This is a genomic window from Bacillus sp. AFS041924, assembly GCF_002577195.1.
Taxonomy (GTDB): domain Bacteria; phylum Bacillota; class Bacilli; order Bacillales; family Bacillaceae_G; genus Gottfriedia.
Genome location: NZ_NULG01000046.1, coordinates 1 through 57,671 on the forward strand (window position 1 = coordinate 1; position 57,671 = coordinate 57,671).

At 33.2% G+C, this 57,671-nt stretch carries 64 protein-coding genes, 1 pseudogene and 1 riboswitch (1 of these 66 running past the window's edge); of the genes and pseudogenes, 48 read left to right on the plus strand and 17 right to left on the minus strand.

Going from position 1 to position 57,671, the window contains the following annotated elements; genetic code table 11:
• Positions 1-742: 742 nt before the first annotated feature.
• A complete protein-coding gene (locus COC46_RS13475; protein WP_098810229.1) occupies positions 743-1,168 on the minus strand; it encodes a hypothetical protein in 426 nt (141 codons plus the stop codon).
• Positions 1,169-1,438: 270 nt separating this feature from the next.
• On the opposite strand from COC46_RS13475, the gene COC46_RS13480 reads away from it, so the two are divergent.
• The 3 genes and pseudogenes from COC46_RS13480 to COC46_RS22215 all read left to right on the plus strand — a co-directional run.
• Positions 1,439-2,353: a LysR family transcriptional regulator gene (locus COC46_RS13480; protein ID WP_098810230.1), complete on the plus strand. Its 915-nt coding sequence runs from the start codon at positions 1,439-1,441 to the stop codon at positions 2,351-2,353.
• A gap of 456 nt (positions 2,354-2,809) precedes the next feature.
• Entirely contained in the window at positions 2,810-3,706 is an 897-nt protein-coding gene (locus COC46_RS13485; protein WP_176545148.1) for a LysR family transcriptional regulator, read from the plus strand.
• Positions 3,707-3,719: 13 nt separating this feature from the next.
• A pseudogene (locus COC46_RS22215) lies at positions 3,720-3,804 on the plus strand (manganese catalase family protein); the annotation flags it as partial.
• A 128-nt stretch (positions 3,805-3,932) separates the two neighbouring features.
• On the opposite strand, the gene COC46_RS13490 reads toward COC46_RS22215, so the two are convergent.
• The 4 genes from COC46_RS13490 to COC46_RS13505 all read right to left on the minus strand — a co-directional run bounded on the left by COC46_RS13490 (position 3,933) and on the right by COC46_RS13505 (position 6,047).
• Positions 3,933-4,313: a DUF1775 domain-containing protein gene (locus COC46_RS13490; protein ID WP_098810232.1), complete on the minus strand. Its 381-nt coding sequence runs from the start codon at positions 4,311-4,313 to the stop codon at positions 3,933-3,935.
• 355 nt (positions 4,314-4,668) lie between these two features.
• Positions 4,669-4,980: a hypothetical protein gene (locus COC46_RS13495; RefSeq protein WP_141550903.1), complete on the minus strand. Its 312-nt coding sequence runs from the start codon at positions 4,978-4,980 to the stop codon at positions 4,669-4,671.
• Positions 4,981-5,026: 46 nt separating this feature from the next.
• On the minus strand, positions 5,027-5,695 hold the full coding sequence (locus COC46_RS13500; protein ID WP_098810234.1) for a recombinase family protein: 669 nt from the start codon (positions 5,693-5,695) through the stop codon (positions 5,027-5,029).
• The gene (locus tag COC46_RS13505; protein WP_098810235.1) at positions 5,637-6,047 is read right to left on the minus strand and encodes a recombinase family protein; all 411 of its coding nucleotides are present in this window, start codon (positions 6,045-6,047) and stop codon (positions 5,637-5,639) included. Before COC46_RS13505 ends, COC46_RS13500 begins: the two co-directional genes overlap by 59 nt.
• Positions 6,048-6,365: 318 nt before the next feature.
• Here COC46_RS13505 and COC46_RS13510 point away from each other — a divergent pair, with 318 nt between their 5' ends.
• The 14 genes from COC46_RS13510 (at position 6,366) to map (ending at position 19,398) form a co-directional block, all read left to right on the plus strand.
• Complete coding sequence (locus COC46_RS13510) at positions 6,366-6,554, plus strand: hypothetical protein (RefSeq protein ID WP_098810236.1); 189 nt, start codon at positions 6,366-6,368, stop codon at positions 6,552-6,554.
• Between the two features lie 317 nt (positions 6,555-6,871).
• Entirely contained in the window at positions 6,872-7,465 is a 594-nt protein-coding gene (locus COC46_RS13515; RefSeq protein ID WP_098810237.1) for a TerD family protein, read from the plus strand.
• Between the two features lie 28 nt (positions 7,466-7,493).
• Positions 7,494-8,072: a TerD family protein gene (locus COC46_RS13520; RefSeq protein WP_098810238.1), complete on the plus strand. Its 579-nt coding sequence runs from the start codon at positions 7,494-7,496 to the stop codon at positions 8,070-8,072.
• Positions 8,073-8,489: 417 nt separating this feature from the next.
• On the plus strand, positions 8,490-8,696 hold the full coding sequence (locus COC46_RS13525) for a helix-turn-helix domain-containing protein (protein ID WP_255294902.1): 207 nt from the start codon (positions 8,490-8,492) through the stop codon (positions 8,694-8,696).
• A gap of 25 nt (positions 8,697-8,721) precedes the next feature.
• Positions 8,722-10,341: a YceG family protein gene (locus COC46_RS13530; protein ID WP_098810239.1), complete on the plus strand. Its 1,620-nt coding sequence runs from the start codon at positions 8,722-8,724 to the stop codon at positions 10,339-10,341.
• Positions 10,342-10,354: 13 nt separating this feature from the next.
• Positions 10,355-11,440: a toxic anion resistance protein gene (locus COC46_RS13535; protein WP_098810240.1), complete on the plus strand. Its 1,086-nt coding sequence runs from the start codon at positions 10,355-10,357 to the stop codon at positions 11,438-11,440.
• Positions 11,441-11,855: 415 nt separating this feature from the next.
• Positions 11,856-12,851 carry an iron-siderophore ABC transporter substrate-binding protein gene (locus COC46_RS13540; RefSeq protein WP_098810241.1) on the plus strand — a complete coding sequence of 332 codons (996 nt, stop codon included), beginning with the start codon at positions 11,856-11,858 and terminating at the stop codon, positions 12,849-12,851.
• A 13-nt stretch (positions 12,852-12,864) separates the two neighbouring features.
• The gene (locus tag COC46_RS13545) at positions 12,865-13,926 is read left to right on the plus strand and encodes a FecCD family ABC transporter permease (RefSeq protein ID WP_255294903.1); all 1,062 of its coding nucleotides are present in this window, start codon (positions 12,865-12,867) and stop codon (positions 13,924-13,926) included.
• 50 nt (positions 13,927-13,976) lie between these two features.
• The gene (locus COC46_RS13550) at positions 13,977-15,023 is read left to right on the plus strand and encodes a FecCD family ABC transporter permease (protein ID WP_098810243.1); all 1,047 of its coding nucleotides are present in this window, start codon (positions 13,977-13,979) and stop codon (positions 15,021-15,023) included.
• Between the two features lie 90 nt (positions 15,024-15,113).
• The gene (locus COC46_RS13555) at positions 15,114-15,944 is read left to right on the plus strand and encodes an ABC transporter ATP-binding protein (RefSeq protein WP_098810244.1); all 831 of its coding nucleotides are present in this window, start codon (positions 15,114-15,116) and stop codon (positions 15,942-15,944) included.
• 397 nt (positions 15,945-16,341) lie between these two features.
• Positions 16,342-17,355 (plus strand): S66 family peptidase, encoded by a 1,014-nt coding sequence (locus COC46_RS13560; protein ID WP_098810245.1) that lies wholly within the window; start codon positions 16,342-16,344, stop codon positions 17,353-17,355.
• A 114-nt stretch (positions 17,356-17,469) separates the two neighbouring features.
• Positions 17,470-18,078, plus strand: a complete 609-nt coding sequence (locus COC46_RS13565; protein ID WP_098810246.1) for a histidine phosphatase family protein — start codon at positions 17,470-17,472, stop codon at positions 18,076-18,078.
• Complete coding sequence (locus COC46_RS13570; RefSeq protein WP_098810247.1) at positions 18,075-18,485, plus strand: NUDIX hydrolase; 411 nt, start codon at positions 18,075-18,077, stop codon at positions 18,483-18,485. Before COC46_RS13565 ends, COC46_RS13570 begins: the two co-directional genes overlap by 4 nt.
• Positions 18,486-18,651: 166 nt before the next feature.
• Complete coding sequence (gene map, locus COC46_RS13575) at positions 18,652-19,398, plus strand: type I methionyl aminopeptidase (RefSeq protein ID WP_098810248.1); 747 nt, start codon at positions 18,652-18,654, stop codon at positions 19,396-19,398.
• 191 nt (positions 19,399-19,589) lie between these two features.
• Here map and COC46_RS13585 read toward each other — a convergent pair whose 3' ends face one another.
• Entirely contained in the window at positions 19,590-19,988 is a 399-nt protein-coding gene (locus tag COC46_RS13585; protein WP_098810250.1) for a VOC family protein, read from the minus strand.
• A 165-nt stretch (positions 19,989-20,153) separates the two neighbouring features.
• Here COC46_RS13585 and COC46_RS22220 point away from each other — a divergent pair, with 165 nt between their 5' ends.
• The 4 genes from COC46_RS22220 (at position 20,154) to COC46_RS21935 (ending at position 23,182) form a co-directional block, all read left to right on the plus strand.
• The gene (locus tag COC46_RS22220; RefSeq protein WP_176545149.1) at positions 20,154-20,315 is read left to right on the plus strand and encodes an RAxF-45 family protein; all 162 of its coding nucleotides are present in this window, start codon (positions 20,154-20,156) and stop codon (positions 20,313-20,315) included.
• 118 nt (positions 20,316-20,433) lie between these two features.
• Complete coding sequence (abc-f, locus tag COC46_RS13590; RefSeq protein ID WP_098810251.1) at positions 20,434-22,317, plus strand: ribosomal protection-like ABC-F family protein; 1,884 nt, start codon at positions 20,434-20,436, stop codon at positions 22,315-22,317.
• A gap of 158 nt (positions 22,318-22,475) precedes the next feature.
• On the plus strand, positions 22,476-22,865 hold the full coding sequence (locus tag COC46_RS22225) for a hypothetical protein (protein ID WP_176545150.1): 390 nt from the start codon (positions 22,476-22,478) through the stop codon (positions 22,863-22,865).
• A gap of 110 nt (positions 22,866-22,975) precedes the next feature.
• Entirely contained in the window at positions 22,976-23,182 is a 207-nt protein-coding gene (locus tag COC46_RS21935) for a VOC family protein (protein WP_141550904.1), read from the plus strand.
• A gap of 41 nt (positions 23,183-23,223) precedes the next feature.
• On the opposite strand, the gene COC46_RS13600 is transcribed toward COC46_RS21935, so the two are convergent.
• On the minus strand, positions 23,224-24,210 hold the full coding sequence (locus tag COC46_RS13600; RefSeq protein WP_098810252.1) for a Gfo/Idh/MocA family protein: 987 nt from the start codon (positions 24,208-24,210) through the stop codon (positions 23,224-23,226).
• 101 nt (positions 24,211-24,311) lie between these two features.
• Between COC46_RS13600 and COC46_RS13605 the strand changes: the two genes are divergently transcribed.
• Positions 24,312-24,896, plus strand: coding sequence for an LOG family protein (locus COC46_RS13605; RefSeq protein ID WP_098810253.1), 585 nt, complete (start codon positions 24,312-24,314; stop codon positions 24,894-24,896).
• A gap of 523 nt (positions 24,897-25,419) precedes the next feature.
• Here COC46_RS13605 and COC46_RS13610 read toward each other — a convergent pair.
• Positions 25,420-25,662 carry a transporter suffix domain-containing protein gene (locus COC46_RS13610; protein ID WP_098810254.1) on the minus strand — a complete coding sequence of 81 codons (243 nt, stop codon included), beginning with the start codon at positions 25,660-25,662 and terminating at the stop codon, positions 25,420-25,422.
• Positions 25,663-25,773: 111 nt separating this feature from the next.
• Between COC46_RS13610 and COC46_RS13615 the strand changes: the two genes are divergently transcribed.
• Positions 25,774-26,697 carry an ABC transporter ATP-binding protein gene (locus COC46_RS13615; RefSeq protein WP_098810255.1) on the plus strand — a complete coding sequence of 308 codons (924 nt, stop codon included), beginning with the start codon at positions 25,774-25,776 and terminating at the stop codon, positions 26,695-26,697.
• Positions 26,690-27,646 carry an ABC transporter permease gene (locus COC46_RS13620; protein WP_176545151.1) on the plus strand — a complete coding sequence of 319 codons (957 nt, stop codon included), beginning with the start codon at positions 26,690-26,692 and terminating at the stop codon, positions 27,644-27,646. The genes COC46_RS13615 and COC46_RS13620 overlap by 8 nt, the downstream gene beginning before the upstream one ends.
• A gap of 63 nt (positions 27,647-27,709) precedes the next feature.
• On the opposite strand, the gene COC46_RS13625 is transcribed toward COC46_RS13620, so the two are convergent.
• Together COC46_RS13625 and COC46_RS13630 are read right to left on the minus strand one after the other, a co-directional pair.
• Entirely contained in the window at positions 27,710-27,952 is a 243-nt protein-coding gene (locus COC46_RS13625; RefSeq protein WP_098810257.1) for a hypothetical protein, read from the minus strand.
• A 147-nt stretch (positions 27,953-28,099) separates the two neighbouring features.
• On the minus strand, positions 28,100-28,693 hold the full coding sequence (locus tag COC46_RS13630; protein ID WP_176545152.1) for a TetR/AcrR family transcriptional regulator: 594 nt from the start codon (positions 28,691-28,693) through the stop codon (positions 28,100-28,102).
• Between the two features lie 159 nt (positions 28,694-28,852).
• Between COC46_RS13630 and COC46_RS13635 the strand changes: the two genes are divergently transcribed.
• The 7 genes from COC46_RS13635 (at position 28,853) to COC46_RS13665 (ending at position 35,262) form a co-directional block, all read left to right on the plus strand.
• Positions 28,853-29,737, plus strand: coding sequence for an ABC transporter ATP-binding protein (locus tag COC46_RS13635; RefSeq protein ID WP_098810259.1), 885 nt, complete (start codon positions 28,853-28,855; stop codon positions 29,735-29,737).
• Positions 29,738-29,743: 6 nt separating this feature from the next.
• Positions 29,744-30,541 (plus strand): ABC transporter permease subunit, encoded by a 798-nt coding sequence (locus COC46_RS13640; protein WP_098810260.1) that lies wholly within the window; start codon positions 29,744-29,746, stop codon positions 30,539-30,541.
• A 23-nt stretch (positions 30,542-30,564) separates the two neighbouring features.
• Positions 30,565-31,359: an ABC transporter permease subunit gene (locus COC46_RS13645; RefSeq protein ID WP_098810261.1), complete on the plus strand. Its 795-nt coding sequence runs from the start codon at positions 30,565-30,567 to the stop codon at positions 31,357-31,359.
• A gap of 167 nt (positions 31,360-31,526) precedes the next feature.
• Positions 31,527-32,801 (plus strand): kynureninase, encoded by a 1,275-nt coding sequence (gene kynU / locus COC46_RS13650; RefSeq protein ID WP_098810262.1) that lies wholly within the window; start codon positions 31,527-31,529, stop codon positions 32,799-32,801.
• Between the two features lie 12 nt (positions 32,802-32,813).
• Positions 32,814-33,437: an arylformamidase gene (kynB, locus tag COC46_RS13655; protein ID WP_098810263.1), complete on the plus strand. Its 624-nt coding sequence runs from the start codon at positions 32,814-32,816 to the stop codon at positions 33,435-33,437.
• A 12-nt stretch (positions 33,438-33,449) separates the two neighbouring features.
• Positions 33,450-34,148, plus strand: coding sequence for a tryptophan 2,3-dioxygenase family protein (locus COC46_RS13660; RefSeq protein ID WP_098810264.1), 699 nt, complete (start codon positions 33,450-33,452; stop codon positions 34,146-34,148).
• A gap of 220 nt (positions 34,149-34,368) precedes the next feature.
• Entirely contained in the window at positions 34,369-35,262 is an 894-nt protein-coding gene (locus COC46_RS13665) for a cation diffusion facilitator family transporter (RefSeq protein WP_098810289.1), read from the plus strand.
• Between the two features lie 41 nt (positions 35,263-35,303).
• On the opposite strand, the gene COC46_RS13670 is transcribed toward COC46_RS13665, so the two are convergent.
• The 4 genes from COC46_RS13670 to COC46_RS13685 form a co-directional block, all read right to left on the minus strand.
• On the minus strand, positions 35,304-36,263 hold the full coding sequence (locus COC46_RS13670; RefSeq protein WP_255294904.1) for an ABC transporter permease: 960 nt from the start codon (positions 36,261-36,263) through the stop codon (positions 35,304-35,306).
• Between the two features lie 25 nt (positions 36,264-36,288).
• Positions 36,289-37,206, minus strand: coding sequence for an ABC transporter ATP-binding protein (locus COC46_RS13675; protein WP_098810265.1), 918 nt, complete (start codon positions 37,204-37,206; stop codon positions 36,289-36,291).
• Entirely contained in the window at positions 37,199-38,014 is an 816-nt protein-coding gene (locus tag COC46_RS13680) for a GDSL-type esterase/lipase family protein (protein WP_098810266.1), read from the minus strand. Before COC46_RS13680 ends, COC46_RS13675 begins: the two co-directional genes overlap by 8 nt.
• A gap of 115 nt (positions 38,015-38,129) precedes the next feature.
• On the minus strand, positions 38,130-38,933 hold the full coding sequence (locus tag COC46_RS13685) for a formate/nitrite transporter family protein (protein ID WP_176545153.1): 804 nt from the start codon (positions 38,931-38,933) through the stop codon (positions 38,130-38,132).
• Between the two features lie 375 nt (positions 38,934-39,308).
• On the opposite strand from COC46_RS13685, the gene COC46_RS13690 reads away from it, so the two are divergent.
• Positions 39,309-39,572, plus strand: a complete 264-nt coding sequence (locus COC46_RS13690; protein ID WP_098810268.1) for a DUF2573 family protein — start codon at positions 39,309-39,311, stop codon at positions 39,570-39,572.
• 189 nt (positions 39,573-39,761) lie between these two features.
• A complete protein-coding gene (locus COC46_RS13695) occupies positions 39,762-40,679 on the plus strand; it encodes a proline dehydrogenase family protein (protein ID WP_098810269.1) in 918 nt (305 codons plus the stop codon).
• 175 nt (positions 40,680-40,854) lie between these two features.
• Here the strand turns inward: COC46_RS13695 and COC46_RS13700 are convergent, their stop codons facing one another.
• Positions 40,855-40,995 (minus strand): YuzL family protein, encoded by a 141-nt coding sequence (locus tag COC46_RS13700; RefSeq protein WP_088014501.1) that lies wholly within the window; start codon positions 40,993-40,995, stop codon positions 40,855-40,857.
• 267 nt (positions 40,996-41,262) lie between these two features.
• On the opposite strand from COC46_RS13700, the gene COC46_RS13705 reads away from it, so the two are divergent.
• The 11 genes from COC46_RS13705 to metQ all read left to right on the plus strand — a co-directional run bounded on the left by COC46_RS13705 (position 41,263) and on the right by metQ (position 52,314).
• Entirely contained in the window at positions 41,263-43,644 is a 2,382-nt protein-coding gene (locus COC46_RS13705; RefSeq protein ID WP_098810291.1) for a 3-hydroxyacyl-CoA dehydrogenase/enoyl-CoA hydratase family protein, read from the plus strand.
• A gap of 20 nt (positions 43,645-43,664) precedes the next feature.
• Positions 43,665-44,840: an acetyl-CoA C-acetyltransferase gene (locus tag COC46_RS13710; RefSeq protein ID WP_098810270.1), complete on the plus strand. Its 1,176-nt coding sequence runs from the start codon at positions 43,665-43,667 to the stop codon at positions 44,838-44,840.
• An 86-nt stretch (positions 44,841-44,926) separates the two neighbouring features.
• On the plus strand, positions 44,927-46,711 hold the full coding sequence (locus tag COC46_RS13715) for an acyl-CoA dehydrogenase family protein (protein ID WP_098810271.1): 1,785 nt from the start codon (positions 44,927-44,929) through the stop codon (positions 46,709-46,711).
• A 328-nt stretch (positions 46,712-47,039) separates the two neighbouring features.
• Positions 47,040-47,396, plus strand: coding sequence for an arsenate reductase family protein (locus tag COC46_RS13720; RefSeq protein ID WP_098810272.1), 357 nt, complete (start codon positions 47,040-47,042; stop codon positions 47,394-47,396).
• 45 nt (positions 47,397-47,441) lie between these two features.
• Positions 47,442-47,825 carry a glycine cleavage system protein GcvH gene (gcvH, locus tag COC46_RS13725; protein WP_098810273.1) on the plus strand — a complete coding sequence of 128 codons (384 nt, stop codon included), beginning with the start codon at positions 47,442-47,444 and terminating at the stop codon, positions 47,823-47,825.
• Positions 47,826-48,200: 375 nt separating this feature from the next.
• Positions 48,201-48,551 (plus strand): ribonuclease M5, encoded by a 351-nt coding sequence (locus COC46_RS13730; protein ID WP_088014517.1) that lies wholly within the window; start codon positions 48,201-48,203, stop codon positions 48,549-48,551.
• 15 nt (positions 48,552-48,566) lie between these two features.
• Positions 48,567-48,890 (plus strand): thioredoxin family protein, encoded by a 324-nt coding sequence (locus COC46_RS13735; protein WP_098810274.1) that lies wholly within the window; start codon positions 48,567-48,569, stop codon positions 48,888-48,890.
• Between the two features lie 203 nt (positions 48,891-49,093).
• Positions 49,094-49,456, plus strand: coding sequence for a hypothetical protein (locus COC46_RS13740; RefSeq protein ID WP_098810275.1), 363 nt, complete (start codon positions 49,094-49,096; stop codon positions 49,454-49,456).
• A 77-nt stretch (positions 49,457-49,533) separates the two neighbouring features.
• Positions 49,534-49,644, plus strand: a riboswitch (SAM riboswitch).
• A gap of 139 nt (positions 49,645-49,783) precedes the next feature.
• Positions 49,784-50,800, plus strand: a complete 1,017-nt coding sequence (locus COC46_RS13745) for a methionine ABC transporter ATP-binding protein (protein ID WP_098810276.1) — start codon at positions 49,784-49,786, stop codon at positions 50,798-50,800.
• A gap of 1 nt (position 50,801) precedes the next feature.
• Complete coding sequence (locus tag COC46_RS13750; RefSeq protein WP_098810277.1) at positions 50,802-51,470, plus strand: methionine ABC transporter permease; 669 nt, start codon at positions 50,802-50,804, stop codon at positions 51,468-51,470.
• 22 nt (positions 51,471-51,492) lie between these two features.
• On the plus strand, positions 51,493-52,314 hold the full coding sequence (gene metQ / locus COC46_RS13755) for a methionine ABC transporter substrate-binding lipoprotein MetQ (protein WP_098810278.1): 822 nt from the start codon (positions 51,493-51,495) through the stop codon (positions 52,312-52,314).
• 380 nt (positions 52,315-52,694) lie between these two features.
• Here the strand turns inward: metQ and COC46_RS13760 are convergent, their stop codons facing one another.
• Entirely contained in the window at positions 52,695-53,666 is a 972-nt protein-coding gene (locus tag COC46_RS13760) for a 2-hydroxyacid dehydrogenase family protein (protein WP_098810279.1), read from the minus strand.
• Between the two features lie 245 nt (positions 53,667-53,911).
• On the opposite strand from COC46_RS13760, the gene COC46_RS13765 reads away from it, so the two are divergent.
• On the plus strand, positions 53,912-54,628 hold the full coding sequence (locus tag COC46_RS13765) for a DUF3298 and DUF4163 domain-containing protein (protein ID WP_098810280.1): 717 nt from the start codon (positions 53,912-53,914) through the stop codon (positions 54,626-54,628).
• Positions 54,629-55,057: 429 nt separating this feature from the next.
• On the opposite strand, the gene COC46_RS13770 is transcribed toward COC46_RS13765, so the two are convergent.
• Complete coding sequence (locus tag COC46_RS13770; RefSeq protein WP_098810281.1) at positions 55,058-55,303, minus strand: DUF2164 family protein; 246 nt, start codon at positions 55,301-55,303, stop codon at positions 55,058-55,060.
• Positions 55,304-55,547: 244 nt separating this feature from the next.
• Between COC46_RS13770 and sufC the strand changes: the two genes are divergently transcribed.
• The 3 genes in view from sufC to COC46_RS13785 are tightly spaced (at most 19 nt apart) and all read left to right on the plus strand, a layout consistent with a single transcriptional unit that may run on beyond the window.
• A complete protein-coding gene (gene sufC / locus COC46_RS13775) occupies positions 55,548-56,333 on the plus strand; it encodes a Fe-S cluster assembly ATPase SufC (protein WP_091023520.1) in 786 nt (261 codons plus the stop codon).
• 19 nt (positions 56,334-56,352) lie between these two features.
• On the plus strand, positions 56,353-57,660 hold the full coding sequence (gene sufD / locus COC46_RS13780) for a Fe-S cluster assembly protein SufD (RefSeq protein WP_098810282.1): 1,308 nt from the start codon (positions 56,353-56,355) through the stop codon (positions 57,658-57,660).
• Positions 57,660-57,671 carry the beginning of a cysteine desulfurase gene (locus tag COC46_RS13785; RefSeq protein ID WP_098810283.1) on the plus strand. The gene runs 1,209 nt beyond the window's last position, so only the first 12 of its 1,221 coding nucleotides appear in the window; the start codon lies at positions 57,660-57,662; its stop codon lies off the right edge, out of view. The genes sufD and COC46_RS13785 overlap by 1 nt, the downstream gene beginning before the upstream one ends.

The following is a 57,671-nucleotide window of genomic DNA, read 5'->3' on the forward strand; positions in this document are numbered from 1 at the left end:
AAAGGTAAAACTTACTATTACAAAATCCGTTCTTACAAAATGGTTGGATCACAAAAAATTTATGGCGAGTGGACAAGTGTAATGTCTATTAAGCTTTAAAAAATGAAATAAAAAGCAGTACAAATTATTCTTAAGTAACAAAGTCAAAAAGGGTGTTGATCATATTGAGACGTATGATAAAACACCCTTTTTATAAGTGAAACGATTAGATTAGATTATCTTTTTTCAAATACAAACTTTCCCTTAATTTTTAATAAATATTTTTCAATAAAAAAAGAACCACTTATAAAAAGTAATGCACCTTCAATTAGGTACATTACAACAAAATAAGTGGTTCAGATAATTTTGTGTTATAAATTTTTTTGACCAAATTTGATTATAAATTTAGAATAAAATCACTTTAAAATGAATTTTGTACGTAACCTTCTAATGACATTATATATTGAAGAGAACGGGATTAGCTTCATTAATGATCATTGATTCTTTATAATATTTTTTTGCTAGTTGTAGTTTTTTCTTCGGAAGTGTTCAGTAGCAAGATAATAATATATTATTGATTTTCTTTCTGGTAAATTACATAACTCACAGCTATTTATTAGATTTTTATAGCGGTTAATAATCTCTTCTCCAACAACGTCTTTGAATTGAATGATCATTAATAATTCAGAATCAAAATAAGGCTGGGCTTTTTCAGCGAAATAATAGGCTAAAAGACTCGATTCAGTTTCATGATAAGCAATTGCTAAGTGATAAAAATATTCTGGGTTTTTATAGATATCTCTTGAATTGATGTTAAAAGTTGAATTGCGTTTTGGTACTCTTTATTTCTCAAAGATTGAATTCCCAATATATGATTTAACATATTACCTTCGTAGAGGGATAATTTGTGTTTTATTTTTTGAATTTTTTTAATGAGAGTAGTTGCTTCTTTAAAATTATTATTCAATAATAGAATTCTAATTTGAAGTAATTGATAAAAATATTTATAAGGTGAAATTGTGATTAAGTCATTTTTTTCAAGATCTTCTTTCGATGCATTGATTTCGTCAGATGCCTGCATAATGATTGCAGCATGTAATTGGTCTAAGGATGTTTTTAATTTACTTAATTTTGTAACTTCTGATTCTAAATCTATTCCTAAACGTTCGGTTAATTTTTTTGTTATCACTATAATAATTTTATAATATATGACGACTTATTAACATTTCGGATAACTTAGAATTTTAGGAAGTAATACTTAGCATTAATTGAATTATTAAATCATAAAAGTGGACAAGTTTTGGGAAATTAAACATAAAAAATTACTAAAAAAGTGAATAGAAGACTGTACTTAAGTGAGGATGAAATTAGCTCAATTTTTAAAATTAATTATATAAAAGGAAGAATTTTTTAATGAACTTTTTTTATTTTAAAATAAAATTATTTGCGGAGGCTAAATATGAATTTTGAACAAATGGAGCATATTGTCACTGTCGCAAATGAAGAGTCGATTACAAAAGCTTCAGAAAAACTCTTTATCTCTACTTCAGGATTAAGTCAATCTATTTCTCAGTTAGAAAATGAGCTAGGAATTAAAATTTTTAATCGATCAAAAAGAAGCATTATTCCTACTATTGAAGGTAAAATAGTTATTTCAACAGCGAAATCTATTATAAAAGCTATAAATGAAATGAATATAGAGATTAACAGAAATAAGAATGAAAAGTATTTAAAAATAGTTTCTTTACCTGGCTTAAATCATTACCTACTGGACACAGCCTTAAAATATAAATTAGAGAATAAAGATTTTAATTTTGTTTTAAAAGAGTGGGAATTAGAAAAGTGGGATTTAGAACAGAAACTAGAAGCTATCATGAAAGAAGAATATGACTTTGCAATAATTCCAGTTCCTTTAAAAGGATTAAAAAAGCTAAAAAATATGTCTTATAAAAAAATTTGTAATAGTCATTTCTGTATTGGAGCTGGAAGAAGTTCACCTTTTTATTCATTGGAATATGTGACTCTAAATGATCTAAAGGAAGCGAAAATAATAAATTATGAACCTGTCAATTTTAATCTACTATCTAAAATGTTTAACGTATCTCCAAATCAAATAATTTTAAACGCAAATCACAATAATTCACTTCTTTATTCAGCAAAAAGGACTGATGCAATTTTTATTGCACCGAAAATTGGATGTCTATATTATGATTTAGTAAAAAATGGAGATATAAAAATGATTCCAATTAAAGAAAATAATCGATTTTTCGAGATTGATTATTGGATTATTTATTTGGAATCAAAAGGTTTGACTAATTTAGCTTCAGAATTTATTGGAAATTTTGTAGAGTGTGTAGATGAATTTAGTAAGTAGAAAACTAAACTTGCTATTTATTACTGTATCTTTTTTAATTCACTTTGCCTATACAATAGTTAGAGATTGCGAAGGACTGTAATAATCAGTACTTTTAATTTTGTTACAGTCAATCTTTCGCATAATAAAAGAGGATTGCACGTTTAAAAGTAATCCTTAGTTTTGATTCTTCTTAAACTAGAACCTTTTCTTCGGCAATTTCTTGTAATTCTTCCTCTAGTGTTGTTTGTGAATATCCTTATTTTATTCAAAGCTAACCGTTACCGTATTATCCTCAACTACTGCATTAATTCGAATTACTTAGAAATATAGGTAGCAATACTTAGCATTAATTGAATTAATAAGGATAAAAATGGTCAATTTTCGGGAAATTAAGTATAAAAATTACTGAATAAAGTAAATAGTAGACTATTTTTAATGAACTTGTATTATTTTTTAAAAAATGAGGTTTTAAAAATGAATTTTGAACAAATGGAGCATATTGTCACTATCGTAAATGAAAAGTCGATTACAAAAGCTTCAGAAAAGCTCTGTATATCTACTTCAGGATTAAGTCAATCTATTTCCCAGCTAGAAAATGAACTAGGAATTAAAATTTTTAATCGAACAAAAAGAAGCATTACTCCTACTATTGAAGGTAAAATAGTTATTTCAACAGCAAATTTTATAATAAAAGCTATAAATGAATTGAATAATGAGATTAACAAAAATAAGAATGAAAAGCATTTAAAAATTGCTACAACAGCTGGATTAAATTATCACCTTCAGGACACAATCTTGAAATATAAATTAGCGCATAATGATATTACTTTTGAATTAGGAGAGGTAGATAGAGAAAATATTATAGAAGCTATTATAAAAGAAGAATATGACTTTGCAATTAAATTAGCCCCTTTGAAAAGTTTAAACGGGCTAAAAAATATATCTTATAAACTAATATGTACTAGTCATTATTGTATTGGAGTTGGAAGAAGTTCACCATTTTATTCATTAGAATATGTAACTCTAAATGATCTAAAGGATGTGAAACTTTTAAATTATAAACTCTCAAATTTAGATTTATTATGTAAATTGTTTAAAATGTCTCCAAAACAAATGTTTTTAAATACAAATAAAGCAAGTTTACTTATAGAGATAGCAAAAGATAGTGATGCAATTTTTATTGCACCAAAAATTGTATATGTAAATCATGAACTAATAATAAATGGAGATGTAAAAATGATTCCAATTAAAGAAAAAAATCAATTTTTCGAGATTGATTTTTTGCTTATTTATTCTGAAACAAAAGGTTTGTCTAATTTAGCTTCAGATTTTATTAAAGATTTTTTAGAGTATACGAACAATTTTTGCTAAGAAGTAAATAGAAAATTCAGACGGTGTGCCGTTCACTACTGCGTATATTCAAGCAAAAGGATCCAATAGCTGATTTATACGAAGATATTGCAGCTGAGACTTAACTCGCTACGTATCTTCTTTTAATAGCCATTCAAATCTCACTTAAATTATAAAAACGAGGGTGCCAGTAAAAGTAAGATCTTTGGGCACCCTCATTTAATGATTTTATCTAAACTACTTAAACTTATTTCTTCCTAAGAATTGCGATTAGTAAAGCGATTACCGAAAGGACAGCTGCCACAATTGACATAACTAAAGGAGTATTACTTGAATTTGATTTCTCAGTATCTTCTTTAACCGTTTCATCTTTTGTTGTTTTAGCAGGTTCTGCTTTTACCGTTGTGTCTTTTACGATATTCGTAATTGAGTGTGGTGCTTCTGATTTTTCGTCACCAGTCCACTCGATAATACTGCCATCTTTATAATATTGATATGGATCCCATGCGCCATTTACTTCAGAATCTGGGTTTTTGACCATAAATACGAACTGTTGAAATTGACCCGCTAAAATTCCACCATTTTGTGCACTCCAAGTTACGGATGTAAAGTGTAACTTTATCTCCATTATGTATTTTCATCCGGATCCCTCAAAACTAATTTTTTCTAATTATGTGTAAAAAGAGCAATTTTACGCGGATTTTATCCAATAAATGCTGACATTAAAGTTAATTCAACATTACATTAATTGGTTCAATTGCTGGTGGTTATGTGGGATTTTTATTTTCAATCATCTTAGCAAAGCCTGTTGAAAATAAAAATAACCAATAATGTACCATAAAACACATGCAATTGCTGGCTTTGTAAACACGATTTAGTAAATAGCAAGACAAATTGAATGACATACCAAACTCTTAAGATAATTAAAGAAACCATTGGAAAAAACAGTGGTTTCTTTAATTGGAATTTATACTTAAAAGTGCTTATTTATAAAAAATAGTTAAATGAGTTTCCGCCGTATGATCACCAACTCTTTTATATTCGATACGTTCAATGACTTCTCTAAAAATATCATTCGTTTCTCTATTAGCTATTGATAAGTCTCCTTTGGTAACGAGTTTAATTTTATTTACTAAGTTTTCAAGTTCGTTCAATTTTTCTTTTTTTGAGTTATTTGATGACTCTAATAATTCTTTCTCAAGTTCCTCCTTTCTAATTTTTAATTTATTTCCGGGCTTCAGCATCAGTAAAAATTTCCATAACAAATCCTTGTTGTACCTTTTTAATCTGTCCATCAATATTCTTAATTTGTTTTTCAATACTATTTATATCGATACTGATTTAGTCTCTTTCTAAAGAATTCTTAATAACATCTATATAATCATCAATTCGTTGAAAAAATTTTGAGAAGTAATCATAAAAAACTTTCTCGAATTGATAGAGATTGACACCTTTATTTTTACAAATTTTATATCCATCTTTTTCATCATAAATCTTAGTTTGGCAACTGGTGATCCTAATTTGTTCACCATGTGCCTTTGTTTTTCTTTTTTGGAAGGAATGTGTAGCACCACAAATAGCACATTTAATTAGGTTAGAGAAAGGCATTTTACCAATTCTTGCACCAGGTGGTCTTGAATTTCGATCTTGTCTAATCTTCCTACACTGTTCCCAAATGTCAGGATCAATAATCGGTTCATGGGCATTCTCAACAAGGATAAAACCACCCTCATTTTTTAGTTGTTTAGGTCTTCCATTTTTATATTTCTCAGTTCTAGAATTTTTTGTTTTACCGTAAACGACACAACCTTTATATACCTCATTTGATAAGACAGTACTTATTCTGGAATCATCCCAGATTGCACCATTAGGAGTTAATACACCTTCAAGTTCAAACGTACGTGAAATTTCAACAGTTGTAGCTCCTTCAGCATAAAGCTTAAAAATGCGCTCAATAACTGGCGCGTAATCGTTTTTTTCTAGTTTCCTTAGTTTTGTAATTCCTTTCATAGCCGAAAGGAGGTCGTCCAAATGCCCAGTTACCCGATTTTACACTTTGAATGCGACCACGAATTAATCTTCGTTTAATGGCCATGTATTCTTGCTTAGAAATAACAGATTCGAAATCTGAAACTAAGTCATCATCAGCTCTGTTATAATCATATGTTTTTGTTTCAGTTACAACTAAAACACCATAGTTAGCTAGAATTTCCTTAATGGTTCCGAAGTGACCCGTATTACGGGAGAGTCTTCCTTGATCAGCAACAACAATCGCATCGTATGCATTCTGCTGCACTTTAGCTAAAAGCTTTTGAAACTCCTCATGTTGTAAATTTTGTGAAGATGCATTATCTTTATATATACACTCTCAAAGATTCAGAGAAGCAGTAGAAATATTGAAAGATGATCGACAACAGCGGAAGATATTTTAAATTTTAAACCTGTTCCTGGTATTTTATTGGGAATAGGTTTTTATTTTAGTAAACTAAGTTTTTAGTAAACGTATAATAAATCAATTAAAAATTATTAAAATACCGTTAACTTTTAATAAAGTTACTAAAATACTTAAATATGGTAAAATTTTCATTTGAAGAACGTGAAGTGATTATTCTGAAGTCTACAATAGAAGGAATATTTTATGGATAAAAGCGTTCTTTTGAATCAGCAGGAGGGAATTTGATTGAAAGCTTTTATAACACTACTTGAAATAATAAATGTAGTTTGTGTAGTTTGTATTTTAGTAAGTAATTTTGGAGTGGAATGGTTAAAAGAAATAAAGATGTTTTTATATACATCAGTTGGTTTAAGTTTTGTACTTAGTTATTTCCTGAAAAAAAAATTAAAAAGTAACATCAAAAGTACTCCATAAGGGTGGATACCAGTTAAAAAAGCTGGATCAAATCCATTTAGCAATGTAGTAATAAAATGGATTACAAGTCTACACTTTTGAATGTAAAAGTGAAAACCAAAAGAAAATAAAATGAACAGATAAAATGGAAATACACCTTCTTAGTTTGAAGGTGTATTTTTTTATAAAATTCGGATTGACTTCAAGACTATGACAATAAATTCTATTATTTTACTAAAATGCTAACATGTTAATGGTATTTCCAAAATTTATATGATAATATGAAAATATAAATCACGCAAGCGTGATTAATACGATGTAAGGAGTGTTAATAGCATATGGCAATTTCTTTACAAAAAGGTCAAAAAGTCGACCTTACAAAAGGAAGAGCGGGACTTTCTTCTTTAACTGTAGGTCTTGGTTGGGATCCAGTCAAAAAAAGTGGTGGATTCTTTGGATTTGGTAAACAAGAAAACATTGACTGTGACGCTTCCGTTTTAATGTTAGATGAAAATGACAAGTTAAGAAGTGCAAGTGATGTAATCTATTTTGGGAACAAAAAAAGCTTATGTGGTAGCGTAGTACATTCTGGAGATAACCTAACAGGTGATGGCCACGGTGACGATGAGCAAGTCTTTGTTAATTTGAATAAGGTTCCGTCTTATGTACATAAACTTGTATTTGTTGTAAATATCTATGCTTGCGTTCAACGTAAGCAAGATTTCGGAATGATTAAAAATGCATTTATCCGTGTAGTAGATAAAGCTGCGAACTCTGAATTAGTACACTATAACATTACTGATAGTTATTCAGGTTTAACTGCTTTATTCCCTGGTGAGATTTATCGTCATAATGGTGAGTGGAAATTCTCAGCAGTTGGAGAAGGAACAAAAGATATAGCTCTTGATAAAATTGTTCAACGTTTTCAATAAATAATAAATAAAAAGGAGTGCAGTTAAAATGACAGTAAATTTATTAAAAGGACAAAAGGTAGATTTAACAAAAACAAATCCAGGTTTAACAAACATTGTTGTTGGATTAGGTTGGGACACTAACAAGTACCATGGTGGAAATGATTTTGACTTAGATTCATCAGTATTTTTATTAAATGGTGCTAGTAAATGTGCTTCTGAAAAAGATTTTGTATTCTATAACAATACTGTAGGTGGAGATGGGTCAGTTGAACACCATGGTGATAACAGAACTGGTGCTGGTGATGGCGACGATGAGCAAGTAGTAGTCAATCTTGCAAATGTTCCTGCTTCAGTTGAAAAGATTGCATTTGCTATTACAATTCATGAGGCAGAAGCACGCAACCAAAACTTCGGACAAGTAAGTAACTCATATGTACGTATTTTAAATGAAACGAATGGTGAAGAGTTAGTCCGTTATGATTTAGGTGAAGATTTCTCAATCGAAACATCAGTAGTTGTTGGAGAGTTATATCGTCATAATGGCGAATGGAAATTCAATGCAATTGGTAGTGGATACCAAGGCGGTTTAATTTCATTAGTGAGGGATTACGGCTTAGACGCTTAATTTTACTAGAAAAAGAATTAGGTTAATAGATAAAAGGGGAAAGAAGAATTCCCCTTTTATTATCGTTTAGGTCATCTTTAGAAAATGTAAAGCCAATATGGGGAGGATTAGTCTGAAAATTTTTAAGATTTTAGATGAAACGTTGAAATAAATCTTTCTGATCAAAGCTGACTGGATGTTGTTATCTTTATGTTAGGTCTAAGAAATAACTTTCTAAAGATGTCCTAGATGATAAATATTGACTATAAAAAAAATAGATTAAAAACGATAGCAATAGAGTGCTATTATTATCTTAAAAATAAGGACCTCTTATCCTATTAAATAATGGTCTCATAAAGGATCACCCTTTTAGTTCGTGAGTTACTTTTACTTTATTAATATTATATTCAGATAATATGTTGTATTCGGGGTGAGAGATTGAATAAACAAAGTAATACGATAAATTTAAATGATCCAAGCCTACTGAGTTCACGTCAAGCTTGTCAAGAATGGGGAATCAACGACTCAACATTGCGTAAGCGTATAAATGATTTTCCAGAAGGAACGATACGTAAATTTGGATCTTCTTGGGTAGTAACTCGTGAAGGTATGTTAGTAGTTTTCGGACAACCAAAAATGAAATAATGATATCAGAAAGGAGTATCTATATATGTCGGCGATCAACCCAAAAACCATGGATATTAATCAACATGAGTGGTTGAGTATATTGAAGCAACCTTCTAAATTAAGACAGTCCTACCAAGTAGAAGGAGAAACCATGCATTTTAATCAAATTGCATGGCGAATTTTAGGAACAAACATCGATGAAGATGAGTATTTTGAAAACTTATATGAACTAGTACATGATGATTCTTTAAATGTCGTTCTACTAAGCGAAGGGTTAAACAAGTCGATTTCGAATGATATGTTTCAAGCAGTACAAAGAGTATTAGCAATTAATGCTGCTGAAAATGGATTGTCAGTGAATAGACTAATTGCATACCTTGAAGGTGAGCGGTTAATTCCGAAGCATACGAATCAACAAATACACAGACATATTCGAGAGCAAATTAAGGTTCTATTTACTACCTTTATAGATACACATAAAAATGGATTCCTTGAAAATCATTTTAGAAGATTATTAGTTGATATTGTGAAATGGTTACATAACCATGTACATAAATGGATTGAGAATTTTCCAATGAGTTCTCCACTTTTGATATGGTATGGTGACGCAACGTTAAGTGAACGTTATTTCCTATACTTACTAATACTTTTAGGCTTTGATGTTGCGATTTTTCATCCTGAAGGGAAAGATTCATTATCTAATTTGTTAGGACATCAAAGTGACAGAATTAAGATCTTACCTTCAACGACAACATTGGTACCTTTTCCACAAGAAAAGCCAGTTAGAAAGAGTACAGTTGCCCATAGAGCAACAAAAGAAATAGAGAAATTATTACATACTGACGATTCATTATTATATAAACCATGGCAATTTAGACATTATGCGTCGAGATCACTTACGCTAAAGGCTACCTATGATGAATTATTCATTTTACATAAAGAAAAAGCAATGCTACGTCCTAATTTCCAAGTAAAGGATAATAGTGTTGAAATTCCGGTCTTCTTTATTAAAATTTTAGGCGTAACGAAAAATCGCCGTGAATATTGGGATAGGATCAGACAATTAACCGAAAGAGATTTAACACTTAAAATAGATCAGTTTCCTTTTACCCAGTCAGTTAAGGGAAACCAACAATATCATTATCAGAATGCATTAGGGCGAGATGGATTACTTGAACCGCAAAAGATGATGGAGAGTAACTGGTGGAGATACAAAGAACTTCCAACAGGATTACAATTTGGACTAGCTTCTGCTATTTCTAGATACGTTGAACGAGCAAATATTAAACCTTTAGCAAATGAAACTAAAGCTCAAACACAATTATTTTTATTTAGCCAATCTATGAATATACCAAATGAAGTCTTAAGATTACTACAACAGTTTGATTACCCACAACAAGTACCAAAGTTAATTATTTATAATACGGAAAAAGACGGCGAGCTTAGTAGAACGGACGCAGCACTACTTTTATTATTGAATGAATTCGGAATCGATTTAGTTATACTCAATCCAACGGGTCAGAATGATATTGAATTATTTGTGGACGAGAAATCATTCGATTCTCATTGGCTTGAAGAGGTTACTTTTGATTCTGAGTTTCATGTATTACGTGCACCAGGACAATCGCTAATTAAAAGTCTATTTAAAAAAATAATTAAATAAAGGAGAGCTTAACATGTCTGTAAATACAATTAAAGAGGCAGAAACACAAGATGCAATTTTACAAGCTAATCCAAACGAAGTGAAATTACAATTAAGAAATGCACCAGAGGTACAACGTTTAGCAAATTCGATCGACCATAGGAATCAAATAGCTCTTTTAGAGTATGGTAAAGAACCGGCAAACGAAATTTCAACCTTCTCAGGTAAAATATTGAATACTATTAAAGCTTCAAGTATGGAAGAATCTAGCGTCCTATTAAAACAGTTAGGGAAAATTATGGACCGTTTCGATGCGAAAGATTTTGCAGAAGAAAAAGGATTTCTTTCTAAGATTTTTAATCGAGGTCAAAAGTTAATTGATAAATTATTTGATAAATATCAAACAATGGGTACGGAAATCGATAAAGTTTATGTGGAAATTACAAAGTTTGAACACGAAATGAAAACATCTACTATGACATTAGAACAACTTTACGAACAAAATGTATCATATTATATGGAGTTAGAAAAATATATAGTAGCTGCAGAGATGAAAGCAGAAGAGTTAAAAACACAGCTCCCTGCTTTAACTGAAAGAGCCGGAACAGGAAATCAGCTTGCGATGATGGAGTTGGATTCTTTAAAAAATGCGGTCGAGTTACTTGAGCAACGTACATATGATTTAGAAATGGCGAAACAAGTTGCTTATCAATCAGCTCCACAAATTCGTTTATTACAACGTGGTAATACTAAACTGATTGGTAAAATTAACTCGGCATTTGTAACGACCATTCCGATTTTTAAAACAGCATTAATTAACGCAATATCAGCTAAGAGACAAAATTTAGTCGCACAATCTATGAATGAATTAGATAAGAGGACAAATGAATTATTATTACGTAATGCAAATACAATATCACAACAAAGTATTGATATTGCCAGATTATCAGGAGCGCCTAGCATTAAAATTGAGACGATGGAAGAAACTTGGAGCATCATCATGAAAGGTATGCAAGAAACGAAAGCAATTGAAGAAGAAAATAAAATTCAGCGAGAACAAGGGAAATTACGTTTAGAGCAACTTCAGGAAAATTTCATTAAACTTAAGCAAGGTAAGTAATGAAATTAAGAGTAGTGAATTTTATTTAATATAGTCAGTGGCCAATCAGCTACTGACTTTTCTTTGAATTAAATTGGTAACCGTACTTTCATTGAGCGACCATCAATACACAATATAAACATAGTTCGCTTTTAAATGATTGGTTACATTTTTAGTAAATTTTTAATTCTTTTATGTTAAAAAAATGTTATTATAATATAATGAAGACAAATGAAAACTAGGCACTTTAGTACATATTGTTTAAAAAAATAGAAGATAAGTAGAAAGTCATCTACTTAAATGATTAAAGTTGATAAATCAATAATTCTGAAAGTTCTGTAATAAGGGCTGATTATATTGACAATAATAGACTGTTTAGTATAATTAAAAATGAAAATGATTATCAACATCAACGTTTAAATAAGGAGAGAAAGAAATGATTAGCAAGTTTAAAATGCCCAAATTACTTGGGATTTTTATGTCTTTATTTTTATTGATTGGTCTAGTTGGCTGTTCGTCAGATTCAAGTGAAAAGTCTGATAGCAAGGGCTCAAATGAATCCGCTGTCACAGTTGATACTAAATTTGGAAAAGTCGAGATCAAAGGGCATCCGAAACGCGTTGTCGCTTTAGGTTGGGGAGACGCGGAGACTGCATTAAGTCTTGGAGTTGAGCCAATTGGTGCAAGTGACTGGCTTGCTTTTGGTGGTGACGGTGTAGGACCTTGGTTAAAAGGTGCATATAAAAAATCACCAACTATTCTTGGAACGATGGAACTTGATTATGAGAAAATTGCTTCACTTAAACCAGATTTAATTCTTGATGTAAAATCTTCAGGTGATGAAGAACGCTATAAACGCCTTTCAGAAATTGCTCCAACGGTTGGAGTTCCTAAAGGTGGCGATAATTACTTAACAACTGCTAAAGATCAAGTACAAATGATTGCACAAGCTCTTGGTAAAGTTGGTAAAGGTGAGGAACTACTTAAGGATGTAGATGTGGCATTTGATAAAGCTGCTAAAGCGAATCCTGAATTTGCAAACAAAAAAGTAGCAGTTGGTGCATACGATTCTACAGGTTTCGGCGCATACGTAACAGGTGATTCTCGTGTTGATTTTGTAACACGACTTGGATTCAAAAACAAAGATGAGATTGAAAAAATAGCTCAAGGAAATTTCTATATTAAAGTGGCTGACGAAAAGTTAGATCTATTAAATGCTGATCTTACGATTGTTTTACCTATTTTTGTTGATCCAAAAGAAATCACAAATAATAAACTTTATCAAAAGATTCCTTCTGTAGCTGATGGCAGATCAATTATCCTTGATAAGGATTCATCAAACGCATTTTCAACAGGTACGGTTCCGGCATTATTATGGGCAATTGATAATTTACCAAAACAGTTTAAAACAGCATTAGAGGGCGGGGAGTAAAACAGTGACAGCGATGAAGCAACCAAAAAACAAAACGACTCAAGAAGTTGGTGCAAATAATAGAACAATTACTTCTATTCGGTTGAAACGGTTTTTGGGCTTCATCGTAGCACTTTTACTTTTGGTAGCCGTAGTATTATTAAGTTTAATGATTGGAGCAAAATCAATTCCTTTTGGAGTTGTATGGGATGCGTTGTTTTCTCCAAACAACAGCTATGATCATACGATCATTCAGAATACGCGGATACCGCGAACGCTTATTGCACTAATGGTAGGACCTGCGTTTGGATTAGCTGGAGCATTGATTCAAGTATTAACTAGAAATCCACTAGCGGACCCTGGTATTCTTGGGGTAAATGCTGGAGCAGCCTTTGCAGTTGCTTTAGGTGTTGGAGTATTTTCTGTTACATCGATGTCTGCCTATATGTGGTTTGCACTAGCTGGTGCATTAATCGCAACAATTGCGGTGTATGTTATTAGTGGAGGAGCCGGCAAAAAAGCACCTACACCTGTACAAATTACACTAGCTGGAGTAGCAATTGGGGCAACATTGAGTGGAATTACAACTTCATTAACAATGATGAATAGTAAGGCATTTGCACGAATGTTGAATTGGAGCGTTGGAACATTGGCTAGAAGAAGTCTTGATGACCTTTGGCTTGTTCTTCCAATTTTAATTGTTGGTACCTTATTAGCTTTTGTCATTACACCTGCATTAAATGCGATCGCATTTGGAGACGATCGTGCATCATCCTTAGGGGTAAATGTTGGCGTGACTCGTACAATTGGTTTGATAGCAATAACCTTATTGGCTGGTGGTGCAACTGCAATAGCTGGCCCAATTGGTTTTATTGGTTTAATGGTGCCACATTGTGTACGATGGTTTGTAGGTCCAGATCAGTTCTGGATCTTTCTATACTCAATTGTAGCGGCACCGATTCTACTCATACTTTCGGATATTATTGGCAGGGTGGTATTGTTACCTTCAGAAGTTCCAGTTGGTATCATCACCGGATTAGTTGGTGCACCGATTTTACTAATTCTTGTACGTAGACGTAAAGCGAGTGGATTATAATATGAAAATCATTTGTGGCAATTGTTTAAATGTAAGAAGGAGTGAATGTTATGCGCCCCATTAATTATGGCCGGCACTATCTACAACTTAAATGGCCTGTAAAGGTGCGCATCGACGTAAGGAGCATGATTGTTACCGCAATTCTTCTGATCGCCACGATTGCAATAGCAATGTTTGCATTAATGGTAGGTACACTGAAATTAAGTGTTAATGAAGTTTTTTCTGCTCTTATTGGCCAGGCGTCAGGGATGACGCAAACTGTTGTCGTTGATTGGCGCTTACCACGAGTGTTAGCTGCGATTATTTTTGGAGCGGGCTTAGCAGTAAGTGGCATGATTTTTCAATCAATAACTAGGAATCCATTAGGATCACCTGATATCATTGGCTTTACTTCAGGCTCTTATACTGGAGCGCTTATTGTGCTTCTTGTCTCTAAGTCAACTTCCTACATTGGTGTAGCTAGTGGTGCTTTAATAGGCGGATTCACAACAGCCCTTCTTATTTATTTGCTTGCTTTTCGAAAAGGAACTCAGAATTTCCGCCTAATTATCGTTGGAATAGCGATTTCGGCTATGTTAGGAAGTGTTAACTCGATGCTCCTTATTAAAAGTGAGGCAGAGGTCGCGTTAACTGCCGCAGCTTGGGGAGTTGGCTCATTAAATGGAATTGATTGGAAGCGAGTAGTCCTTCCAGCAATTGCTGTTCTTCTTCTAATTGTTTGCGCTGGGATTATGAACAGACCTTTGCGTGAGATGGAGCTCGGTATGGATGCAGCTAAATCTCATGGTGTCCGTATTGAACGATCCCAACTAGTGTTGATCTTAATTGCCGTTGCATTGACGGCAGCTCCGACAGCAGTAATTGGTCCAGTTAGCTTTGTTGCACTAGTTGCGCCACAAATAGCTAAACGAATCACGAAATCGGAGGAGAGTATTTTACCAGCAGCGATGATGGGTGCATTTCTTTTATTAGGCGCGGACGTTCTCGCGCAAAGAGCAATTCCAGGAACAATCTTTCCAGTTGGTGTAGTAACTTTATCATTAGGTGGAGTATACTTAGTGTGGCTATTATTTCGCCAAGCACGTTCAGCAGCTTAAACGAAGTAAAAATTTGCAATGTAGTAGGTCCTTTATCACTAGGGTTTCATGTATTACGAAATTCTGATTGAAAGAAGTTGAAATTGAATTATGAAGTTAACAGCGGCAGAAATTCAAAGCCAAAAAAATTCCAAGACAGAGTCAAGGCTTTGGACAGAAAACATTACAATCAAATACGATAATCGGATAATATCCAGAAACCTTTCAGTACAGATTCCAGATGGATCATTTACAGTAATTGTAGGACCAAACGGATGTGGGAAATCAACACTACTGCGAACACTTTCAAATTTACTTAAGCCATCTGAAGGGAAAATTTTATTAGACGGGAAAGCCATTACGTCTTATAAATCAAAGGAAGTAGCTCGTAAACTAGGCTTGTTGCCTCAATCTTCAACTGCGCCAGATGGTATTACAGTAGCCAATTTGATTGCACATGGTCGATATCCATATCAGAGTCTGATAAGACAATGGACTGATGAGGATGAAGCTGCGGTAATGTCAGCGATGGAGCTTACAAATACGAGTGATTTATCGCACCGTTACGTCGACGAACTTTCAGGAGGACAAAGACAAAGGGTTTGGGTCGCTATGGTACTTGCTCAACAAACACCAATGTTGCTTCTTGATGAACCAACGACATATCTTGATATTGCTCATCAAATTGAACTGCTAGAGTTATTCAAAGATCTCAATCAGCAAGGAAATACATTAGTTGCTGTTTTACATGATTTGAATCACGCTGCGAGATATGCAGATAATATAATCGCAATGAAAGATGGACAAGTCATTGCACAAGGAAATCCAAGTGAGATTATCACTGAAAAACTAGTTGAAGAAGTATTCGGTTTAAAATGTATGATAATTGCAGATCCAATTGCCATGACGCCATTAGTCGTACCATTGGGGAAAAAACGTTAATTTAAACAACTTTTTTAAGAAATCTAATAAAAAACACTACTAAAAAAATAATTAATTATTTTTTTAGTAGTGTTTTTTTAGTTGGCATTTATCAAGCTTTTTCTTTTAGTTTGTATTAGTTTGAAAGAATCATTATGAGATCAAAACGTATTTAATACAATTGTTCTAGTAAGTAAATGACAAAGCGGAGAATTGATATGATTAAAGAAATGGTAGTAGTCGATCAATTAATTTTTTATTATTTCATCGGCTTTTTTTGATTATGCTATTGTTGGTTGGGAATGATCAGAATCACTTTCATTCATTAAATAATATTTTTAAATAGAAAGATAAGAATTTATGGTTGTATCTCACATAGTATTCTATTAGAATCAGTAAAAAGAAAATAGGTGATAAGATGATTAGATATCCTGTTCTAAAAAGTGGTGCAACGATTGGGGTGACAGCTCCGTCATCAGGTTTAAAGGAACAATTCCATGAATTGATGAAGCAGTCAATTAGCCGTATGGAAAGAGAAGGGTTTAAGTTGGAATGTGGAGATACAGTTTGGACGCAAAACAAAGCTAAATCAGCAAATGCAAAAAAGCGTGCAAGTGAGTTAAATAGAATGATGAAAGATGAAGAAATTGACTTAATCTTTCCGCCGTGGGGTGGAGAGCTTGCGATTGAAACCCTCGATAAATTGGAGTTTGATAGCTATAAAGTAAAATGGATTTTAGGATATTCTGACACTAGTATTATTATATTAGCATTTACTTTAATAACAGGGGTTGCTACTGCACACGGTACGAATTTAATCGATTTAAGAGGAGAATATTCTGATGAGACAACGGCAATGTGGCAGAAAGTTTTAGCAACTAAGTCCGGGGGCTCTGTTATTCAAGCTTCATCACCATTGTTCCAAGCGAAATGGCAGCATGAAAACCGAACACCTTATGTATTTCATTTATCCGAAAAAACAAAGTGGAAAACAACTTCGAATAAAGCTGAAAAAGTTCAAGGTAGATTGCTTGGTGGGTGTATTGATGTAATTAGACATCTTGTCGGGACTCCTTATGGTGATGTTCAATTATTTAGCAGAAAATACATTCGAAGGAAACCAATTATCTGGTATTTTGAGAATTGTGAAATGAATACAACAGATTTAAGAAGATCCTTAGTACAAATGAAACTTGCAGGATGGTTTGAAAATTGTTCTGGAATATTATTTGGACGTAGTGCAGCAAATCAAACAGTGGATAACTATACGATAGAAGATGTATATAAAGAGTTAAATGAAGAATTAGAAATACCAATTATATACGATATTGATTGCGGTCACGTGCCACCTCAACTTACTTTCATTAACGGAGCATTTGCAGAAATAGAAGTTAATGATGGAAAAGGTAAAATTGTACAGTCTTTTATTTAATACAAAAAATAAAACATTTTTTGCTTTATTTGCAGAAAAGTTTGACTATTTATCTAGTAGTGGTATAATGTTTTTCTGTGTCTAGAAAATGTTAGTAAGAGAGGGTGGGGTATTATGGAAATTTTGTTAATTCGTCATGGGCAATCTGAAGCCGATATTTTAAATGTGCATGAAGGTAGAGCTGATTTTTCTTTAACAGAATTAGGGATTAAACAAGTTCACAAAATGGCTGAAAGAGTAAAAGATGAATTTGCTCCAGAAATTATTTGGTCGAGTACTTTAAAAAGAGCTAAAGAAACTGCAACAATACTATCGAATCGTATAGGATGCGAAGTGAAATTTGAAGACGACCTAATGGAACATAATAATGGTGTGTTAGCTGGTCTATCATTTGAAGATGCAAAAAAGATTCCTATGCCTAAACATCCTCATGAACGTGTCGAAAATGGGGAGTCTGCAATCGAATTTCGAATGAGAATGGAAATGATTTTTTCAAGAATTTTAGCGAACTCAACTCACATAGAAAGAATTGCAATCGTAGCCCATGGTGGGGTTATACATAATTTAATCCATTCTTTCTTAAAGATGCCGATCCATACAGACTTTGGATTTTTTACTGGAGATACAGGTATACACTTATTAGAGATTAATAATAGAGGCAGGTTTATTAGATTTCTAAATGATACGAATCATATCAAAAGTCTTGTAGAGGTAACAAAATGAAAAAGGTTAATGTAGTTTATACGCTACTATATAATGAAGAAAGTAACAGTGTCTTAATGGTACAAAATGAAAATGAAATCTGGACATTACCTGGTGGTGCTGTTGAGGATAATGAAACATTAAAACAAGCAGCAGTTCGAGAAGCATTTGAGGAAACGGGACTTGAAGTTGAAGTAGGAAATATCATCGCAATCAATGAAGCTTTTTTTCCAGAAAGAGGACATCATGCACTTATGATTACGTTTGCTGCAAAAATAATCGGCGGACAGATCGTTATTACTCATGAAGATGAAATTTTACAAATTAAATGGATTGATCTAAAAACTGCAAATAAATTAATGCCTTATCATAAGTCAGGAATAGAAAAATTACTCGAGTCATCTATTCCTTATACTTTTCAAGACTGATAAGATAAAAGTAAACGAATGAGGAGAATAGAGCATCCCTGGAATTCAGTGAGGCTCTTTTTCTATTAAAAGAAAAAGTTGAATAAGTGCTTAAAAGACTATAACATATTAATATTATGGCATAATAAAGAAAGACATATTATCAAATAGAATCAGGAGCAATAAAATGATTATAAATAATGAACAAGAATTAGAAGCTTTAAGAAAAATCGGTCGTATTGTAGCGCTAGCAAGAGAAGAAATGAAAGCAAAGGCTGTTGTTGGAATGACAACGAAAGAATTAGATGAAATTGGTAGAAAAGTGTTAGAAGAGCATGGCGCAACTTCAGCCCCTCAAAAAGAATATGATTTTCCTGGTACAACATGTATTAGTGTAAATGAAGAGGTTGCTCATGGAATTCCAGGTGATCGCGTACTTCAAGATGGAGATTTAGTTAATATTGATGTTTCCGCAGAATTAGATGGATACTATGCGGATACTGGAATCTCTTTCGTAATTGGCAATGGTGATTTATTAAAAGAAAAGCTTTGTAAAGCTGCAGAAGATGCATTTTGGGCTGCAATGAAAAAAACAAAAGCAGGTTCAAAGAAAAACCAAATTGGAAGAGCTGTATTTAATGAAGCAAGTAAGAACGGTTTCAATGTAATTGAAAATTTAACAGGACACGGAATTGGCAAAAGCCTTCATGAAAGTCCGCAACACATTTTAAACTATTTCGATCCAATGGATAAAGCATTATTAAAAGATGGTCTTGTATTAGCAGTAGAACCATTTATCTCAGCAAATGCGGACCACATCATTGAATCAGGAGATGGCTGGACATTTGTGACTCCAGACAAAAGCTTAGTAGCTCAATGCGAGCATACAATTGTAGTAACGAAAGGTGAACCAATTATCTTAACACAGTTGTAAGGGGTAATGCAGACTGCCCGCCAAACGCTCGCTTTCTTCGTTGCTTCGCCTGCTAAAGCGGTGCTCATTACCGTTNNTCATCAGGCTTCGCGCCTCGAAAGACAAGCGCTGGCAATCAGTCTGAAAATCAAATTGTTAGGACTTTGTCTACAAACTGAAGCGAAGAATTTTATATTCTTCGCTTTTATTAGTCATACTTCTATCGAATAGTTAAGCTCCCAAGTAAATCCATTTTTATCTTTTACGACTGCAAATCTTGAGTTCCAAAATGTGTCTTGGAGTTCCATATGAATTTCTCCGTCTTTTGATAACTTTTCATATATTGAATTAATTTCATCTTCAGAACTCAAATCAAGCGTTGTCCAAATATTGTCTCCCTTGACTAATGGTCTAAAAGCATCCGCGAAATAAATTACACAGTTGTCGTTGATATGTAATTCTGCGTGAATATATTTTCCTTCATGGCCTTTAAACATTTCCATTCCATCACCAGTTTGTGTATTCTTGATCTCACCACCAAATATTTGCTTGTAGTACTCAAGTTCTTCTTTACAGCTTTCAACGTAAATATGTGGTAAAATTTTTTTCATTTTCTCTCCTCAATTCCTTTAGTTTGATGTTGAAAAATAAATAGGTATAAATTGCGAACAATAACTCACAATTTAAGTATAGCCAGCTATAATAGGTATTGTGCTAAAAGTTAAAATATTTTATAATTTAAATAAATTTATGTTCGAAAAGGAGGTGTAGAAAAGATGTTACGTTTTCAAATGGTTTGCGCACAAATGATCGAGTTTTTATATTATTGTCGTGCAAAATTTGCGTTTTTAGCTGTTAACGGGATAGCTGTGTCCTTTTTTAACAATATAACAACTCAAATAAAACGAAAACGTACTCTTTCCTACGACTTCATTTGATAAAATAATTGTGTGATCACACACTTCTATTTAAGTCATGATTTAAGCCATGGATGAGTTCAATAGTCTATGGCTTTTTTCTATGGATTGGTACGGAAAAATAGAAGGAGAATTAATCATGATTGCATGTAGTATAGAAAAAATTTCAAAAATGTTTGGTGGAAATTCATTATTTACGGATTTATCATTTCAAGTTCATCAAGGTAGTCGCGTTGGTTTAGTTGGAGCAAATGGTAGTGGTAAAACTAGTATCTTTAAACTTTTAACAGGTATTGAATCGCCTGATAGTGGTTCAATTCACTTTAAAAAAGGATTAAAAGTTGGTTATTTAGCGCAGATCCCTGTTTTTCCGGATGAGATGACAAGTAGAGATGTATTATTAACAGTCTTTGAAGAATTGCGGAAAATAGAAAATGAAATGAAGCAATTGGAAATAAAGATGTCGAATACAATCGACGAGCGTACACTAGAACAATTGCTAATAAGTTATGGATCATTACAAGAGAAATTTAGTAATAATGGCGGATATGAGATGGAAGCGTCGCTTTCAAAAATTGCCAATGGATTAGGAATCACTGACTTACTTTCTAAACAATTTGCTTCCTTAAGCGGTGGAGAAAAAACAAAAATCGGATTAGGAATCGTTCTTTTACAACAACCAGATTTATTATTACTTGATGAGCCAACAAATCACCTAGATTTATCAGCCATTGAATGGTTAGGCTCGTACTTAAAGGAGTATGAAGGAACAATCATTGTCATTTCTCATGATCGATATTTCTTAGATGAAGTGGTCAATCATATTTTAGAATTAGAAGACGGAGAAATTATTGTTTATCATACAAATTATTCTAGGTATGTTGTTCAAAAAGAGGAAAGATTATTAAAAGAATTCCAGGCTTATGAAGAGCAGCAAAAGAAAATTCAAAAGATGAAAGAAACGATCAAACGCCTTAGAGAGTGGGCTAATCAGGCAAATCCACCGAATGCTGGTTTGCATAGAAGAGCTAGAAGTATGGAGAAGGCTCTAGAACGAATTGAAAGATTAAAACGTCCTATTTTACAAAAAAAGAAAATGGCATTTCAACTAGAGGAATCTGGTCGAAGTGGAAAAGATGTCATTGTAGCTGAAAATCTCTCAAAATCTTTTGCGGACAAAGTTTTATTTAAACAGCTTAATTTCTCATTATTCTATGGAGAAAGAGCAGTGATTGTAGGGAATAACGGTACAGGAAAATCAACTTTATTAAAAATGATTTTAAGTCAAACTGAAATTGATGAAGGAAAATTAAAGCTTGGCAGCAGTGTGAAAATTGGTTATTTATCTCAACATTATGAACCAATCCATTCGGATCACACAGTACTACAAGAATTCAGAGAAGAAGTACACGTTACAGAAGGTGAAGCGCGAAATATATTAGCTGGTTTCTTATTTTATGGTTATATGGTTTATCGAAAAGTAAGCCAACTTAGTGGTGGAGAGCGAATGAGATTAAGATTGGCTCAACTTATGTATCAAGATATTAATTTATTAGTCGTAGATGAGCCTACTAACCATTTAGATATTGAATCTAGAGAAGTATTAGAAGATGCTCTAGAAAAATTTAAAGGAACCATTCTTTCCGTCTCGCATGACCGTTATTTCATCAATAAGCTATTTTCAAAAATTTACTGGTTAGAAAATGGAACTCTTTTCGAATTTATTGAGGAATACCAAGTCGCGAAAGAAAAAATGACATTATATCGAAATAAACAAGAAAAAGAAAAAGCAGTAAAACCGAATTTGGATTCTAAACCGATAAAAAAATTAAAAACCAAATCACGAAATATAGAAGACATTGAAAATGAAATCTATCAGTTAGAAGAAGCGATCAGTGAACTAAATAAGCAAATGATGCTTGAAAATGATCTAAAAAGTTTACAGAAATATCATCAAGAATTGGAAGTATTAGACTTAAAAAGTATGTCTTTATATAAAGAACTTGAAGACTGTATTGAATGAAAAAACACGGTAAGCATTTAATTATGAATACTTTTAAAAACGTATAGGCAAAATCATCAATTAAATGAAAGTATTAGATAAAGTACTTAGTACCTGCTCATGTCTCAAATAGAATTAATAAGCTATAAGGATTACGATTCTATTTAGGTGGTGAGTATATGTTTTATGATGATCTATATAGCAGATATCCTGGTCCAGGATATGCACAACCTGGACATGGACCAGGTCAGGGACATGGGCCAGGACACGGTCCAGGACACGGACACGGACCAGGACACGGACACGGACCAGGACACGGACACGGACACGGACACGGACCAGGACCAGGACACGGACCAGGACCAGGACACGGACCAGGACACGGACACGGACCAGGACACGGACATGGGCCAGGACACGGACATGTGCCAGGACACGGTCCAGGACATGGACATGGACCAGGACATGGATTTCCAGGACCAGGAGGGTATTGGTCAGGAGGATATTATATTTTTCAAGGAAGAAGATGGCACTTTATCCCTGGGGTTGGATGGGTTATTGTATTATAAAAAATAATAGAGCTGATTAATTATTTAATCAGCCCTTACATATAATCAAATAAATTACTTAAGAAGATGATTGAAATGAGAAGAGTGATTAAATTTGAGCTTGCCAAGTATTGAAAAAGCACTTAATTATGCTAAATATTTCGAATTCAATCGATGTAACTTCGATCGATGAAGTAATAGATAAAGTGATAAACAATGGTGTAAATACAGTAGTTCCTAAGAAGGTAATTCCTCAAATGGGTTATTTTCCATACTTTATCGATAATCAAGATTACTCTTTGGACTATCAGAAGACGATACTAATTCTCAATAAATAAAAAATACCAGTATCCAACTAATCGGATGACTGGTATTTTTATTAATTTTTTTCTACTCCAAAAACAATTCCGCCTTGTTTTCTAGCAGATTCTGTTACAGTTAAAACTATTTTACTAAGCTCTTTTAAATTTTCATATTCTACTTGGTTAGATTCTTTAATAATGCGAGTAATATTTTGGATTTCATATAGCATATCATTTTGTACTTGGCTAACTTCCAATGATTCACGTTCCTTTGATTTATGGTTGATCAAAGTAATTTTTGATATTGGAGATGGTTTATCAAGAACTAAAGAGCCAATCTCACCTGTAATCTCACTTTCAATATAGGATTGAGAGACTTTAGAGCATTGGATGCTACAAGTGAAGTCTTCATAATTTAAAACTAGTGTTCCACTACCATCAATACCGTTTCGCAGTTTTACAGGTAAATAATTTACAGAAGTCGGTTTTCCAAATAAACCAATCACTACATAAATCGGATATACACCTAAATCTACTAATGCACCACCAGAAAAATCAGGAGAGAATACATTTGGATTTTCTCCTCTAAGGAATGCATCATATTTAGAAGAGTATTGTAGATAATGTAAATTAGCACTTCTTATCTGACCGATTTTTGCTAGACCTTCCTTTAAAGCTGTAAAGTTTGGGGAGTGGAAGTTACGTATTGCTTCAAATAAAAATACCCCATTTTCTTCAGCCACTTTAAAGGCATGATCTAATTCTTTTGTTGTCGAGAAGATTGGTTTTTCACATATGACGTGCTTTTTATTTTTTAAAAATAAAATTGTTTGTTCATAGTGTAATGAGTTCGGCGACGCTATGTATACTACATCGATTTCAGGGCTTTTTGCAAACTCTTCGATGCTCGTAAAAAACTTAGGAGCATCGTGCTTTGAAGCAAATGCTCTTGCGGTTTCTTCATTTCTAGAATAGATCGCAGTTAAATTAAGTAATTTACTATCTTTTGAAGCTTCGATAAAACTTTCTGTAATCCAGCTTGTTCCAATTGTACCTAAATTCATCATTTTCAACTCCTAAAAAAACTTAGTTAACTTTATCTTTACAATCCTAATCGAAAGATATGTTAAAATAAAGTAAAATACCTCGAAGGAAGTGACATTTTATGAAGAAAATTTGTGTTTATGCTGGTTCAAATCTTGGGAATAGAGAGTCATTCAGTCTTCAAGCTAAAAAACTAGGTGCTCTATTTGCTAGTAACAATATAGATTTAATCTACGGTGGATCAAGACTAGGAATTATGGCAGAAATCGCAAATGAAGTTTTAAAGCAAGGTGGAAATGTCATTGGCATTATGCCAGGTGGATTATTTCGTGGAGAAGTTGCTCACAAAGGACTGACGCAATTCATTGAAACAAAAACAATGCATGAGCGTAAAGCTTTAATGAACGAAATGTCCGATGGTTTTATTGCGCTGCCTGGAGGAATTGGAACTTTCGATGAATTATTTGAGATCATTTGTTGGTCACAAATTGGAATCCACAATAAGCCAATTGGTTTATTAAATGTTGATAACTACTTTACCCCTGTACTAGATTTACTTAAACATGCTGTAAAAGAAGGATTTATGCGCGAAAATACATTATCTTTAGTTGTTGTTTCGGACAATGCAGAAGAATTACTAAAACTTATGCAGGATTATGAACAGCCTGTTATACAAAGTAAATGGAAGCAATTAGAAGGTAAATAAGGTCAGTCTGAAAATCAAATTTTTGGGACTTTGTCTACTCACTAGAACCCACAATTTTGTGGGTTTTTTCTATGTTATTGAATCTTGCTCAAATTTTTCCTAACTTTTTAGAGACTTTAATCTTAATTTCAATGAAATTTGTAAACATATTAACAGCATTAGTCGATAGATCAACGAGATTTTCCAATAAATCAACAGATTTGGACGATAGATCAACGAGATTTAGTAATATATCAACGAAGTTCACGACTTTATCAACGAAGTTCACAACTTTATCAACATTGTTCAATTATGTTCGCGTTTAATCAATTTGAATTGGCTAGTTATCAACATAAAGAATCTACATTTAATAACACCAACAAGCTTTATGAACAAAAAATACTCGTTTATGCACAAAACTGGGTGGTTTATGAACAAAGTTCACAGCTTTATAAACAAAGTACATATTTTGTTCGTATTCTGTCCACAAACATAAAAAATGGGTGCCTCTTAAGTATCCGAACTTAAAAGACATCCCCTTCAATCAGTTTTCTTGCTTCCTTCTATTTTTAAACCACTTTGCAGGATTCAATTTTTTACGATAGTTAGTCATAACATCTTTACCCACAAAAACTCCACCAATCCAAAACATTGCTTCTCCAAGAATAACTAATAGAGCGATTAGACCAGCTTTAAAGCTTCCTGAAACAGGTAAAAAAGGTAAAGCAAAGATTAGTAAATATGGAATAAATGAGCCAAATACTAAGTAATATGGTATTCTTTTCATAAAGTTCTCCTTTCAATTCCTTCCATGAGAATAGCATTAATTATTTAGAAAAGGAAGGGGAAAACTTTAATAGTTATCTAGAGATTACGAAAGATATAGGGGGCCTAAAAGATGGAGCAAGCTATTGTTCTTGAGCTAAAAGGCGTAAATAAGACGATTAAGAATCAAGAAATTATAAAAGATATTAGCTTTGAATTATATAAGGGTGAGGTTTTAGGGCTACTTGGGCCAAATGGTTCAGGGAAAACTACGACAATGCGTATGATTGTTGGTCTTATGAGTATCACTAGTGGTGAAATTTATATCCATGGCCATTCAATTAAGGACAGCTTTAAAGAGTCGATTAAGCAAATTGGAGCTATGATTGAAACGCCTGCTTTTTATCCTTTTTATAGTGGATACAAAAACCTAATGTACTTTGCACGTATGTTAGAAGGTGTTTCAAAGGAGCGAGTACTTGAGGTAATCGACTTACTTGGTCTTTCAAATGCAATACATAAAAAGTTTTCAACGTATTCTTTAGGGATGAAGCAAAGATTAGGAATTGCTCAAGCATTATTACATAATCCTTCAATTTTAATTTTAGATGAGCCAACTAATGGATTGGATCCGGCCGGAGTTAGAGAAATCCGTGATTATTTAAAACGTATTGCGGAAGTTGAGCAAACGGCTATCTTACTATCTAGTCATTTATTATCTGAGATCGAATTGATTTGTGATCGTTCAATTATTATTCAAAATGGTCAATTTGTTGAATCAATTGAGCTGAATGATAATGATGGAGAGAAGTTATTTATTGAAGTAGTTGTAAAAAGTACTAGAGCATTTGAAAGTAGTTTTGCAAACATAGACAACAAGTACAAATTTGAGATTATTAATGATGAAGCAATTATTTTTGAAATGAATGAAGAGGAGATTCCTTCTTTAATGAGAGAGTTAGTGTTGGCTGGAATAGATATTTATTACGTAACACGTAAAAAAGAAAGGTTAGAAGATTTGTTCATTCAATTGACAGGGGGAAATGTCATTGAGTAATTTTATTGGATTAATAGATAATGAACTACGCAAAATATTCGTTCAAAAGTCATTCATCATTTCGTTAATTATTTTATTTATCTTTATCATCGTACTAGGTAGATGGGATTATGTAGAAAAGGAAAGTGGAAAAGCCAAGGTTGAAAATTGGAGATCCGAATTAAAAATAGAAAATAAAAAGATTGAAGAAGTATTAGCAGAACAAAATCAGTCGGATTTACCTGCATATGCAAAAGAACAAAAAGAAACATATGAAATCAATAAGTATCGCCTTGAACATAATATCTCACCAATTCAGCAACATACAGTTTTGGACTTTATGAAAAAAGGTGCAGTCGTAACGAACTTTATTGGAATCCTTCTTATTTATTTTGCAAGTAATATGATGTCAAAAGAGCATCAATGGAAAACGATTAATTTCTTGCTAGTTAAACCATCAACGAGAAGAATGATCTATTATGCAAAATTTATAAGTTTGGCAATTTTATATTTCGTCTTTTCATTTGCAATCATTATTTATTCTTTTATTATAGGAAGCGCACTCAACGGGTTAAGTTTTAGTACACAACCAATTTTACAATATGTAAATAACCATGTAGTAGAGCAGGGGATTTTACCAAGTTTACTAAATGATTATTTAATTAATCTCCTACCATACTTATTTTTTGTAGCTGTTGCTTATTTTTTATCAACGATTTTAAAGACAAGCAGTATTTCTTTATTAATAAGTATAATTCTACTAGCAACTTCAGATGTCATAGGAACATTATTAAGAACAAAAGACTGGTCTAAGTTTCTACCATTTATGCACACGGATTTAACAGTTTACACAAATGGCATCAATATTGAAAACGGGATGAGAATTGAGTTTTCTATTACCATATTGGTCATTTATATTTTGTTCTTCCTTGTTTTTGCTGGTGAAATCTTTAAGAAGAAGGACGTGTAAAAGGATAAGGCATTTTTGCCTTATCCTTTTAGTGTGTAGACAAAGTCCCAAAAAATTTGATTTTTATTTTGTCTTAATCATTGTTCCATATGGAATTGTGTTAGTGTTAGAGGTTTTGTAGATTGAGCAGACATTAACTTGTGCTGATTTGTTGTACTCCCATTTTAGACAGGCAGTTTGATTGTATTCTTTCGGGGAATCTGTGGTGAAAAAAATAGTAGCTAGACTAAAAATAGTAAATCCACCAATTAGGCCTCGTTTTATTTCATCGCAATTTTCTTTAAACCATCGAATAGTTTTGCTCATAGTCTCCTCCAAGATTAAAAGTAAATGATAGGTAATTCATTCTATGAGCAAAAGGAGTAAGATAATACAAATCGATGGATAAGTTTACCTAGAAGAATATTCCAAATAAAAATGTACCCTTGCTCTAAGCAAAGATACATTTTTATTTTAGTCTTCTTGTTTAAGTAATCCATATAAGAATAAATTCATAATTTCATCTATTACTTCTTTTTGTTGGATATATTGTGAGGTTGTTGGATCCATATTCAAAAAACCTTGGCTTAAGACTTGGATATAGATTAATAATGTTTTATTTTGAACCTCGTTTCGTACGAGTCCAAGTGAACGTCCTTCATCGATTAATGAAGTTAACAATTTGAATGATTTGTTCATTGTAAAGTCTAAAACTAATTCTTGCAGTTTGGGGTCTTTTTTCATTAAGGCTGTAAACATTTCAAGATTGATCATATCTATACCTTTTTTCTTACGAATAAAAAGTTCTTTAATTTTTTCATTAAAAGGAATTTCACTTGAAAGGATTTGTTTTGTTTCATCATATTGTTGATCCATTAGTCGAACAATAGTTGCCTTTAATAATGCTTCCTTACTGCCATAATAATTGTAAATTGATACTTGAGATACATTGGCTAATTTTGCAATATCTGCAATTTTTATATCATTTAATGGTAATGACAATAATGAAGTTGTGCTTAATTCAATATTCTCCATTTTCTGTAGAGTTCGTTTTTTATATCCGTCCAATATCTGTACCTCCGTCATTATCTATACAATAGTATATCATCTTTTGAAATAATTTATTAAGAATATTTCAAAATGTATTCTCATTTTAGGAATTGAGGTATATACTAATTTTGTAATAGTCGTATTTAAATATTTCAAAACTATGCAGGAGGTTCATTTATGTACGCGATTGAAATTAGCAATTTAACAAAGACCTACGGCAATTCAAGAGGAATCTCAGATATAAGTTTTAATATAGAAGAGGGAGAAATTTTTGGATTTATTGGTCCAAATGGCGCGGGTAAATCAACAACAATTCGAACTTTACTGTCTTTAATTTATCCAACAAGTGGCAGTGCGAAAATATTTGGAAAGGACTGTATACAGTTTGCTCCAGAAATCAAAAAAGAAATCGGTTATTTACCATCTGAAGTTTTTTATTATGACAATATGAAAGTAATGGATTTGTTAAAATACTCAGCTAGTTTTTATAAGAAAGACTGCACTAAACGAATGAAAGAATTAGCAGAAATCATGGATCTCGATTTAACGAAGAAAATTGATGATTTATCGTTAGGTAATAAAAAGAAGGTAGGGATTGTTCAAGGATTACTTCATGAACCGAAGTTAATCATATTGGATGAACCGACAAGTGGGCTGGATCCTTTAATGCAACAAAGATTTTTTGATTTGCTGGAAGAGGAAAATAAAAAAGGAGCTACGATTTTATTTTCGTCTCATATATTAAGTGAAGTTCAACGATTGTGCGATCGCGTTGCAATTATTAAAGAGGGTAAGATTGTTACGGTTGAAAAAATCAGTACGTTACAAGAAAACAATTACAAACGATTTAAAATAGATATTCAAGATGGAATGGATCCAAATTTCTTGAATCTGTCAGGTGTAAATAATATTGAAGTAAAAGGTAAAACAATTAGCTTTATTTATAAGGGGAATATTAATAAAGTTTTGAAAAAAATAGCAGAAATTGAAATTGAAAATTTATGGATTGAAGAGCCAGATCTGGAGGAAATTTTCTTACATTATTATGAAAAGGAGGCCTAATAAGCAATGAATATTTTTTTACATGAATTAAAAGCTTATCGGAAATCCACCTTCATTTGGACGGCTTCTTTAATGGCAATCGTTGTTTTTTTCTTATCGCTTTTTCCAGCCATTGCAAAGGACTATGCAGAGTTTTCAAAGGTGTTGGAGGGTTATCCTGAAGGAGTAAGAAAAGCTCTTGGACTAGAGATTGAGAGTTTTGGCAACATATTGGGATTTTACTCATATGTATTTATCTATATTTCTCTTTGCGGTGCGATTCAAGCGATGATTTTAGGGACTTCGATCGTTTCAAAAGAAGTACGTGAAAAAACGGCCGATTTTCTTTTAACAAAACCAATAACTAGAACAAAAGTTATGACTTCTAAAATTTTTGCAGGCGTTGTCTCACTAGCGATTACGAATGTATTTTATCTAGTATCAACTATTTTGATGGCACAGCATGTAAAAACAGCCGATTTTAGTAATCAATTGATTATTTTACTCTCTATTTCGTTGTTTATTACTCAGCTACTATTTTTAGGAATAGGTATTTTAATTTCAGTTGTGTTTCCAAAGATAAAAGCAGTTCTATCAATCTCGCTAGCTATTGTTTTCGGATTTTTTGTAGTTGGTATGGTAGTTGCTACAGATGAAAGCAATGCAAAGCGATTTCTATCACCTTTTAAATATTTTGAACCTAAATATATAATTGCTCATTCAAAATTTGAAACTCAATTTTTAATTGTATCTATTGGAATTATTTTAATTTCGATCATTACAAGTTACGTAATTTATAAGAAGAAGGATGTTCATGCAGTTTAAGTAAAAGGAAAGGGAGGGTGGAAATGAATCTATTTATTAGAGAATTGAAGACTTATCGTAAATCGATTATTTTTTGGAGTATCGGTATCGTTTTTTTAGTAGGTAGTGGAATGGCTAAATATAAGGCAACTGCTTCGAATGGTCAAATAACCGATCTGTTTAATCAAATGCCAAAATCTCTTCAAGCAATCATGGGTTCAGGGGCTTTAGATTTATCAAAGGCAAGCGGATATTTTGGCATATTAGTTTTATATTTATATTTAATGGCAACTATTCATGCGGCAATGCTTGGAGCTAATATCATTGCAAAAGAAGAACGAGATAAAACAGCAGAGTTTTTATTTGTAAAACCTACCTCTAGAGTAAAGATCATCACGTCTAAATTAATGAGTGCTTTAGTAAACATTATAATTTTTAATGGTATTACGTGGATATCTAGTATATTAATAGTTGGTAAGTATAGTAAAGGTGAGGCTGTAAACGGTAATATAGCAGTTGTAATGGTCGGTATGTTAATTTTACAGCTACTATTTTTAGTAATTGGCTCAGCTATTGCTGCCGTTAGTAAAAATTCGAAAAAGGCTGCATCATATGCAACTGGTATTCTATTAATCACATTTATCTTGTCGATTGCGATTGACTTGAATCACAAAATTGAAGGATTGAAATATCTAACTCCATTTAAGTATTTTGAAGCGAAAGATATTATGTATGGTGGAGGGTTTGACGGTATTTTTACGACGATCTCAATTGGATTGATCATCATCTTAACTTTGATCACTTATATTTCGTTTAAAAAACGGGATTTACATTTGTAAAAGGAATTAAATGAAGAATAAATTGTGCCAAAATCTAAGATAGGGATATTTTGGATTTGTTGGCACTTTTTTATTTAATATTATATTCGGAAAATATTGACATATAGTATTAATCGCAATACCTTTAATATAGTAGGTTATTTATTGCAAGGGGGGTAAAACAGGGGATGTTTCAACCAACAAAAGAATTTGCAGAATTACTAGATCAAAAAGATTCTTTAGCGATTTATCGTAATGAGTTCTACTTACAACCTAATACAATCTATCTTGATGGAAATTCGCTAGGACTTCTTTCAAAAAGAGCAGAACAAAGTTTACTAGATTTATTAGATTCATGGAAGACACTTGCAATCGACGGATGGATGCAAGGCGATCATCCATGGTATTATTTTGCGGAAAAATTGGGAGCATTAAGTGCACCATTAGTTGGAGCAAAAGAGAATGAAGTAATCGTAACAGGTTCGACGACTACAAATCTTCACCAATTAATTGCATCTTTTTATCACCCAACCGGTCAGAAAACAAAAATATTAGCAGATGAGCTAAACTTTCCATCTGATATTTATGCGATTCAAAGTCAATTAAAATTAAAGGGCTTTGATCCAGAGACCCATTTGATTCAAGTTAAAAGCCGCGATGGCCGAACAATTAGAGAAGAAGATATTATTGAAGCAATGACTGAGGAAATTGCACTAATTATTCTTCCTACTGTTTTATATCGAAGTGGACAATTATTAGATATAGAGAAATTAACGAAAGCTGCACATGATCGTGGAATTATGATTGGTTTTGATGGATGCCATTCTGTTGGAGCAATTCCTCATCAGTTCCATGAATGGGATGTGGACTTTGCTTATTGGTGTAATTATAAATATTTAAATAGTGGACCAGGTGGAGTAGGAAGTTTATTCGTTCACGAAAAGCATTTTAGTACAATGCCTGGACTAGCTGGTTGGTTCGGTTCAAACAAAGAGAAGCAGTTTGATATGAAGCATGAATTTACACCAGCTGATACAGCAAGTGCTTATCAAATAGGTACACCTCACATTTTAAGTATGGCTCCACTTGTTGGCTCACTTGAAATGTATAAAGAAGCTAACATTGAAAAAATTCGTGAAAAATCATTACACAGTACAGCTTATTTAATGAGCTTAATAAATGAAGAATTAAGTGAGTTTAATTTTACGATTGGTAATCCACTTGAAGATTCAAATCGCGGCGGACATGTTTGTCTTGAACATGATGATGCGGCAAGAATTTGTAAAGCATTAAAGTTAAACGGAATTGTTCCTGACTTTAGAGCACCAAACGTAATTAGACTTGCACCGATTGCTTTTTACACTTCTTATGTAGATGTTTGGAATAGTGTACAAATCTTAAAGAAAATCATGGTTGAGAAGCAATACGAACAGTTTAAAAACGAACGAGAAATTATTGCTTAGGAGTTGTATGGAATGTCATTAATCGATATATCAAGAAGATTGCAAGATGGTATGCCAGTATGGCCAGGTGATACGAATTTTTCATTCGAATTGAGCTGGACTAAAGAGGAAAGTGGTTCGGTTAATGTTGGGAAGTTAACCTTAAGCACCCATACAGGGACTCATATTGACGCACCTTTTCATTTTGATGAAAACGGTAAGAGAGTAATCGATTTAGATCCTAATTTATATGTTGGAATTGCAAAAGTAATTGAGATGATTGAAGTAGATCGTATTAAAAAATCAGACTTACAAGCTTTTCAATTAGATGGTGTAGAACGTTTATTAATCAAAACAAATTCTTGGAAAAATGATAGCGTTTTCCCGGAGAGGATTCCACATATTGAAAAGGACGCAGTAGCGTTTTTACATGAAAAAGGAATTAAATTAGTTGGAGTAGATGTACCTTCAGTTGATCCGCTTGATAGTAAGGATCTAGAAGCGCATCATGCACTACAACATGCTGGAATTCATATTTTAGAGTCGATTGATTTAAGAAATGTATCTCCAGGAGAGTATGAACTTATTGCATTACCACTACCATTAACTGATGCTGATGGTAGTCCAGTACGAGCAGTTTTACGTAAATTAGTTTAGGGGGATAAAGACATGACACAAGAGCAAAAAAAACTGACAGACTACGAAAAATATATTCGAACAGATGAATTATTAAGTTTACAAAAACCTGATGAAGAATTATTTTGTCCAGATGAATTAACGTTTCAAACAGTTCACCAAATTGCCGAGTTACATTTTAAATTAATCATCCAATCTATTCATTTTGCAGATAAACATATGCGTGCAAAAGAGATTACAAAAGCAACACATCACTTACAACGTATTAATAATCACCTAGTACATTTACCAGCAGTATTTGATATGGTAAAACTAGTAAGCCCAAGTGATTATCATATTATTCGTTTAGCTTTAGGAAGAGGTAGCGGTCAAGATTCACCAGGATTTAATGAAATTTTAAAATTAGGTCCAACACTTTGGCAGCCTTTTAAAGAGCTATTAGATGAAAATTTACTTACAACAGTTCAATTACATCAAGACGCAGCTAAAAACTTTGAGTTATTCCAATTAATGCAAGAGTTAACATGCTTCGATGAAAGATTCCAATCTTTCCGCAGATTGCATATTCAACTTGTGCGTCGCATGATTGGTATGAATACAAAGAGCTTAAAAGGAGTACCAGCAGAAGCATTAGAACGTGCGGTACGATTTGAATTTTATCCTGAATTATGGCAAACAGTTTGTGATTTAACAGACTTAACGGGTTCAAGCTATAATCCTAAGCCACTATAAGGGCAGGAGAGAAGAAAAAACAGATTCGTTTTGAATCTGTTTTTTTATGTTTATTTGATTGAAATGATCATTGTCTACAATATAAAAACATAGTGAAAAAGCAAATTTTTGGGACTTTGTCTAATCATTTGAATCTGCTTTTTCTTTTTACTTAAAATGGAAAAATTGCATTATGGGTAAGATAAAGCCATATGATTTTTTATTAGGGTGGGGTGAGTTCATGGAGAAAAGTCTTCAAAAGCAATTAGACTTTGCTGCTATGTTAAGCATTGTTTCCTATTTAGTTCTTGCAACTGTGAAAGTACTAGTTAGTTTTTATACAAATTCTAGTGCTCTTTTAGCAGATGGACTTAATAATGTGACGGATATTGGTGCGACTTTAGCCGTTTTTATCGGCATTAGAATTGCAAGAAAGCCAAGAGATTTAGACCATCCCTACGGTCATTCAAGAGCAGAACAAGTAGCTACTTTAATAGCGTCCTTTATTATGATGTCAGTTGGTTTACAGGTCATCATTGAAAATAGTCGGTCGCTGTTTGTTGGGGACTTTGAGACTCCTAATAGGCTAGCGGCAGTAGTCGCGTTTGCTTCTGGAATTTTTATGTTTGGCATTTACTTCTATAATAATAAAGTCGCAAAAAAAACGAAGAGTAAGGGTCTTGAGGCATCAGCGAAAGACAATTTGTCGGATGCATTAGTAAGTTTCGGAACGACGATTGGTGTCCTTGGTGCTTCTATTGGTTTCCCAATTATTGATCCGATTGTTGCCATTTTAGTAGGTTTTATAATTTGTAAAACAGCGTGGGATATTTTTTATGATGCTACCCTTTTATTAACAGATGGTTTCGATCCTGCTGAAATGATTCTTTTTACTGAAACTGTTCATAAAGTGCCAGGTGTACATAAAGTAGTTGATCTAAGAGCAAGAATGTATGGAAATACAACAATTGCAGATGTAGTCATTGAAGTAGACGGCGGAATAGACGTCAGTAAAAGTCACGGCATCACGGACCAAATTGAAATGATATTACATGAACAACATGGAATTCAGTATACGCATATTCATGTGGAGCCAAAGAGCAAGTTAAAGGGAAAAGATAGAGTAAAGGAATAGGGAAAGAGTTATTAAACTTTTCCTATCCCTATGATCCTATTTTAATTCATATCTTGTTTAACAAATACAATAAAAGAGATTAATAATGCTGATAGTCCCCATATTGATAGGTTCATTAGAGAGAAGTGCATGTTTAGTCCTTCTATGGATGGGAGTTGACCGGCTAGGTAGTCGGTTAGGCCAAGGTTTACACTAAAGAAGTATTTTGCTCCAGACCATGATGTGGCCAGTCCACTTAGTACGCTACCTGTAATTAGCGCGGCAAGCATAATCCCCATTGCAGCGGGTGTCGTTCTAACTAAGACAGATACCATAAATGATAGCGTTCCAATTACAATACAAACGAACCATGCTAGTCCAAATGCCATTATGATGTATTGCCATTGTGGAATTAGTTGAACTGAGTCCGTTAATAGCTGATTATTTTTGATGACAAAACCTGTTAATACAGGAACTGTCCAGCCTTTAAAACTGAAAACGAAACCTGAAACGGCGTAGGCCATTATCCCATATAGGACGAGAAGAAAAGAGATTAATAAACAAATTGATATGTATTTACTAAGTAAGACCTTCCATCTTTTGATAGGCCGGGTTAGTAGTAGTTTTATCGTGCCATCGCTTCGTTCACCGGATATTATATCGATCGTTATGACCATGACTAATAAAGGTAAAAGTAACCATCCTATACTTTGTTCAATTAATTTTCGGATAAATGTAGGAGCACCTGGCGTAGTAGGATTTATGTCATTATCCAAATAATATTGCTCCTGATCAATTTGAACCTTTAACCAACTTTTCCATTCTTCAGGTATTCCTGATGAGTTTAATCTATTTTGTTGATCGACTATTTTTTGTTGAAGTGCTACTTTCCAATTATCAGTACCTAGTCTTTTAATTGTTTCTTCAGTTTGCTGCAATTGAGCATAAACAAAAATAGGGATTAGTACTCCTAAAATGCAAAAGATAACGAGTATTCTTCGTTTCCTAACCATCTTTTCAATTTCGTTAAAGACGAGTCTAATTAGCTCAGCCACGAACTTCGCCTCCAGTCATTTCCATAAATAAATCTTCCAATGTTTCAGACATTGTCTTAACGCCATTCACTTGTACGTCATTTGCAACGAATTTTTGAATAACTTCATTAATTTTTAAAGGTGACATACGACAGAGTATAACCCCATCCTTTACAATCACATCTTGAATCGAGGAATCCTTCTTTAATAATTCTAGAGCTTTCTGTATTGGAGAAACACGCCACTCAACTCTTTCAGCAGCTTCTTTTATTAATTCTTTTACTGTAGAAACTCTAACCATTTTACCTTTATTAATAATTCCTACTCGATCACAGATCATTTCAATTTCACTTAATAAATGGCTTGAAATAAACACACTTATATTTTGTTCCTTTACGAGCATATGAATAAATTCTCGTAATTCACGAATACCAGCTGGGTCCAAACCATTTGTTGGTTCGTCTAAAATAAGAAGCTTAGGACCTCCAAGTAAAGCTTGGGCAATACCTAATCTTTGTTTCATTCCTAGCGAATACGTTTTTACTTTTTCATGAATTCGATCAGTTAATTTTACTAAATTAACTACTTCATTTATTTTTTTATCATCTTTGATTCCTAACATTCTCGCAAATTGATTTAGATTTTCCCAACCAGTTAAATATCCATACAATTCCGGGTTCTCTACAATACACCCAATTTGTCGCATGGCCTCCTTGAAATGAGATTTAACCGAAAATCCAGCAATTTCGATCGTTCCTTTTGTTGGTTGGATTAATCCAACTAGCATTCGAATAGTGGTTGTTTTTCCAGCCCCATTTGGACCTAGGAAGCCAAATACTTCGCCTTCATTTACTTCAAATGAAATTTGATCAACTAGGACTTTTCCTTTAATGCTTTTAGTAACTCCATTTAATTTAAGAACTTTATTCATTTGACTCACCTCGAAGCTGACTTCCTATTTTACTTGTTAAGCGATTTGCCATTTCAATATAACCGTGTCTGTTCGGATGAAAATGGTCAGTGTACAAATACTTATTTTCTTCGTTATAAAATAGATCAAATGTTGGAATTACGTATGCATTGTTAATTTGAAGTACTGAAGTTTCGAGAAGATTATTCCATCTTGAAACAAAGCTTGATGAGGCATCCAATCCTTGAACATTATGAAATGGATTATAATAACCAAACGCATAGATCGATGCTGTAGGATTTTTTTGACGGATTAGTTTAAAAATTGATTGTAAATTACGTTTAAATGTTTTTTCATCTGGTCGATATGACTTTATAAATTGTTCATTTAATTGATTAGCACCAGGGAATAAGTCGTTACTCCCAATAGAAAGAACAATTATGTCCGCAGAGCCAATCGTTTCTAGTATGTTTTTTTTCTTTAAATCATTTAATAAATTTGAAGTTTTAGCACCACTAACAGCTAAATTGGTTATAGAAGTTGTTTGCTTATTTTCTTTTTGAAGAATGGTCTTTAATCTTCCAACATATCCTGTTCCTTCATCATCACCGACACCGCGAGTTAGTGAGTCTCCTAAGGCAACGATTTTTAGTTTTTCGCTTTTATGACCTTTATCAGTACTCTTTTTCTGATCATTACTATTAACAATTAGTTTGCTTTTTTGTGGATTTAAAACAGTATAGGCGCCTTTTGCGAAGCCATAAGATAATAAAACAAAACAAATTAATGAAACGAACATGATTAACCGAACGAAATGATTGTATTTCAAAATTCACACCACCAAAAAAGGAAAAATTTTCATTTATTAAATCATTATTACCATAATAAAATCAGATTTGCACGAAAAAACCTGTCTTCAAAAAACAAAGACAGGTAGATTCGTTTTATGAAGCGCGTTTTAGTTCTTTTACTTCTAATTTTTTATCGTTGTTTAAGTAGAAATATGCCATTCCGACACCAACCGAACCACCAATAATATTTCCAATCGTAACAGGAATTAAATTATGCAATACATCACTAAAAGTAAATGCGACCTCATGTGGCATAATATAGGATAATGTGAACACGGCAATATTTGCGATACTGTGTTCATAACCAGAGAAGAAGAAAGCAAAAACTAATAAAAAAATCAGTAGCATTTTAGCCAAATCATCTTTAAATCTTGTCGGTAAAAAACAAGCAAGACAGACAAGCCAGTTACATAAAATACCTTTAAAAAATAAGTGTAAAAATGGAGCGTGAATTTTATGGTCGACTACACCAGTTAAAAAATGGTCAGCAGGAAAATCTTTTGCTAAACCTGTAAAAAAATAAATACTCGCAAATATAAAAGCACCAATAATATTACCCGAGTAACATGCAACCCAGTTTTTTAATAAATCCTGTTTTGAAGTTTTTTTAGCTAATGTTGAGAAAGTAAAATACATCGTATTACTAGTGAATAACTCTCCACCACCATAAATAATCATTATTAATGCTGTTGAGAAAACAAGTGGATAAGCCACGGTTGAAAAGGGTGAGTCCTGCAATCTAAATAATTCCGCTAATTTTAAACATACAATTAGAATAAAGCTTATATAAACAGAAGCTAATGCAGCACGTGCTAAGTATTTAACTAAGCTTTGATCGAGAATTTTCTTTTTTTTAAGGGCTAATTCAATACAATATTGGATACTATCGCGTTCCAAGTAGATTCACTCCTTAGGCGTTCTTTAAAAACACATACATAGTATACAAACAAAAAACGATTACAAATTTGTGAAACTGTGAACAAATTATGAAATGTAAAACGGAGCTGAGATAAAGGTATAGGAGTAGGATATTGAAATGGACAATGGGGGGAAAACGTATGAAATCTTGACGAGTTCAGCTTCCACATTCTTAGATAACAGCATTATTTACAAAAATAACTATGATTTATTATTTTTACTTTACATTTTTAAATAATCATCTAAATAGTGGTTGAAGATATAATATAATTTCAGTAGTAAACAGATTTCGGTAAAAAAAGGAAAAAGTATTCAGTTTGAAAAAAGTTTAATAAATTTGGAGAGGTGATTTGATTGGCAAATGAGTTTGAAGAAAAATTTGATGCGTTACTAAAAAAATATACAGAATTGTTATTAGGAGATTGGTCGGAGGAAAAACAGGCAAAAGTGGAAAAATGGGTTATGTATACATATATATCAAAATCAATGCCCGCTTTAACAAAACACTGGAATGATACGTATCCACAAGCAAAAGAAGAGGTTATTAATTTAATAAGAGAAATTAAAACATTAAACGACCAACATAGAGAGGCTATGGCAAACAAAAAGAAGCAATAATATTTATCCATAATTTTCAAAGATGACGATAAGTATAAGTTATGATAATATAATGTTAAGTAAGGGCATACATTTTTCAATAAACAAAATTCGACAAATTATTAAATAATTGTTTTAACGAAATTCAATAAATGATACATTAGTAATATATAGAGAGAAAAAGTAAAGTTAAAATCTGGGGGTAAAGTAATGGAACAAGTTATGAAGAATGCTTTTTTATTTATGTCTAAAAATAAGTTTTTAACTAAAATGGCTAAGAAATATGGCCTAAGATTTGGTGCAGCTCGTTTTGTTGCAGGCGAAACAATTGATTTAGCTACAAAAGTTATTAAGGACTTAAATAAAAAGAATTTAAAAGTAACAATTGATTATCTTGGAGAATTCGTAGACACGGTTGAAGAAGCAAATGAAATGGCAGATCACTGTATCGAAGCAATCGAAGCGATTGGTAAGGAGAAATTAGATTCTCAGTGCTCACTAAAAATGACTTCTATGGGTCTTGATATTTCAGACGAGCTAGTTTTAGCAAATATGCGTCGCATTTTAGAGGCAGCTAAAAAGAGCGGTGTATTCGTTACAATCGATATGGAAGACTTCTCTCGTTGTGAAAAAACAATTCGAATCTTTAAGCAATTAAAATCTGAGTACGACAATATCGGAACGGTTATTCAAGCTTATTTATACAGAACTGAAGCTGACATCGCAGATTTAAATAGCTTAAAACCTAACTTGCGTTTAGTTAAAGGTGCTTATAAAGAGCCAGCAGAAGTAGCTTTTCCAGAGAAAAAAGATGTGGATGAAAACTTCAAAAAAATTATTAAAATGCACTTGTTAAACGGTAACTTTACTGCGATCGCTTCTCATGATGAGGCTATGATTGAGTACACAAAACAATTAGTAAAAGAGCATAATATTCCAAATGATCAATTTGAGTTCCAAATGTTATATGGAATCCGTATAGAGCGTCAATTAGAGCTTGTTAAAGAAGGATATAATATGCGAGTTTATGTTCCTTATGGTACTGACTGGTATGGATATTTCATGCGTCGTCTTGCAGAACGTCCTGCAAACGTTGCATTCGTGTTAAAAGGTATGTTCAGTAAATAATTTTAAAATTAAAGAGGCTAACTAAAAAGGATTGAGTGAGGATCCTTTTTAGTCAGCCTTTTTCTCTTTTACAGGATTTTTTGTGATAAGTAAGTTATTAGTAAAACAACATTATTCTTATAATTGCTTAGATCATACATGTCCTAATTTTGCTATTAGTTTTGAGTGAAAAAGTTTACTGCCCCATATTTTTCTTGCCGTACTGCTGATTGTTACTTTGTCTTCCTTTTTCCTGCTTCTGATCTCCATGACTCGCATTACCTTGAACACTTGCTGCACTAACTCCACCCTTTGATGGGTTTCTTTCACGTTTCATTTCTTATCACCTCCATTTCTTAGACTAACCTAATTAAATAAACTTATAAGTAAAAAAATGGTACAAATTAAAAAAAGCAGAGAGAGTATAAAATTAAGGAAAAGAATATAGGTTTAGAATAAAATTTACTAATTTGAACTTTTTGTTTATTGCGAAAAATGAGAATTTATCATATAGTGAAAGAAGAGGTGCTCATTGATAATGGATTGTTGTATCCAGAAAGTGAATGAGTATTCATTCAAGAAACGAGGAGGAGAAATGCATATGATCCAAAGAATAAAAAAAGCCGCTGTACTCGGCTCCGGTGTGATGGGATCTGGTATCGCTGCACACTTGGCAAATATAGGAATTCCAACTTTACTACTTGATATTGTACCAAGAGAACTAACGGAGGAAGATGCTGCAAAAGGTCTAACTACTGACTCCAAAGAATTTCGTAATCGTTTTAGTCAAACGGCTATTCAGAAATTATTGAAACAAAAGCCAGCTCCTCTTGCATCTAAGAAAAACTTAGCACTAATTCAATCAGGTAACTTTGAAGATGACATGGGTCGTTTAAGCGAAGTTGACTGGATTATTGAAGTAGTCGTTGAAAATTTAGCGATTAAAAAACAAGTATTAGCTAAGGTTGATGCTCACCGCAAACCTGGCTCAATCGTAAGCTCGAATACATCTGGTATTTCAATTGAAGCAATGTCTGAAGATTGTTCAGATGACTTCAAAAAACATTTCTTAGGCACTCACTTTTTTAACCCACCACGTTATTTAAAATTATTGGAAGTTATTCCTACTAAACATACATCTGAAGAAGTACTTACATTTATGAAAGGTTTTGGAGAAGACGTTTTAGGTAAAGGCGTTGTATTAGCAAAAGATACTCCAAACTTTATAGGAAACCGGATCGGAACTTACGGATTACTTGTAACTGTACAAGAAATGCTAAAAGGCGGATACAGTGTTGGAGAAGTTGACTCTATTACTGGTCCAATGATTGGGCGTCCTTCTAGTGCAACATTCCGTACATTGGATGTAGTTGGATTAGATACATTCATCCACGTTGCAAACAATGTATATGACCTTGTAGAAGGCGAAGAGAAAGAAGTTTTTAAAGTTCCAGCATTTATGAAGGAAATGGCGAACCGTAATTGGCTTGGAAGTAAATCAGGTCAAGGATTTTTCTTAAAGCAAGGTAAGGAAATCTTGGAATTAGATCCAAATACATTTGAATACGGAGAAAGAAAAAGCTTGCGAACGGCTTCTACTGAAAGCATTAAACAAGTGAAAGGCTTAGCAAATAAATTGAAAGCGCTTGTATATGCTGATGACCGTGCAGGAAATTTCTTATGGAGCATTATTAGCCCGGTATTAGTTTATTCTGCTGAATTGTCTGGTGAAATTTCTGATAACATCGTTGGAATTGATCAAGCAATGAAATGGGGATTTGGCTGGGACTTAGGACCATTTGAAATTTGGGATGCAATTGGCGTTTCAAAATCGGTTGTTCGAATGGAGAGCGAAGGCCAAGTAGTACCAAATTGGGTTAAGAATATGATTGATAGTGGTAATGAAACTTTCTATAAACAAGACAATGGAGTTACTAGTTTTTATCATAACGGCCAATACGAAGAGTTAGTAAGAAACAATAAAGAAGTTAAATTAAGTGTTTTAAAAGAGCAAGGTCGAGTGATTAAGCAAAACTCTGGCGCGAGTTTAATTGACCTTGGCGATGGAGTTGCGTGTTTAGAATTCCATACAAAGAGCAATGCAATTGGTATGGATATTACTCAAATGATTAATTATGCAGTTGATGAAGTATCAAAAAATTATAAAGGCTTAGTTATTGGTAACCAAGCTAAAAATTTCTGCGTTGGTGCTAATTTAGCAATGATCTTAATGGAAGCTCAGGATGACAACTACTTTGAAATCGAAATGGTTGTTAAAGGATTCCAGCAAGCAATGATGAAAATTAAGTACTCCGATAAGCCAGTTGTTGTAGCTCCTTATGGAATGACATTAGGTGGTGGTGCTGAAATTTGTTTACCAGCTGCTAGCGTAGTTGCGTCTTCAGAAACTTATATGGGCTTAGTAGAAGTTGGAGTAGGCTTAATCCCAGGTGGAGGCGGTAGTAAAGAGCTTTACATTAAGCAATTAAAACAATTCCCAGAAGGAGTTGAGTTTGACTTACAAAGTCTTGCCAATCGAGTATTTGAGACAGTTGCTATGGCAAAAGTATCTACTTCTGCTCAAGAAGCATTTGAAAATGGTTTCTTAAACGATCGTGATCACAAAGTATTTAATGCAGACCACTTAATTTATGAGGCAAAACAACGTGTACTTAAGTTATATGAAGCTGGTTATAGCGCTCCAATTCGTGAAAAAGTACCGGTAGTTGGCGAATCTGGTTATGCAACTTTATTAGCGGGTGCAAATTCAATGTACTATTCTGGCTATATTAGTGAGCATGATTTAACGATTGCTAAGAAATTAGCGTATGTCATTGCTGGCGGAAAAGTACCATTTGGAACGTTAGTAGATGAAGAGTATTTATTAAATATTGAACGTGAAGCGTTTTTAAGTTTAATTTCTGAAATGAAATCTCAAGCACGTATGCAACATATGCTTGTTAAAGGAAAACCGTTACGTAATTAATGGGAGATGGAGGGAAGAACATGAGAGAAGCTGTTATTGTAGCGGGTGCGAGAACACCTGTAGGTAAATCGAAAAAAGGATCACTAGCAACAGTTCGACCAGATGATTTAGGAGCATTAGTTGTAAAGGAAACATTAAAGCGCGCAGGAAATTATGATGGTCCAATCGATGATATCATCTTTGGTTGCTCATCACCGGAAGCTGAACAAGGATTTAATATGGCGCGTAATATTGGGGCACTTGCTGGATTACCGCATTCAGTTCCAGGAATTACAGTTAACCGTTATTGTTCTTCTGGTCTACAAAGTATCGCTTATGCAAGTGAGCGAATTATGTTAGGTCACTCTGAAGCTATTATTGCAGGTGGAGCAGAATCAATGAGCTTGCTTCCAATGGGAGGGCATGTTGCTCGTTTAAATAGTAGATTAGTAGAAACGCAACCTGAGTATTATATGGGTATGGGGCATACTGCTGAGCAGGTTGCTAATCGTTATGGAATTTCAAGAGAAGATCAAGATGCTTTTGCAGTACGCAGTCACAGGCGTGCAGCAGCAGCTATTAAAGAAGGACGTTTCGTAGACGAAATCGTTCCAGTTGATGTAACACTACGTTCAGTCAACGCAAACAATAAATTAGAAGAAAAGCATTTTACTTTCTCTCAAGATGAGGGTGTTCGTGAAGGGACTTCTTCTGAAGTATTAGCTAAATTAAGACCAGCGTTTAATGTGAGAGGTTCTGTAACAGCTGGAAACTCTTCACAAACAAGTGATGGAGCTGCAGCAGTACTAGTCATGGACCGTGAAAAAGCAGAAGCGGAAGGGCTAAGCCCATTATTAAAATTCCGTTCTTTTGCAGTAGCTGGAGTAGCACCTGAAGTTATGGGTATTGGACCAGTTGAAGCAATTCCAAAAGCTCTTAAATTAGCAGGATTAAGCTTATCTGACATTGGATTATTTGAATTAAACGAAGCTTTTGCTTCACAATCGATTCAAATTATACGTCACTTAGGTCTTGATGAGGATCGTGTAAACGTAAATGGTGGAGCGATTGCATTAGGTCATCCACTTGGCTGTACTGGATCTAAACTAACATTATCTTTATTACATGAGATGAAGCGTCGAGGAGAGCAGTTCGGTATTGTAACAATGTGCGTTGGTGGCGGAATGGGTGCTGCTGGAGTATTTGAATTAGTTTAATAGATGTACGTAAATAGATTGTTAGAATCATGTCTTTTATGAAGAGTATTTTCAAACAAGTAAATAGAAAATAGGAGGAATTTTCGATGGAAAAAACAATCGGTAACTTACTTAAAGGCGGAAGCTTTTTAACAAATGAAGTGACTTTTGATAAAGTTTTTACACCAGAGGATTTTACAGATGAGCATAAATTAATTGCGAAAACAACTGAAGATTTCGTAGTTAATGAAGTATTGCCTGAATTAGAATATTTAGAGCAACACGAATTTGACCGTACTGTAAGACTATTAAAACAAGCTGGTGAGCTTGGTCTATTAGCTGCTGATGTTCCAGAAGAATATGGCGGAATTGCACTAGACAAAATTAGTTCGGCATTAATTACTGAGAAAATTTCACGAGGCGGTGGATTCTCACTTTCTCAAGGAGCACACGTTGGAATCGGTACACTTCCTATCGTATTATTTGGAAATCATGATCAAAAGCAACGTTACTTACCAAGTTTAGCATCTGGAGAAAAATTTGCGGCTTATGCATTAACTGAGCCAGGTTCAGGATCAGATGCTTTAGGAGCAAAAACGGTTGCTAAATTAAATGCTGAAGGAACTCACTACGTCTTAAACGGTGAAAAACAATGGATTACAAACTCTGCATTTGCTGATGTATTTGTCGTCTATGCAAAAATTGATGGAGAGCATTTCTCAGCGTTTATCGTTGAAAGAGGATTTGAAGGAGTTTCGACTGGCCCAGAAGAAAAGAAAATGGGTATTAAATCATCTTCAACTCGCACGCTGATTTTAGAAGATGTAAAAGTACCTGTAGAAAACCTTTTAGGTGAAATTGGAAAAGGTCATGTTATTGCATTTAATATTTTAAATATTGGTCGCTATAAATTAGCTGTAGGTACAGTTGGTGGATCAAAACGTGCTTTAGAATTATCTGCAGTGTACGCTAACCAACGCCAACAATTCAAAACGCCAATTGCGAAGTTTAGCTTAATCCAAGAAAAATTAGCAAGCATGGCAACAAAAATTTATGCAAGTGAAAGCTCAGCATATCGTACTGTAGGACTTTTTGAAGATCGCTTCAGTCAATTAACTGAAGAACAAGCAAAGGATCCGAAATTAGTAGCAGCTGCTGTAGCAGAATATGCAATTGAATGTTCTCTAAATAAATTCTTCTGCTCAGAAGTATTAGATTATGTAGCAGATGAAGGAGTACAAATCCATGGTGGATATGGCTTCATGGCTGAATATGAAATTGAGCGTATTTACCGTGATTCTCGTATTAACCGTATCTTTGAAGGAACAAACGAAATTAACCGTTTAATCGTACCAAGCACTTACCTTCGAAAAGCAATGAGTGGAGAGCTACCATTACTTCAGCAAGCACAACAAATTCAAGAAGAGTTAATGATGCTAATGCCTGAAGAAGTTGGAGATGCTCCATTAGAGCAAGAAAAATATTTAGTTCGTAATGCGAAAAAAATCGCAATCATGATTGCTGGATTAGCAGTTCAAAAATTCGGTAAAGGATTAAGTACTGAACAAGAAATTCTAGTAAATATTGCTGATATCGTAAGCAATCTTTACGCAATGGAATCGACAGTTCTACGTACTGAAAAAGCGATTAATAAAGTAGGTTTAGAAAAATCTAACCAAAAATTACTTTATACTCAAGTATTCTGCCAAGAAGCATTTAATGAGATTGAAGCTCATGCGAAAGAAACGCTTGTAGCTGTTGAATCAGGTGATACATTAAGAATGATGACGTCAGCTCTTCGCAAGTTTACACGTCATACGCCAGTTAATGTTATTGCGAAGAAGCGTGAGATTGCAGCTAATGTTTTAGCTGAAGAGCGCTATACTGTTTAAATTGAAAAAACTGCTGATCTTTTGATTGGCAGTTTTTTCTTAATTTCATTTGTTTTGAAAGGATAATTTTCCCATGAGTTGTGTCATACTAATATAAGTTGAGTTATTTTTAAGTGGTTAGTCGAAGGTTTGAGTAAATTACTATGATATTTTAAAATAATATATAGTTTTTGATAGAAAATGTAGGAAAACACGAACATTCTACTAGTTTAACTTGATTATTATGCTATAATATTGGTGTGTGACAAATTATTACAGAATTTTCGAACTGAACTATTTTAACTCGCTTATTCCCTGTGATAAAATAGAATTTGGGAGGAGTTGCTAAATGAGTATCATTTTTTATACATATCCAAAATGTGGAACTTGTCGAAAAGCTGCTTCATGGCTTAAAGAGCATAATATTCCAGTAGAAGCTATTGATATTACATTAAATCCGCCTTCAAAGGAGTTACTTGCTGATATTTTTAAAGCAAGTGGACTTTCTATAAATAAATTATTTAATACAAGTGGCGTTAAATATCGTGAGCTTGGATTGAAGGATGTAATTCCAACAAAAACAGAGGACGAGCTACTAGAACTACTAAGTTCAGATGGTAAATTAATTAAAAGACCTCTACTTTTTAATGGAGATCAAGCGACAGTTGGTTTTAATGAAGAAGTATTTGAAAAAGTTTGGTTATAAAATAACTATAAAATTTAAGGTAATTAATCAGAGGAGGATTTCACAATGTCAATTCCAAATGAACTACGTTATTCAGAAGAACATGAGTGGGTAAAAGTTGAAGGTAATAAATACTATATCGGTATTACTCATTTTGCTCAATCAGAGCTTGGAGATATCGTATTTGTTGAGCTACCTGAAGTAGGCGATGAACTAACTAAAAATGAGCCATTCGGTAGCGTTGAGTCTGTAAAAACAGTATCTGAACTATATGCTCCAATCAGCGGTAAAGTAATTGAAGTAAATGCTGATCTAGATGAAAATCCTGAATTCGTAAACGAATCTCCTTACGAAAAAGCATGGATGGTAGTCGTTGAAGCTACAAATGCTTCTGAACTTGATGAGTTAATGACTGCTGGTCAATACGAAGAAATGATTAACCAAGACTAATTATCTTACATTAAGCGTCCTTTACGGGGCGCTTTTTATTTATAGAAATATCTGATCGAAAGCGTTGGTCTTTTGTGATACGATGGCTGATTAGGTATACTTACCCTAGACAGTAATGAGCTCCTCAGGCAAGTGAAGAAACGAAGAAAGCGAACTTTTGTAACGGTTTGAAGCGACCTTTTTTCGTGCATTTTATATTTTATGTGTATAATACTTGTAATAAAGCTTAACTTATTTACATAAAACATAAATTATAGGGACATTTTCATTTAGGGAAAAAAAGGAAACAACAAAGGGAAAATCGAATATACTATATACAAAAGATTTTTAGTCAAAAGTTTTTGAGTCCTATACATTAGGTGATGCCCAGTGAATATTGAAGATCAAAGAAAAGTTATCATTGTCGAAGGTACTACTGATAAGAGAAAAATACAGACAATTATAAAGGAGCCTGTAGATATTATCTGTACGAATGGTACAGTTGGTACTTCAAAGCTAGATGAGCTTGCTGAAATGTTAGATTTAAGAGAAATCTATGTGTTAGTAGATGCAGATGAGGCTGGTGAAAAGCTTAGAAGATTGTTAAAAAGAGAATTTCCACAGGCCGAACATCTGTATATTGATCGAAGTTATCGAGAAGTGGCAACAGCTCCAAGTCAACACTTAGCGAGTGTATTATTAGGAGCGGATATTTTAGTATTTACAGATTATTTACGAACAAATTAAAGAGGAATAAAAATCATGCAACAATGGACAAAGACAGATTTAATGCAAAGAATACAGTCAAAAGAGACAACCGTAATCTATATTTATACCGCAATGTGTGGTACATGCCAAGTAGCATCAAAAATGCTAGATATTGTTAACGAGATTCTGCCAAATTTACCAATGAGTAAAGTGAATATTAATGAAATAGTGGAGGAAGCTCAAAGCTGGAAGATTGAAAGTGTACCTTGTTTACTTATTTTTGAAAATGGGGAAATGAAACAAAAAATCTACGCTTTCCATTCTGTTCCATATTTACATGAACTGTTAAAAAAATATAATTTATATATTAAACGATGAGTGCATACGAAAATAATGCGCTCTTTTTTAATTGGTTAAAAATATTTCCTGTTTTTAGACATATTTCTCGGGAAATGAGTTGAATGGTGTAGAAATAGTATTAAATAATAGATTTTTATTAAGTAAATGTCGAGCGAAATATAAAGAACACACCTCTGATCTATGAGAAAATAGATTAAAGAATCCAAAAAGAGGTGTTTAAGATGGAAATTAAGGAGTGGATTGGACAAGCTAGAAATTTATTTATAAAAAAGGAATATTTACAGATCATTTTACCAATTGAGGAAAAGATAGTAGAGTTTAATGGACTAAATGAAAAATTATTTGTTAGATTAAGTAAAAAGGCACCTTTTATTGAGGTAATTGATCGCTCAATACCTCAGCTTAGAGTTAACTTTACAAAAGATGGATGGGAATCGCTAAATTCAGGTTCGCATAGATTAAGTTTATTATTAAAACTTAAGGATGCTTCTTTTGAAGGCAATTATCGATTATTATTACTTATTGAAACAATTTTTCAATACACAAGTGTTGAAAACGAAAAAAAACTTTTAGAAAATTGTTGACAACTTGTGTCTAACTTTGTAGAATTGGACTTACGTTAAAGAAATACATTAAACAACTTAATAGATCGTAAGATTAACTCTTATCGAGAGAGGTGGAGGGACTGTGCCCTGTGAAACCCAGCAACCGTCAATGAACGTCATTGAAATGGTGCTAATTCCTGCAAAGCATGTGCTTTGAGAGATGAGAGAAAGGAATACTTTTTGTATGTAAAACCTTTCTGCTCATGCGAGTTGAAAGGTTTTTTTGTATTTTGCGACTAAAATAGTACATTCTTACAAAAAATTGAAAGAAAAGTTGTTAGAATGTTTTGAAAGGAGAACTAATGTATGATTCAAATAAATAATGTAAGTAAAATATACAAAGGTAAAAAGGGCACAGTTACCGCAGTACAAAATGTTTCGCTATCGATTGAAGCAGGTGAAATATTTGGCATGATCGGATATAGCGGTGCGGGGAAAAGTACGCTATTACGTATGCTAAACGGACTTGAATCACCTACATCAGGTGAAGTCATTATTAATGGACAATCTATTTCGAAATGTTCATCTAGTCAGTTAAGAAAAGCAAGACAAAAAATAGGAATGATCTTTCAGCATTTTAATTTATTGTGGTCAAGAACTGTATTAGAAAATATACTTTTCCCACTTGAAATTGCGAAAGTTCCAAAAAATGAAAGTATTACTCGTGCGAAAGAATTAATCAAACTTGTAGGTCTTGAAGGAAGAGAAAATGCTTATCCTTCTGAACTTAGTGGAGGTCAAAAGCAACGTGTCGGAATTGCAAGAGCACTAGCTAATAACCCAGATGTTCTTTTATGTGACGAAGCAACTTCTGCATTAGATCCAGAAACAACTGATTCAATACTAGCTTTACTAACTAATATTAATAAACAGCTAGGTATTACAATCATCCTAATAACACACGAAATGCATGTTATACAGAAGATTTGTAACCGTGTTGCAGTAATGGAAAACGGAAATGTAGTTGAAGAAGGACATGTAGTTGATGTATTTACTCATCCTAAACAAGCAATTACAAAGAAATTTGTGACGCAAATCAAAGGTACAGATGAGGAATTAGGTAATGAGGTAATTTCTCAAAGTGTTGTTGGGAAGGATAATACTTACAAGCTTACCTTTAAAAATGGACAAGCAGATCAGCCGCATATTTCTGAAGTAGTGAAGCACTTTGATATTGAAATTAACATTTTGCAAGGGAAAATTGTTCAAACTGCTGAAGGTTCTTACGGAACTATGAAGATTCAACTTGTTGGCGACACAAATAACATCACACAGGCAATTGCTTATCTAGAATCAAAACAAGTTGAAGTGGAGGTAGCATAAGATGGCACAACTTTTTCCGAATGTTGATTGGGAGGCAATGCTTTTAGCTACTCAAGAAACATTATTTATGACAGTAATAGCTTCACTTGCTACGTTCATTTTTGGAATAATCATAGGTTTATTCTTATTTTTAACTAGTAAAGATCAGCTTCTTGAAAATAAATTTTTTAATACTATACTAGCAGCGTTTGTAAATATTTTTCGTTCAATACCGTTTATCATTTTAATTATTTTATTAATCCCATTTACAATCTTTATTCTTGGCTCAATGCTTGGAGCAAAGGCAGCATTACCTGCTTTAATTATTGGTGCTGCACCATTCTATGCAAGAATGGTCGAAATCGGATTACGTGAAATTGATAAAGGGGTAATCGAAGCTGCAAGAGCAATGGGAGCAAGTACATTTACAATCATCGTAAAAGTATTAATTCCAGAAGCATTACCAGCAATTATTTCAGGATTAACTGTTACTACTATTGCAATTGTTGGCTATACAGCAATGGCAGGTGTAGTAGGTGGCGGTGGACTTGGTAACTTAGCATTTATGGAAGGATACCAACGTTCAAATAACCAAGTAACACTTGTAGCGACAGTCATAATTTTATTGATCGTATTCATTCTTCAATTTATTGGTGATTTAGTAACAACAAAAATAGATAAAAGAGCTTAATCATATAAGGGAGGAACTGACAGTGAATTTCAAAAAAATCGTAGGATTAGTAGGAGCAGGTGTTTTAGCATTATCTTTAGCAGCATGTAATAAAGGTGGAGAAGATAAAAATAAGGAATTAGTGGTTGGTGCATCAAATGTACCGCATGCAGTTATTTTAGAACAAGCTAAACCAATCCTTGAAAAAGAAGGAATTAACTTAAAAATTGTTAAATTCCAAGATTATGTATTACCAAATAAAGCACTAGATTCTAAAGAATTAGATGCAAACTATTTCCAACACATTCCATATTTAGAGTCTCAAATGAAAGAAAATGGTTACAAATTTGAAAACGCTGGTGGGATCCACATCGAGCCAATCGGTGTATACTCTAAAAAATATAAAAGCTTAGATGACCTACCAACTGGAGCAAAAATTATTATGAGTAGCTCAGTAGCTGACCATGGTCGTATGTTAAGCTTATTACAACAAGAAGGTTTAATAAAACTTAAAGCTGGTATTGACCCAACTACAGCTCAAATTAAAGACATTGCTGAGAATCCAAAAAACTTAAAGTTCCAAGCTGATGTAGACGCTGGAATGCTTCCAAAAGTTTATCAAAATAATGAAGGCGATGCAGTTTTAATTAATACAAACTATGCAATTGATGCTGGATTAAACCCAATGAAAGATGCAATTGCTTTAGAAGGTAAAGAATCTCCATACGTGAATATTATTGCTGCTCGTAAAGGTGATAAAGATAATAAAGAAATTAAAGAACTTGTAAAAGTATTACACTCTAAAGAAATCCAAGATTTCATTATTAAGAAATATAAAGGTGCTGTAGTACCAGTTAGCGAATAATAAATGTAAAGAGGTTGTCTTATAAAATTTGAGACAACCTCTTTTTATTTGGGAAGTAGGCTATGAACAAAGTATGTCCATTTTTACTTTACTCATAAAGTAGCTGTTTTGTGAATGTTGCTTTTATGATATTGAAAAATACGAACACTAGGTGAACTATATTGATAAAGCTGTGAACTCCGTTGATATAACACTAATTCTCGTTGTTATAAGGCAGTTTCCCGTTGATATATTACTAAAACAGGTTGATATACTGCTTTTAAAAATGAGTCAAATGAGTCTATATTCAATCTTAGCTTTAACCGCTACATATAATGAACGCCATTCAAGAAAAGGCACAAAAAACCCGCAAGGAATCTTCATTTCCTTGCGGGTAATTTTTAATTCTTCACAAGAACATCATTTACAGGTGAAATTGGTGATCGTCCAGCCATAACTTCAATAATATTTTTAGCTGCTATTTCTGACATAGCATCACGAGTTTCGTATGTTGCATTACCAATATGAGGTGTTAAAACAACATTCGTAAGTGATTTTAGTTCTTCTGTTATTTTTGGTTCAAATTCAAATACGTCTAAAGCTGCACCCGCAATAACGCCTTCCTTTAATGCATCCGCTAATTCTTGCTCATTCGCTAAAGGACCTCTAGCTGCGTTAATAAAAAATGCAGTATTTTTCATCTTCGCAAACTCTTCTTTTCCAAACAGGTGGTGCAATTCTGGTTTGTAAGGGCAATGAAGTGTAATATAATCAGAGGCTTGTAATAGTTCTTCCATTGATACGTATGTGGCATTTAATTCTTGCTCAAGCTCATTACTTACTCTTCTTGGTTGATGATAAATAATATTCATATTAAATGCTTTTGCACGATTAGCTACAGCTTGTCCGATATTTCCAAACCCAAAAATGCCAAGCGTTTTGCCAGATACTTCTGTTCCTCTAAAGAATAGTGGGGCCCATCCTTCAAACCCTTTCGTACGGCAAAGTTCGTCTCCTTCAACTATTCTTCTAGAAATCGCTAAAAGAATACCCATAGTTAGCTCAGCAGTTGCATCTGTAGATACCAATGGAGTGTTTGTAACATGTATACCTTTGCTTGTTGCATAATCAACATCGATATTATTAAATCCTGCACCATAATTAGCGACGATTTTTACATTTTTAGCTGCGTCAATTACGCTCTTGGTAATTGGAGTGGATAGTAAACTTAAAATTGCATCTGCCTCTCCAACTAGTTCACATAATTGATCCTCGGTAATTAATTGCTCATTTTCAAATACAGTTACATGATGATTTTTTAATAGTTCTTCAGCTTTGTCTGGAATTTTTCCTGCTACTAAGATCTGTGCCAATTTAGAAACCTTCTTTCAACAACAGTTTTATGTTTGAATGTTCATTTTTTTATTATAAATCAAGTTTCAAATTTTTGTTTAATTAGTATTTGGCTGATTAAAGAATATAATGAGTTTTTAGTTGGTACAACAATGAAATTCAAAGTAATTTAACGTAATTCAGTACTTTATATCCGATTTGCTTATCATAAATACCTTAAAAGATACTCATACTATTTTTTGATAAAGAAAGTAGGAGGAGTCTAGTGAGAAAATTTATCTATTATTTTTTTATTATTATAATGACTAGTAGTATTAATATGGCTACTTTTAAAAATGTTAACGCGGGAACTAAAGACGAAATCCAGGTAAACTCTTTAGCACGACATATTAAAATTACAGAGCAAAAACTTAATAATGCGCCGATAAAGTATCCACAAATAAGTGGAGCATTGAATCAGGCCGCACAACAAAAGATCAATAATTTATTAAAGCAAGGTGCCGAATTAGCGAATAATAATCGTTTAAAACTATTAGAAGATGAAAAAGAAGCTAAGGCAAAATGGGATTCTAGCCAGGGACCATGGAGACCATATGAATATGTATTTACATACAAAGTACTATATAACAATCTCGATAAATTAAGTGTCATTTATAATGAGTACTCATACACAGGTGGGGCGCACGGAATGACAATAGGAACGACATTTAATTTTGATGTGAAAAAAGGTGAAGTAGTTCCACTATCTAACTTAATAAATGGGAATACAAAACCCGTCCAAGAATATGCTTATCAGCAATTACAGAAGAAATATAAAGGGTATGTTTTAATTAAATCCCCTAATGAAATTGATTTAACAGATAAAAACCGATTATGGGCATTTGACCATGCCGGAATCAAATTAATCTTTAAAGAATATGAAGTAGCTGCATACGCTGCTGGAATGCCTGAGGTCTTTATACCTATTCAAGTCTATCAATAAATTTTTAATCATCTTTGTACGGCTGAAAGTACCTTCATTTTATAAGAAGGTTTTTTAGTTTGTGGAAATACTCAATATTTAATTACATACTCAAAGGTTCAAGAGTAAATGAAAAAGCCAGAAGATAAAAATATCTAACTCATGGAGGGGCATGAGTCTCCTTTACAAATATTTGATTATTAATAGAAAATATTATTTTTCAACAGCATGAAAAGAACCTTCATTTTACAAGAAGGTTCTTTTCTCCAGTTATTTAATAAATTGATTTATGAAAATACGCATTTTCGTTAATAATGGTATAGTCTACATTAAATCATTGTTTTGTTTTACCAATAAATTGAACAACTATATGAATGTTGAATAATCTAAATTAAGTATGTACGTTTTATAAAGTGTACACTGAAACGGCAAATTAAAAGAACAAACAATTTAGTCTTCAATTTGTTCTTTTAATAATAATGCGTAAAGATCTTCAACTCGTTCGGTCATAAATCTTTGTGAGTCTTCAATTCCTTTGTTATAAAACATTGGCCCAAGTTTTTGTGAAATAAAGTCTAATAGCAATATAGAGCTTAATTCACTTAATTCTTCGTCTCTTTCTTGCAAGAAATATGTTTGTAGTTGATTAATCGCAAATTTCTGTTGATCAGGTGAAAGCTTAGTTGATTTAGACATAAATTTCTCCTCTTTTTAGTTGTAGTATGAGATTTTTTATTTCCTATATATATAGTATCTCTATTTATTCCTTTTTTGTGAAAAAAGTTACACGGAATAAAACTTTTTTGGTAAAATAGTGCACGGCTTGAAAATACTTTTTAATTGCTTTAAGATTAGAATGAGAATAAAATGAGAATGAACTAAAATAGCCATTTTCTATTTTATAGAATTTTATATGGATTATATTTTTGGAGGGTGTAAAATGGGAGCTTCTACATTAAAAATAAAAGACCTTCAAGTAGCAATTGAAGGAAAGCAAATTTTAAAAGGTGTAAACCTTGAAGTAAAAGGTGGAGAAATTCACGCAATCATGGGACCAAATGGTACTGGTAAATCAACTTTATCATCTGCTATTATGGGTCATCCTAAATATGAAGTAATTGGTGGTAGCATCGAGCTTGATGGTAACGATGTATTAGAAATGGAAGTTGATGAACGCGCTCAAGCTGGTCTTTTCCTTGCTATGCAATACCCAAGCGAAATTAGCGGTGTTACAAATGCAGATTTCTTACGTTCAGCAGTGAATGCTCGCCGTGAAGAAGGCGATGAAATTTCATTAATGAAATTTATCCGTACTTTAGATAAAAACATGGAATTCTTAGAAATGGATCCAGAAATGGCACAACGTTATTTAAATGAAGGTTTCTCAGGTGGAGAGAAAAAACGTAATGAGATTCTTCAAATGATGATGATTCAACCAAAAATCGCTATTCTTGATGAAATTGACTCAGGTTTAGATATCGATGCTTTAAAAGTTGTTTCTAAAGGTGTTAACGAAATGCGTGGAGAAGAGTTTGGTTGCTTAATCATCACTCACTACCAACGTTTATTAAACTACATCACTCCTGACTTCGTTCACGTAATGATGCAAGGTCGTATTGTAAAATCAGGTGGTCCTGAATTAGCTGCTCGTTTAGAAGCTGAAGGATATGACTGGATTAAACAAGAGTTAGGTATCGAAGACGAGACTGTTGGGCAAGAAGCTTAATCGGATAGGAGGGATTCTCATGACAACTGGTACTACAATTCCATTTAGTCAAGAAACAGTTAAGCAGCTTTCAGCAATGCTAAACGAACCTGCATATTTCACAGAGTTCCGTTTAAATGCACTTGCAAAAGCTGAATCACTTTCTCTTCCAAAGCCAGATAAAACAAATATCTCTAAATGGGATTTCTTTGGAAAAGAATTTAATGTTACAACTGGCAATGTTCCTACGAAGGAACAATTACCTGAATCAGTAACAGCTTTAATGAATGAAGACGCTGATCAATCAGTTTACGTACAATATAATGGATCTGCAGTATATCACTCTCTTTCTTCAGAAGCGAAAGAAAAAGGTGTAGTATTCGTAGATTTACACACTGCTATTAAAGATCATGAAGATCTTGTGAAAAAATATTTTATGACAGAGGCTGTTAAAGTCGATGAAAATAAATTAGTTGCTCTACATGCAGCATTAGTTAACGGTGGAGCTTTCTTATACATTCCTAAAAATGTAGTATTAGAAAAACCAGTCCAATCTATTTTCGTAGTAGACGGTGAAACTGTTCCTGCATATAACCACGTTCTTGTTGTTGCAGAAGCTAACAGTGAAGTTACTTATGTTGAAAACTATGTTTCTACATCTGCAAATTTAGATGCGGCTGTTGTAAATGTTGTAACAGAAGTAATTACTTTAGATAATGCAAAAGTTCGTTATGGTGCTGTAGATACTTTAGCTAAAGGCGTTACTGCATATGTTGTTCGTCGTGGACACGCAGGTCGCGATAGCAAAATTGAGTGGGCACTTGGACTTATGAACGATGGAAACTCAATTTTTGAAAATGTTACAAACCTAATTGGAGACGGATCTTTCGGTGACTTGAAAATGGTTACTGTAGGTCGTGGAGATCAAACTCAAAACTTTACAACGAGCATTATTCACTTTGGTAAAGGATCTGAAGGTTGGATCTTAAAACATGGTGTATCAAAAGATGCTGCTACTTCAATCTTTAATGGTATTGGTAAAATTGAACATGGTGCTTCTAAGTCTAATGCACAGCAAACTTCACGTGTATTAATGCTTAGTGAGAAAGCTCGTGGAGATGCAAATCCCATTCTATTAATTGATGAGAATGATGTAATGGCAGGTCACGCTGCTTCTGTTGGTAAAGTAGATCCAACTCAACTTTACTACTTAATGAGTCGCGGTATTCCGAAGAAAGAAGCAGAGCGCTTAGTTATTCACGGATTCTTAGCACCTGTAGTTTCGGAATTACCAATTGAAGAGGTTAAAAAAATGCTTGTTGATGTAATTGAGAGGAAGGTTAAGTAATGGATGTTAAA

Excerpts from the sequence above, each read along its gene's own strand:
- COC46_RS13480 (WP_098810230.1), top strand. The coding sequence starts at position 1,439 with ATGAATTTTGAACAAATGGAGCATATTGTCACTGTCGCAAATGAAGAG.
- COC46_RS13485 (WP_176545148.1), top strand. The coding sequence starts at position 2,810 with ATGAATTTTGAACAAATGGAGCATATTGTCACTATCGTAAATGAAAAG.
- COC46_RS13490 (WP_098810232.1), bottom strand. The coding sequence starts at position 4,313 with ATGGAGATAAAGTTACACTTTACATCCGTAACTTGGAGTGCACAAAAT.
- COC46_RS13495 (WP_141550903.1), bottom strand. The coding sequence starts at position 4,980 with ATGGACAGATTAAAAAGGTACAACAAGGATTTGTTATGGAAATTTTTA.
- COC46_RS13500 (WP_098810234.1), bottom strand. The coding sequence starts at position 5,695 with ATGAAAGGAATTACAAAACTAAGGAAACTAGAAAAAAACGATTACGCG.
- COC46_RS13515 (WP_098810237.1), top strand. The coding sequence starts at position 6,872 with ATGGCAATTTCTTTACAAAAAGGTCAAAAAGTCGACCTTACAAAAGGA.
- COC46_RS13520 (WP_098810238.1), top strand. The coding sequence starts at position 7,494 with ATGACAGTAAATTTATTAAAAGGACAAAAGGTAGATTTAACAAAAACA.
- COC46_RS13530 (WP_098810239.1), top strand. The coding sequence starts at position 8,722 with ATGTCGGCGATCAACCCAAAAACCATGGATATTAATCAACATGAGTGG.
- COC46_RS13535 (WP_098810240.1), top strand. The coding sequence starts at position 10,355 with ATGTCTGTAAATACAATTAAAGAGGCAGAAACACAAGATGCAATTTTA.
- COC46_RS13540 (WP_098810241.1), top strand. The coding sequence starts at position 11,856 with ATGATTAGCAAGTTTAAAATGCCCAAATTACTTGGGATTTTTATGTCT.
- COC46_RS13545 (WP_255294903.1), top strand. The coding sequence starts at position 12,865 with ATGAAGCAACCAAAAAACAAAACGACTCAAGAAGTTGGTGCAAATAAT.
- COC46_RS13550 (WP_098810243.1), top strand. The coding sequence starts at position 13,977 with ATGCGCCCCATTAATTATGGCCGGCACTATCTACAACTTAAATGGCCT.
- COC46_RS13555 (WP_098810244.1), top strand. The coding sequence starts at position 15,114 with ATGAAGTTAACAGCGGCAGAAATTCAAAGCCAAAAAAATTCCAAGACA.
- COC46_RS13560 (WP_098810245.1), top strand. The coding sequence starts at position 16,342 with ATGATTAGATATCCTGTTCTAAAAAGTGGTGCAACGATTGGGGTGACA.
- COC46_RS13565 (WP_098810246.1), top strand. The coding sequence starts at position 17,470 with ATGGAAATTTTGTTAATTCGTCATGGGCAATCTGAAGCCGATATTTTA.
- COC46_RS13570 (WP_098810247.1), top strand. The coding sequence starts at position 18,075 with ATGAAAAAGGTTAATGTAGTTTATACGCTACTATATAATGAAGAAAGT.
- map (WP_098810248.1), top strand. The coding sequence starts at position 18,652 with ATGATTATAAATAATGAACAAGAATTAGAAGCTTTAAGAAAAATCGGT.
- COC46_RS13585 (WP_098810250.1), bottom strand. The coding sequence starts at position 19,988 with ATGAAAAAAATTTTACCACATATTTACGTTGAAAGCTGTAAAGAAGAA.
- COC46_RS22220 (WP_176545149.1), top strand. The coding sequence starts at position 20,154 with ATGTTACGTTTTCAAATGGTTTGCGCACAAATGATCGAGTTTTTATAT.
- abc-f (WP_098810251.1), top strand. The coding sequence starts at position 20,434 with ATGATTGCATGTAGTATAGAAAAAATTTCAAAAATGTTTGGTGGAAAT.
- COC46_RS22225 (WP_176545150.1), top strand. The coding sequence starts at position 22,476 with ATGTTTTATGATGATCTATATAGCAGATATCCTGGTCCAGGATATGCA.
- COC46_RS13600 (WP_098810252.1), bottom strand. The coding sequence starts at position 24,210 with ATGAATTTAGGTACAATTGGAACAAGCTGGATTACAGAAAGTTTTATC.
- COC46_RS13605 (WP_098810253.1), top strand. The coding sequence starts at position 24,312 with ATGAAGAAAATTTGTGTTTATGCTGGTTCAAATCTTGGGAATAGAGAG.
- COC46_RS13610 (WP_098810254.1), bottom strand. The coding sequence starts at position 25,662 with ATGAAAAGAATACCATATTACTTAGTATTTGGCTCATTTATTCCATAT.
- COC46_RS13615 (WP_098810255.1), top strand. The coding sequence starts at position 25,774 with ATGGAGCAAGCTATTGTTCTTGAGCTAAAAGGCGTAAATAAGACGATT.
- COC46_RS13625 (WP_098810257.1), bottom strand. The coding sequence starts at position 27,952 with ATGAGCAAAACTATTCGATGGTTTAAAGAAAATTGCGATGAAATAAAA.
- COC46_RS13635 (WP_098810259.1), top strand. The coding sequence starts at position 28,853 with ATGTACGCGATTGAAATTAGCAATTTAACAAAGACCTACGGCAATTCA.
- COC46_RS13640 (WP_098810260.1), top strand. The coding sequence starts at position 29,744 with ATGAATATTTTTTTACATGAATTAAAAGCTTATCGGAAATCCACCTTC.
- COC46_RS13645 (WP_098810261.1), top strand. The coding sequence starts at position 30,565 with ATGAATCTATTTATTAGAGAATTGAAGACTTATCGTAAATCGATTATT.
- kynU (WP_098810262.1), top strand. The coding sequence starts at position 31,527 with ATGTTTCAACCAACAAAAGAATTTGCAGAATTACTAGATCAAAAAGAT.
- kynB (WP_098810263.1), top strand. The coding sequence starts at position 32,814 with ATGTCATTAATCGATATATCAAGAAGATTGCAAGATGGTATGCCAGTA.
- COC46_RS13660 (WP_098810264.1), top strand. The coding sequence starts at position 33,450 with ATGACACAAGAGCAAAAAAAACTGACAGACTACGAAAAATATATTCGA.
- COC46_RS13665 (WP_098810289.1), top strand. The coding sequence starts at position 34,369 with ATGGAGAAAAGTCTTCAAAAGCAATTAGACTTTGCTGCTATGTTAAGC.
- COC46_RS13675 (WP_098810265.1), bottom strand. The coding sequence starts at position 37,206 with ATGAATAAAGTTCTTAAATTAAATGGAGTTACTAAAAGCATTAAAGGA.
- COC46_RS13695 (WP_098810269.1), top strand. The coding sequence starts at position 39,762 with ATGGAACAAGTTATGAAGAATGCTTTTTTATTTATGTCTAAAAATAAG.
- COC46_RS13700 (WP_088014501.1), bottom strand. The coding sequence starts at position 40,995 with ATGAAACGTGAAAGAAACCCATCAAAGGGTGGAGTTAGTGCAGCAAGT.
- COC46_RS13710 (WP_098810270.1), top strand. The coding sequence starts at position 43,665 with ATGAGAGAAGCTGTTATTGTAGCGGGTGCGAGAACACCTGTAGGTAAA.
- COC46_RS13715 (WP_098810271.1), top strand. The coding sequence starts at position 44,927 with ATGGAAAAAACAATCGGTAACTTACTTAAAGGCGGAAGCTTTTTAACA.
- COC46_RS13720 (WP_098810272.1), top strand. The coding sequence starts at position 47,040 with ATGAGTATCATTTTTTATACATATCCAAAATGTGGAACTTGTCGAAAA.
- gcvH (WP_098810273.1), top strand. The coding sequence starts at position 47,442 with ATGTCAATTCCAAATGAACTACGTTATTCAGAAGAACATGAGTGGGTA.
- COC46_RS13735 (WP_098810274.1), top strand. The coding sequence starts at position 48,567 with ATGCAACAATGGACAAAGACAGATTTAATGCAAAGAATACAGTCAAAA.
- COC46_RS13740 (WP_098810275.1), top strand. The coding sequence starts at position 49,094 with ATGGAAATTAAGGAGTGGATTGGACAAGCTAGAAATTTATTTATAAAA.
- COC46_RS13745 (WP_098810276.1), top strand. The coding sequence starts at position 49,784 with ATGATTCAAATAAATAATGTAAGTAAAATATACAAAGGTAAAAAGGGC.
- COC46_RS13750 (WP_098810277.1), top strand. The coding sequence starts at position 50,802 with ATGGCACAACTTTTTCCGAATGTTGATTGGGAGGCAATGCTTTTAGCT.
- COC46_RS13770 (WP_098810281.1), bottom strand. The coding sequence starts at position 55,303 with ATGTCTAAATCAACTAAGCTTTCACCTGATCAACAGAAATTTGCGATT.
- sufC (WP_091023520.1), top strand. The coding sequence starts at position 55,548 with ATGGGAGCTTCTACATTAAAAATAAAAGACCTTCAAGTAGCAATTGAA.
- sufD (WP_098810282.1), top strand. The coding sequence starts at position 56,353 with ATGACAACTGGTACTACAATTCCATTTAGTCAAGAAACAGTTAAGCAG.